Consider the following 47,700-nt stretch of genomic DNA (forward strand, 5'->3'; position numbering starts at 1 on the left):
TGCGCCGCCAGGTAGACCGTCACCTGGCGCGCGCCCGCGCGGCTGGCGCCGCCAGCGCGCGCGGGGCGCGCATCGAGGCCGGCCCGGCCACGGCCGAACTGGCGCGCGCACTGACCCGCCTGCACGCCGGGCGCGAGATTGCCATCGAAGTACAAGGCAGCGGGCACTTCGCCGGCGACCGCCAGGATCTGATCGAGATCCTCGGCAACCTGCTCGACAACGCCTGTCAGTGGGCCACCTCGCGCGTGCGCGTCACGCTGGCGGAGCGCGCCGGCATGCTGGACGTGGTGGTGGAAGACGATGGCCCCGGCATGCCGGAGCAAGCCCGCGAACTGGCCACGGCCCGCTTTGGCCGACTGGACGAAGCCGCCGCGGGCAGCGGCCTGGGGCTGGCCATCGTCAGCGAGATGGCCGCCCTCTACGAAGGCGGGCTGGAACTGGGCCGCAGCGAACTGGGCGGCCTGCTGGCCCGCCTCAGGCTGCCGGCGGGCCAGGCCTGAGGCKGGCGCGTACCGGGCTCAGCAGGCCGCGGTCATCTTGAAGATGCCCTGCGCGTTGCCGGCATCGAAGGACAGGTCCAGCGTGGCCGCGGCGCTTGCCGTGGCGGGCACGACATCGCGCGTGATGAACTCGTAGAACGAGCCCGGCACGGTGCGCCCGACCCGCACGCCGTCCGCGCCGACGAAGCCGCGCTCCACCGGGTCAGCCTTGAACGCGGTCTGCAGCACGCGGCCCGAGCGCGAGACCTCCACCGMATCCTTGATGGGACGACCCAGCTCGCGCTGCGTATCGGCCACGGCGCGCACGTCGGCCACGCGGTCGGTGGCGTGGTTAAAGGCGTTGCCCTCGGTGGAAATCMAGGCCATCTCGGCCGATTCCTTGAGCAGCAGCTCGTAGTCGGCCAGCGCAGGTTCGGCGTGGTGGCGCGCGAAGCACGCCGCAAGCTGCGGCACCAGGCGCGCGGCGTCGGCCAGCGGCAGGCAGGCGTCGCGCTCGAGCACGGCGAGCTGCACCACGGCGTCCTCGCCGAGCGGGTCGGCGGAATCGGATACCACGCGCGACACGGCAGCCTGGAACCCTGCGCTGAAACGCTCCGGGTGCAGTTCGCTGAGGAAGTACTGGGCGATATCGTCCGGCAGGTCGGCGTGCGCGTAGGAACGGCCGGTCATGCCGATACGGTCCAGCGGATAAGTGCCGTTGAGACGGTAGCCCAGCGGGCCCAGGATGCGGGTAAAGGCAATCTCGCCGCCCGGCAGGCGGCCGCAATCCCATTTCACCGTGCGCAGCGCGCCGTGGTCGAACACCACCTGGCCACCGGCCTTGATCACGTCGCGGGTATAGGCCATGCCGGTCGGCACGCGCTCCAGGATATCGGCGAACAGCACCATATTGAGGGCCTGCGCCACTTCGGCGCGGCTGGCGGTATCGCTGCCTGCCGTCAGCAACTCCGGCGAAACATTCATCAATTGCAGTAACTCGGCTGCCTGTGCTTCACCGCAGATGGTCTCGAGAAGTCGTTGCAGATTCGGCTTGGTCATGGTCGATACGCTGGAAATCGTTTGTTTTCGGGGGATGGAGGGAGCACGTAGCTTCMCGGCGGGCTTATTGTGAGACCGCGCCGGACTTCGTACAATTGATAACTTCGCACCAACTTCCTTCCAAAAACGCACTATGCGCAAAGGCATTCCMAGTCTCACCGCACTGCAGATGTTCGAGGCCGCGGCACGGCTGGGCAGCTTCACGCGCGCAGCCGACGAGCTCGCGGTGACCGAAAGCGCCGTGTGCCGGCAGATCGCCGGGCTGGAAGCGCGCCTTGGCGTGCCGCTGTTCCACCGCATCCGCAAGCGCATCGTGCTGACGCCGGCCGGCGGCACCTACGCCGAGGAAGTGCGCGAGCKGCTGGACCAGATCGAGCAGGTCACGCTGGATGTGATGGCGCAGCGCCCGCGCGGGCGCGCCATCGAGCTGGCGATCGGGCCCACCTTCGCCAGCCAGTGGCTGATCCCGCGCCTGCCGCAACTGGCGCGCGCGCTCCCCKACCTCACGCTGCACCTGTCGGCGCGCACCGAGGCGTTCGAACTCAGCGATACCGCCTTCGATGCGGCGATCTACTACGGCGAGGGATTGTGGCCTGGCACCGAAGGCGAGCGCATCCTGCAGGAAGGCCCTTCGGTGCCGGTGTGCAGCCCGGCGCTGCTGGGGCGTCGCAAGCGGCTGGAGCTGGCGCAGATGCTGGAGCTGCCGCTACTGCACCTGACCACCCGCCTGCGCGCGTGGGACGACTGGCTGGCAGCGGCGGGCGCGGCCTTGCCGGCGCAGGCCATGCGCGGCCCACGCTATKACCTCTACACCATGCTGGCGCAGGCGGCGGCGGCCGGGGTCGGCGTGGCCCTGATACCGCGCATCCTGATTGCAGAAGAACTGGCTCAGGGGCGCCTGGTGGTACCGCTGGCCACGCTGCCGGCGGAAGCCGACAGCCGCAAGGCCTATTACCTTGCGCACCGGCGCGGGCTGGCGCCCGACGACAAGGTCCTGCAATTGCGCGACTGGCTGCTGGCGCAAGCCGTCTAGGCAGCTACGGGCACGTCGGCCCAGCCTCAGTGCGCATGGGCGCTGACCGCCTCGCGCGTATCGCGCGCCAGGCCCATGGCAAAGGCCACCTCGGCAACCAGGAAGAGCGGCCCCACCAGCAGGCCGGCCAGGTCGTCGACGAAGGCGGGCTTGCGCCCTTCGTAATAGTGGCCGATGAACTGGATCACCCAGCCCACCACGAACAAGCCGACGCCCCAGGCCAGCCAGGCGCCGGTGGACAGCGCCGCCAGCAGGCCGCMGACATAGACGAAGCCCGCCAGGATCAGCGTCATCGCCACGCCGAAGCCGGCCGACAGGCGCAGATAGAACAGGCACGACAGCGCGTACACCACCATCGCCGGCGTCAGGTAGCCCGCGCCGTCGCCCAGCGGCATGGCGGGGCGCGCCAGCAAGGTGGTGACCGCCAGGACGATCATGGGAATACCGATAAAATGCGTGAATACATTGCGCGGGTCGCGGTGATACGCCGCGTACGCCGCGAGGTGGTCGATCAGTGTTTTCACGGGGGTCTCCTGCCGGCGTGGGGGCTGCCGCTGCTTGTGACGCGGCTCGATGTGGCGGTATGGTATCGGGCAGCAAAACGCCGGTCTGTCGGGTTTTTGACACTCCCGTACCGACTGGGAGCGGCAGCACGCATAAGACGACACAGGAGACGATGATGGGCGTAACGCAACGTACGCAGCAGGCGCCGGCACCCGAGCCGCTGCACGTGCTGCGCGCGGGAAGCTGGTTCGCGGGCCTGCCGCCGGCCATGCAGGAAGCCTTGCTGCGCGACGCCGTCACCCGCAGGCTGTCCGCCGGACAGSTGTTGTTCGTGCGCGGCGACGCCTTCGACGGCATCTTCGTCGTGCTTTCCGGCACGCTGCAGATCGACGCCCACAGCGCCGCGGGCAAGGCGGCCCTGCTCGGCCTGCTGGAACCCGGCGCCTGGTTCGGCGAGATCTGCCTGTTCGACGGCCTGGCGCGCACCCATGATGCGCATGCCACGAGCGCCGCCACCGTGCTGCACCTGCAGCGCGACAAGCTCTACGCCATGCTGGCGCAGCATCCGCAATGGTGGCGCGAGTTCGGCAAGCTGCTGGCGGCCAAGACGCGCGAGGCCTTTCATTACGTGGAAGAAACCCAGGTATTGCCGCCGCTGGCGCGCACCGCGCGCCGGCTGGTGGCGATGGCGCAGGCCTACGGCGACCTGCCCGGGGTAGAGCGCCGCTCCGTCCACATTCCGCAGGAACAGCTCGGCCAGATGCTCGGACTGTCGCGCCAKACCGTCAACCACGCGTTGCGCGAGCTGGAGGCGCGCGGGATGCTGCGGCTGCATTACGCCGACATCGAGCTGCTCGACGTGCCGGCGCTGCTGGCATTGTCCTGATGCGCGGCCGAGGCCGGCGCCAACATATCGAGTCACCATGACCGCAGCAGACACACTGAACACGCCGGACGCACCAGATGCGCTGGACGCGACCCGCCTGCAAGCCTATCTCGACCGCATCGGCCACCCGCTGCCGGCGGCGGCCGACCGCGCTGCACTGGACAGCCTGATCGCAGCACACCTGGCGCGCATCCCCTTCGAGAATATCGACGTGCTGCTGCAGCGCCCGGTCCGGATCGGCGTCGACGCGGTCTTCGACAAGCTGGTCGGGCGGCGCCGCGGCGGCTACTGCTTCGAGCACAACACCCTGCTGGCGGCGGCGCTGCGCGCCCTTGGCTACGCCGTCACCCTGCTGGCGGCGCGCGTGCGCTGGAACGTGCCGGACGACGTGCCGACCATGCAGTCGCATATGCTGCTGCGCGTGGAGGCCGCGCACCTGAGCCATATCGTGGATGCGGGATTCGGTGGCCCCACGCCCTATCGCGCGCTGCCCCTGCCGCCCGCCGGCGATGCCGATCCGGCATTCCCCTACCGGCTGAATCTGGTCGACGATTCCGCCAGCGCCGCCTTCCACCTCTACGACATGGAAGTGCGCGGCGCGGACGGCTGGTTCCGTATCTACCGCTTCGACCTGTCGCCGCAGCAGGCCATCGATTACGAAGCGCGCAACTGGTACACCTCGACCCATCCGGACAGCCTTTTCCGCCAGGCACTGTGCGTGGCGCGCTCGCAGGTCGATACGCGGATGACGCTGCTGAACGACGAATTCGCCGTGCGCGCGACGGATGGCAGCGTCMACCGGCAGCGGCTGGATTCGCCTGACAAGATCATCGAGGTGCTGGCCGAGCGCTTCGGCCTTGCGCTGGAACACGCCGACGCGCAGGCGCTCAAGGCGATCCTGCCCGCGCTGCTGCAGGCGCAGCGCGCGGACTGAGCGGCTACCGCTCAGGCGCGCAAGGGCTGCACATCGAATCCCGCGTGCGCAAGCAGCGCCGGCAAGCCGGTCTCGCCGACCAGATGCAGGGCGCCGACCACCACCAGGGTCGGCTCACGGTCCGCGATCAGCGCCAGGATCTTTGGCATCCACAGCCGGTTGCGTTCGTCGACGAGGGCAGCGAGCGTGACCGGCCACTGCGCGCGGCGCTGCGCCAGCAGCGTTGCGAACGGCCCGGCCTGCCCCAGCCGCCACCAGCGCACCATGTCGACCGGCTCGGCGGCAGCCAGATCCGGCTGTCCGGCGAAGCATGAAAGCATGTCGACCTGTTCGTCCAGCGGGACGCCCTGCAGCAGGCGCAGTGCGTCGCTGGCATCCTCCAGCGCGTCGCTGGCAAGCCCGTCCGCCAGCGCGCGCGCCCACAGGTGGCGGTCCACGCCGTGCTGCGCGACGATACCGTGCCGCGCCGCCAGCGCGAACTGCAGGTGCATCGCCGCGAATACCGGGCGCAGGCGCTCCAGCTCGGCGACAGGCAGGCCGAAGCTCTCCCACAGCCTTCGCACCTGCTCGAGGACGGCGGGCGCAAGGTGCCGGCCGAGACTGTCCCCCGGCGGGAAATAGGCCGCACCGGCATCCGGCGCGCGATCCATCGCCACTTCGAAGACCACGCGCGCGGCCGAACGATAGGCCTGCTCGGCGGCCGGGTCCAGGGCCGATAGCGGCGCGTCGAGTACGTGGATGGCGCCGAGCAGCGTGACGCCGGTGTTCCTGACCTGCCAAAGCATAAAGCGTATACCCCTATGTCGKGACGGGCTGACTTGCCCGCCGCAGCGACGCCAGCATACCTTCTCCCGCAGTGCAGAACACCGTCATGCACCGCATGAATTGCCAAAAGAAAAAACACTGATAAGCCAGGGCGGCGGCCGATTTGCGTGTGGACTGGCCGGTGGCGCCCAACCATAATGTACCGGGCGGTAACATCGGGCAGTGCCTGGCGGCAAGCCGGTTGCGCCTGCCGCGCATTCCCTGATCCGATAGCACCCTTTACAAAACATCCAGTCCCGCTCGGCGAGGACATGGAAACCAGGAGACACGCATGTCATTGTTCGACCTGACCGGCAAGGTTGCCATCGTCACCGGCTCTTCTCGCGGCATCGGCCGCGCCATCGCGGAACAGATGGCGGTACAGGGCGCCAAGGTGGTGATTTCCTCGCGCAAGGCCGAAGCCTGCCAGGAAGTCGTCGACGCCATCAACGCCAAGCATGGCGCCGGCACCGCGATCGCCGTGCCGGCCAATATTTCCTCCAAGGAAGACCTGCAGCGCCTGGTCGACGAGACCAACCGCACCTTCGGCAAGGTCGACGTGCTGGTCTGCAATGCCGCCTCCAATCCCTACTACGGGCCCATGAGCGGCGTCACCKACGAGCAGTTCCGCAAGGTGCTGGACAACAACGTCATCTCCAACCACTGGCTGATCCAGATGGTGGCGCCGCAGATGATCGAGCGCCGCGACGGCTCCATCATCATCGTGTCGTCCATCGGCGGCCTGCGCGGCTCGCCCACCATCGGCGTGTACAACGTGTCGAAGGCAGCCGACTTCCAGCTCGCGCGCAACCTGGCGGTGGAATTCGGCCCGCACAATGTGCGCGTCAACTGCATCGCCCCGGGCCTGATCAGGACCGATTTCGCGCGCGCGCTGTGGGAAGACCCGGAGCGCTACAAGCAATCCACGCAGGGCGCCCCGCTGCGCCGCATCGGCGAGCCGGTGGAGATCGCCGGCGCCGCGGTGTTCCTGGCCTCCGCGGCCAGCACCTTCATGACCGGCCAGGCCATGGTGGTGGACGGCGGCGTGACGATCTGATCCGCGCGGGAACGCCCGTTCCCGCCTTGCGCGCTGCCCAAGCTGTTCCCGCTGTTCCCGCTGTTCCCATCCGGGCTCCCGCTCCCGGCGTGAGGCGCCTTCCCAGGCGCCGGTGCGCCCGGGCGGGGTCCATCCTGCCATGCAGTCAGGGAGGCACCGATGTCGAACCAATCGCAAGCAGCTACGTCCTGGCCGGCCATCAGCMTGGCCGAGGCGCATGCCCGCCTMACCGCGCCCGGCGCTCCATTCGAAACCGAGACGCGCGTCATCCGCGGCATTCCCACCACCGTCTTCAAGAACGCGCCGCCCACGCTGCGCGAGCTGTTCCTGCAAGCCTGCGCGCTGGGCGACAAGATCTTCGTGGTGTATGAGGACGAACGCGTGTCGTATGACGCGTTCGGCCGCGCCGCGCTGACCGTTGCTCACGCGCTGATCCGCGACGGCGTGCGCAAGGGCGACCGCGTGGCGCTGGCCATGCGCAACCTGCCGGAGTGGCCGGTGATCTTCTACGGCGCATTGCTGGCCGGCGCCATCATCACGCCGCTCAACGCATGGTGGACCGGCGCCGAGCTGGAATATGGCCTGGCCGATTCCGGCAGCAAGATTGCCTTCGTCGACGCCGAGCGCCTGGGCCGTATCCTGGAGCATTTGCCGGGCTGCCCCGCGGTCGAACGGATCTACGTCGGCCGTGCCGGCGGCGCCGCGCACGGCGACACGCACGGCGACACGCGTATCGCCGCGTTGGAGAGCCTGGTCGGCACCCCGGACCAGTGGGCTGGCCTGCCCGCGCTGCCCGTGCCGGACATCGGCATCGAGCCCGACGACGACGCCACCATTTTCTACACCTCCGGTACCACCGGCAAACCCAAGGGCGCGCTGGGTACTCACCGTAATTCGGCCACGGTGGCGGTAGCCGGCCTGTTCAGCCCGATCCGCAACTACCTGCGGCGCGGCGAAGCCATTCCCGCGCCGGATCCGGAGGCGCCGCAAAAAGGCATGCTGCTGGCGGTGCCCTTCTTTCACGTCACCGGCTGCATGGCGGTGCTCAATGGCGCGCTGGCCAACGGCACCAAGATCGTCCTGATGCGCCGCTGGGAACCGGTGCGCGCCATGGAACTGATCGAGCGCGAGCGCTGCACGGCCGCTGGCGGCGTACCCACCATCGCGTGGCAGATCATCGAGCATCCGGAGCGCGCGCGCTTCGACCTGTCCTCGCTCGAGAACATGAACTACGGCGGCGCGCCCGCCTCGGCCGAACTGGTCCGCCGCATCACCGAAGTGTTCCCGCATTCCGCGCCCGGCATCGGCTGGGGCATGACCGAGACCTCGGCCACCTTCACCAGCCATAGCGGGGAGGAATACGTGGCGCGGCCGGAAAGCGGCGGCCCGGCGCTGCCGATCGGCGAGATGAAGATCGTCGACGGACGCGGGCGCAGCCTGCCCGTCGGCGAGACCGGCGAGTTGATGGTGCGCGGGGCCAACGTGGTGCGCGGCTACTGGAACAAGCCCGAAGCCACCGCGCAGACATTCATCGACGGCTGGCTCAAGACGGGCGACATCGCGCGGCTTGACGACGATGGTTTCCTGTATATCGTCGACCGCATGAAGGACATGCTGATCCGTGGCGGCGAGAACATCTACTGCATCGAGGTCGAGAGCACGCTCTACGACCACCCGGCGGTGATGGACGCGGCGCTGGTCGGCATTGCCCACCGCACGCTGGGCGAGGAGCCGGCCGCMGTGGTCGCGCTCAAGCCCGGGGCCGAGGTCACGGAAGCGGAACTGCAGGCCTTCGTGGGCGAGCGGCTGGCCGCCTTCAAGGTGCCGGTGCGGATCGTGTTCTGCCCGGAGATGCTGCCGCGCAATGCCAATGGCAAGATATTGAAATCGACGCTGCGCAAGATGCTCGACGCCGCGGCCTGACAATCACGACCGCACCACGGGAGACCATGCCGATGCATCGCCATCCATCATCCACATGCCGCGCGGCGCTGCCGGTCCTGGCCGCCGCACTGCTCGCGGCCGGCTGTGCCGGCCAGGGCCAGGGCAGCGCTGCCGCCCCGGTGCCGGAGATCCGCCCGGGTATCCTGGCCGGCTACCTGCCGGCCGAGGCGCGCCCCGACAGCCTGCAGCTGGTGCCGCCGCCGCCCGCGCCGGGCTCCGCCGCCCAGGCAATGGACGACGAGACCGCCCGCGCCAGCGTGGCCCTGCGCGGCACCGCGCGCTGGCGCCAGGCCGCCGTCGACGCCAACMTCGGATTCCCCCGGGCAGCGCAGATCTTTTCCTGCGCGCTGGATGCGCCGGTGTCGCAGGAGCAGACGCCGCGGCTCTACCTGCTGCTGCGCCGCACACTGGCCGACGCAGGTCTGTCGACCTACGGCGTCAAGGACAAATACGTGCGGCCGCGACCGTTCATGGTCAACCACGAGCCAACCTGTACACCGGATGAAGAACCCAAGCTGGTCAAGGACGGTTCCTACCCGTCCGGGCACAACGCCATTGGCTGGGCGTGGGCGCTGATCCTGGCGGAGACTTCGCCGCAGCAGTCCGATGCCATCCTCGCGCGCGGCCTGGCGTACGGCCAGAGCCGGCTGGTCTGCAATGTGCACTGGCAAAGCGACGCCATGCAGGGCCGCATCATGGGCGCGGCCACCGTGGCGCGGTTGCATGCCGATMCGCTCTTCCGCGCCGACCTGGTCGCGGCCAAGGCAGAGCTTGCCGACGTCCGCGCCAGGGGACTCAAGCCCGCCGGCGACTGCGCGGCCGAGCGCGAGGCGCTGGGCGGCAAGTAGCCTGGCGGCAGGCCGTACCCTGGCCGGACGAGATCAGCCGCGCCCGACGAAGGGCATCTTGGTGGCCATCACGGTCATGAACTGCACGTTGGCGTCGAGCGGCAGGTTGGCCATGTGGACCACCGAGCTGGCCACGTGGGCCACATCCATCAGCGGTTCCGGCGCGATCTCGCCGTTGGCCTGCGGCACGCCGCGGGCCATGCGCGATGCCATGTCGGTAGCGGCGTTGCCGATGTCGATCTGGCCGCAGGCGATGTCGTAGGCGCGGCCRTCSAGCGASAGGCTCTTGGTCAGSCCSGTGATGGCGTGCTTSGTMGCCGTRTASGGCACCGTGTTSGGSCGCGGCGCGTGCGCGGAGATGGAGCCGTTGTTGATGATGCGGCCGCCGCGCGGGCTCTGCGACTTCATCAGCGCGAAAGCGGCGCGCGAGCACAGGAACACCCCGGTGAGGTTGGTGTTGACCACGGCCAGCCACTGCTCCACCGACAGCTCGTCGATGGATACCGCCGGCGCGTTGATGCCGGCRTTGTTGAACAGCACGTCGAGSCGGCCGAATTCCTCGCGAATCTTCCCGAACAGCCCGTCCACCGATGCCGGATCGCTCACGTCGCACTGCACMGCCAGCGCCGTATGGCCCGCGGCGCGCGCCTGCGCGGCCAGGACTTCMAGCGGCTCGGCGGTACGGCCGGCAAACACCACGCGGTAGCCCGCCAACAGCAGCGCCTGGGCCACTGCCTTGCCGATGCCGCGGGCCGCGCCCGTCACCAGTGCAACCTTGCCTTGCTCACTCATGCTGTTCTCCGAAAAAATAATGGGATCTGCCACGGGCTGGCTGGCGTGCCCGGTCGGCGGGATAGGAATGCTTGCCGGCGGTAAGCGGGGGATGTGTTCGTCGGGCGCCTATTTGACTGGGATCGGCGTGTCCGCCGCCACCGGCACCGCCGTCACGCTGTTCTGAGGGCTGCCGGAAACGATGCGGTCGGAATACGTCAGGTAGACCAGCGTGTTGCGCTTGCGGTCGACCGTGCGCACCACGTGCAGGGCCTTGAACAGGATCGACATGCGCTCGGAGAACACATTGTCCTGCTGGCGCAGCGGGCCCTTGAAGCTGATCGGCCCGACCTGGCGGCAGGCGATCGACGCCTCGGGCGGGTCTTCCGCCATGCCGAGCGAGCCCTTGATGCCCCCGGTACGCGCGCGGGAAACGTAGCAGGTCACGCCCTGCACCTCCGGGTCGTCATAGGCTTCGATCACCACCTTGTCCGAGCCCGTCATGCGGAAGTTCGTGCTGACGCTGCCGATTTCCTCGGCATGCGCCGCCGGCAGGGCCAGCAGCGCCGCCAGCAAGACCGGCACGGCCAGCGCAACGCGGCCCGCCAGGCGGGTCGTCATGGTACGCACGCCGGCTCCCTCCACCTCAGGACACCGCGCCGGTGATTTCGTCATGGCGCTTTTCCATTTCCTGGCGCAGCTGGCGGCGCAGCTGCGCGGCGGCGAAGCGCTGGCGCTCCACCTCGTCGCGCGGCTGCAGCGGCGGGACTTCGGCCGGCGCACCATTGTCGTCTACCGCCACCATGGTGAAGTAACAGCTATTGGTATGGCGCACCAGCTTGCTGCGGATGTTCTCGGTGATGACCTTGATGCCGATTTCCATGGAGCTGCGGCCGGTAAAGTTGAYCGCCGACAGGAAGGTCACCAGTTCGCCCACATGGATGGGCTGGCGGAACACCACCTGGTCGACCGAGAGCGTCACCACATAGCGCCCGGCGTAGCGGCTGGCGCAGGCGTACGCGACCATGTCGAGGTACTTGAGGATGGTGCCGCCGTGCACGTTGCCGGAGAAGTTGGCCATGTCCGGTGTCATCAACACGGTCATGGAAAGCTGGTGGGACAGGTCATTCATGATGAAAATCCGGGTTTTCGAAACTGCCGGGCGGATCMGCGAAGGCCAGCCGGAGGGCCKGCGCCGACGATCGGCAGTGTAACCCGGAACGGCCGCCGCGCCGTGCCTGGAGGCGCCCCGGACAGCCGGCCGGGACAATAAAAAAGCGGCCTTCGAGGCCGCCTTCTCATTTCAATGGCGCTGCAGACGCGAACTGCTTACTTCTTCTTGTTCACAGCGTCCTTGAAGCCTTGGCCGGCGGAAAACTTGACCGTCTTGGCGGCCGGAATCTTGATGGTCTCGCCGGTGCGCGGATTGCGGCCGGTGCGCGCAGCGCGCTTGCCCGAGCCGAAGCTGCCGAAACCCACCAGCGTTACCGAATCACCCTTGGCAACCGCCTTCTTAATGTTGTCCAGAGCAGCATTCAGCGCGCGCTCTGCTGCAGCATTGCTCAGTTCCGCGTCAGCGGCGATGGCAGATACCAGTTCACCTTTATTCATGGCTGATTTCCCTTGTTGGTCGTCGTCATCGGAGTGTCTGCCACGCGGCAAATCACCGATCGGCGCAGTCTAATCTGCGCTTTACGCATTGGGCAATCCCCAGTGGCACCAATGCAACGAAAAAAGCCGCAAATCCTTGAGTCAAGCGCCTTTGCGGGGAATTTACCCCCCCTTTTCCGGGCTTTCAAATGCGGCTGCTGGCGGTATCGGGAAATCGAACATGCGTACGCGCGCAGGACCGCGATGCCCCGCGGCGATCCTGGCATTTGCCGACACCCGCGGCCAACGGCAAAGCGCCGCTCTGTGCGCATGCACGACGGAGGGTTCAGAACATTCTCTGCGTCTTGCGCCCGCGATTTCGCTAGTCGATTGCGCTAGTCGATTGCGCTAGTCGATTGCGTTAGTCGATTGCGCTTGTGATTCGGCCTGCGATTCGGCTTGCGATTGCGCCGGCCATTGCGCCGGCCATCCTGCTMGCCAGCTTTTTGCACCAATATGGTAACACCGCTCTTTTTGGTGCATACAAAGTGAGATGTTTCGCCCCAAAACAAGGCATTGCCTCATATTGGCGCAAGCAGAACGCGCGGCGCGGGCGCACGCCGCCGTGTCATCCGCCGCTTCCCGGCTGCACGCTCGCCGGGGCGCGTGGGCTCCGGGCAGGCCGCGCGCGACAATCCGGTGCGTGATCCACCAACTCGGTGCAATTTTCGCACCGTCCTGGCTCAAACTGGAACGGATWTTGCATACYMGTGCTCCCATTTTGAGCATGAGGAATGTATGGACAATTGGAAGAGCGGCACCGACGCCCTGTTCATCCTGCTGGGGGCGATCATGGTGCTTGCCATGCATGCGGGCTTTGCCTTTCTTGAGCTAGGCACCGTACGCAAGAAGAACCAGGTCAATGCACTGGTCAAGATCCTGGTGGATTTTGCGATTTCCACGATCGCCTATTTCTTTATCGGCTATACGGTAGCTTATGGGGTCGAATTTCTCGCCAGCGCCCAGACGCTGGCGCAAAGAAGCGGTTATGAGCTGGTGAAATTCTTCTTCCTGGCGACATTCGCCGCGRCCATCCCGGCGATTATCTCGGGCGGCATCGCGGAGCGTTCGCGCTTCAATCCCCAACTGGTGGCGACCTTCGTCCTGGTCGGCCTGGTCTACCCCTTCTTCKAAGGCATCGCCTGGAACAACCGCTTCGGCGTGCAGGACTGGATCGCCTCGGTCGCCGGCGCGCCCTTCCACGACTTCGCCGGCTCCGTCGTGGTCCATGCCATGGGCGGCTGGATCGCGTTGCCGGCCATCCTGCTGCTCGGCGCGCGCCGCGGCCGCTACCAGAAAKATGGCCGCATCAGCGCACACCCGCCCTCCAATATCCCGTTCCTGGCGCTGGGCGCGTGGGTGCTGGCGGTGGGCTGGTTCGGCTTCAACGTCATGAGCGCGCAGACCGTCGACAAGATCAGCGGACTGGTCGCCATCAACTCCCTGATGGCCATGGCCGGCGGCACGCTRGCCGCCTGGGCGGCCGGCCGCAACGATCCCGGCTTCGCCTATAACGGGCCGCTCGCCGGGCTGGTGGCGGTGTGCGCGGGCTCGGATCTGATGCACCCGCTGGGCGCGCTGGTGACCGGCGGCGTGGCCGGCGTGCTGTTCGTCTATCTGTTTACGCTGGCCCAGAACAAATGGCACATCGACGATGTGCTGGGCGTGTGGCCGCTGCACGGCCTGTGCGGCGCGTGGGGCGGCATTGCCGCCGGCATCTTCGGTGCGCAGGCGCTGGGCGGCATCGGCGGGGTTTCGCTGGGCGCGCAGGCGATCGGCACCCTGCTGGGCATTGTCATCGCCCTCGTGGGTGGCACCGTGGTCTATGGCACRCTGAAGAAGGTGGTCGGCATCCGGCTGGATGCCGAATCCGAATACAACGGCGCCGACCTGTCCCTGCATCGCATCTCGGCCACGCCGGAGCGCGAAACCAACTGGTAGATCGACGCGGCAAGGCAGCCGCCTGCCGCTCCCGCCGCTCCCGCCGCGGCACGCCGGGCCAGCCAGGCCCGCCGTGCCGCGCGATTTTGTGCTTGAACTTCCGCTCGCGGCAAAGCAATAATGCCTTGACCGCCCCCGCGTCACGCCCTCGCCGCGCCCGGGCATCCGCTGCATGATGTTCGTTGCTTGTGAACCTGCAAGAGCCAGCAAGGGAGAACGCGATGGATGCCACAACGCTGCAGAAGCTCCAGGATGTCGTGGTCGCCTATGCGACCGAATTCGGGGTCAAGATCCTTGCCGCCCTCGCCTTCTGGGTGATCGGCCGCTGGCTGATCCATGTCGTGGTACGCCTGGTCCAGGGCTCGTTGTCCAAGCAGAAGGTCGATCCGACGCTGCTGCGCTATGTCGGATCCATCGTCACGGTCACGCTGAACGTGGTGCTGGTGATCGGCATCCTCGGCTATTTCGGCATCCAGACCACCACCTTCGCCGCGCTGATCGCAGCGGCCGGCATCGCCGTCGGGATGGCGTGGTCGGGGCTGATGGCCAATTTTGCCGCGGGCGCTTTCCTGGTGGTGCTGCGGCCATTCAAGGTGGGCGATTTCGTCACGGTGGCCGGGGTGACAGGCACTGTCAGGGAGATCGGCCTGTTCGCCACCACCATGGACACGCCCGACAACGTGCTGACGGTGGTCGGCAACAACAAGATCTTCGCCGACACCATCCAGAACTTCAGCGCCAACGCCTACCGTCGTGTMGAGCTGAAGGCCCAGCTGTCCGGCAGCACCGATACGGCYGCTGCCATTGCCCTGCTCAAGGAACGCATCGCCGCGTTGCCGAACGTGCTGGCCGAACCCGCGCCCGACGTCGAGATCCTCGAGTTCACCCTGGTGGGGCCGGTCCTGGCCGTGCGCCCCTACTGCCATACCGATCACTACTGGCAGGTGTATTTCGACACCAACCGCCTCATGCGCGAGTGCTTTGGCGAGGCGGGCTACGCCGCGCCGATGCCGGCCCAGCTGGTGGTCCTGCAGCAAGGCAGCAGCAACGCCGCAGCCTGACCGTGCTCCGGCACGCTGGCGCGGCTCACGCGTGGCGCTGCGCCTGCATGCCGGCGCGCCCGACCATGCGCATGCCCACGGCCCCGACGCCGCATACGGCCATGACCACCGCGAGCGGCAGCGCGCTGCCATCGCGCCAGAGGCTGACCGCGGCGCCGGCGAGCGTGCCCAGCGAAAACTGCAGCGTGCCCATCATCGCGGAGGCCGTGCCGGCCCGGTGCCCTTGCTGGGCCATGGCGAGCGCCGAGGCATTCGGCAGGATGCAGCCCAGGCTGGCGATAAACACGAAAAAGCCCGCCAGGAGCACCGGCAGCGATGCCATGCCCGCCAGCGCCGCCGCGGCCAGCAGCACGCCAGCCGCGCACGGCGCCACCAGCGCGGCACGCAGCACGTGGTCGAKCGGGCGGGTGCGCGCCAGGCKCGCATTGAGCTGCGACATTGCGATCAGGCCCAGCGCATTGGCACCAAACACGAAGCCGTAATGAGAGGGCGCGATGCCATGCAACTCGATCAGCACGAACGGCGACCCCGCGATATACGCGAACATGCCAGCCTGCCCGCAGCCGGCCGACAGCGAATAGCCCACGAAGCTGCGGTMGCGCAGCAACTGGGCGTAGTTGGAAAGCACATGCCCGAGGCGCAGCGGCATGGCGCTGGCGTGGTCGAGCGATTCCTCCATATAGCGGTGGACCACCAGCAGGATCGCCAGGCTGCTGCCGCAGAGCAGCCAGAAKATGGCGCGCCAGCCGAACGCCCCGAGCACGGCGCCGCCGATGACCGGCGCCAGGATCGGCGCCAGGCCCATGACCAGCATCAGCGAGGAAAAGGCCCGCGCGGATTCATGGGCTTCGAGCCGGTCGCGGATGACCGCGCGCGCCATCACCATGCCGGCGCAGCCGCCCAGCGCMTGCAGGAAGCGCCACAGCATCAGCGCTTCGACATCCCGCGCGAGGGCGCAGCCGGCCGCCGCGGCAGCGTACACCAGCAGCCCGACGTAGAGCGGCGGCTTGCGGCCGAAGCKATCGCTGATCGGACCATAGAAGGCCTGCCCCACTGCCAGCCCGACCAGGAACGTGCCCAGCGTCAGCTGCACGCGGCCGATGTCCACGCCGAGATCGCCCGCCAGCGCGGGGAAACTCGGCAAGTACATATCGATGGACAGCGGCGCCAGTGCTGTCAGCGAAGCGCATACCAGGAGCCAGAGTGGAAAACGCGCGGACTGGGGTGCKCGGGTGGAACGGGTCATCSGGACATCCAGAGGAACTAGCAAGCGCGCCGGCAGCGGCAGGGCCAGGGGCAAGCGAGACACGCAAGGCGAGGCGAAAGACGTAATTGTTGCATACCGTAACAAGCTGCGTATTCGGCGCGGCAAGCGTGGATGATGCGGGCCCGCGCCCGCGGTTCGCGGGGTGCCGCTTTCAACGCCAGCGGGGCCAAGGGTACAATGCCACCCTGTCGGCCGCCCGGGGCGGACGGTCAAGCAGCCCGACGCACCGCGGAAGCCCGCTCACCGGCACGGTTTCCGGCAACGTTTTCCTGCATGAGAACAAGATACGCTCTGCTTTCCGCTTTACTGACCCTGGCTGCCGGCGCGGGCAGCTTGCCGTGCGCGCACGCGGCCCCAGCTCCGGTGCCGGCGCCGGCCAAGGCCGCCGTGTMGGCCGCGTCCGCCCCGGCGGCGCCTGACGAGGCCGAAGCGCTGGCGCAGATGCTCAAGGGCGCGGCCACCGGCCAGAACACCGGCGCGKCCGGCGTGCCCGAACTGCTGCGCAACACGGCGCGCCCGGACAATATCCTGGCGCGCGCCTGCCGCCAGCTCAACGACGCGCTGCCCATCGAGATCGACGGCGAAACACGCCTGCGCCGCTGCCAGTCGGTGCCCGGCAAACACGTACTCTTTCAGCTGGAACTCACCAAGTACCGCGGCCCGATGCTGGATCTCGCCAGCTTCGAGCTCAGCTATGCCGCGCCGTTGCAGCGCAATATCTGCGCCAATCGCGACGTGGAAATCCTGACTAAGCTGGGCGTGAGCATGATGTTCCGCTACATGACCCGCAACGAACGCAGCGAACGCCGCGTGGGCGACGTCTATATCAACTCCCCGATCTGCGCCTCGGCATTGCGCTAGGCGACGCTCCTCTCCCCCCGAATCCGCGGAGCAAAAAAAACCGGCACCCCGCAGGGTGCCGGCATGCCAGGGCGTGCGATGAATCAGGCCAGGCGCGGCCGCAGCGGCACCACATTGGCCGCGCGCCGCGGCAGGATGCGCGTTTCCTTCCAGCGCGCGTGCGCCAGCGCGGATCCCCATACCAGCTCATGCAGCCTGGCCAGCGCGAACGGATCGCCCAGCAACAAGTGCTTCTGCGCGGCGCTGAGTTCGTCGGGGCCGCCCGTCAGGGCCTGCTGCACCAGCGCGGCACGCTCGCTCTTGGTGGCTTCCGGCTGGATCAGGCGGGACGTGGCCGTGGCACACATCAGCGCATTGGTGACCGGGTCGACCACGGCATCGATAAAGGCCGGCGGCTCGCCGGCGGCTTCGACGTGCTCCTGCATCGCCACCATCTCACKCGGCGGCCTGGCTTCCTCGGGCGTGACGAACAGCCTGGCGCGGCGCAGCGCGCGGCCGAGCGACACGCGCGACAGCAGCACGGACAGCGGGATCGAGAACGCCAGCGCGCCGACGATCGGCAACAGCCACCAGACGAAGTTCGGATCCAGCCACAGCACCAGCCCGCCCCATGCGAGGCCGAGCAAGGTATGCAGGCCGTGACGGCGGAATGCCTCGCCCCAGGTGGTTTCGGCATCTTCGCGCGGGGGCGACTTCCACGTAATGCCCCAGCMGCTGTAGGCCGCCACCACGAACTTGGTATGGAACAGCATGCGTACCGGCGCCAGCAAGGCCGACATCAGCACCTCGATCAGCATCGACAGCACCAGCCGCACCGGCCCGCCATAGTTGCGCGCATCTTTCATCAGCAGCACGATGCTTGCCACCTTGGGCAGGAACAGCAGCGTGGCGGTGGCYGAGAACAGCGCGAGCGCCTTCTCCGGATGCCACTCCGGCCAGGTCGGKAACAACTGGTACTGCTGGGTGAAATACTCGGGCGGCACCAGCGCGTGCTTGGCCAGCATGATGGTCGACAGCACCAGGAACAAGAACCACAGCGGCGCCGAGAGGTAGGCCATCACGCCGGTGAGGAATACCGCGCGGTGCACTGCGTGGAAGCCCTGCTTCATCCACAGGCGGAAGTTCATCAGGTTGCCCTGGCACCAGCGGCGGTCGCGCTTGACCTCGTCGAGCAGATTGGGTGGCAGCTCCTCGTAGGAGCCTTCCAGGTCGTACGCGATCCATACCCCCCAGCCAGCGCGGCGCATCAGCGCGGCTTCGACGAAATCGTGCGAAAGGATCTCGCCCGCCAGCGGCCCCTTGCCCGGCAGCGGCGCCAGCGCGCAATGCTCCATGAAGGGCTGGATGCGGATGATGGCGTTGTGGCCCCAGTAATGCGACTCGCCAAGCTGCCAGTAGTGCAGGCCGGCGGTAAACAGCGGACCGTATACGCGCGTGGAGAATTGCTGCACGCGCGCATACATGGTCTCGCGCCCCACCGCGAGCGGGGCAGTCTGGATGATGCCCGCGCCCGGGTTGCTTTCCATCAGCTTGACCAGCGTGCTCAGGCACTCGCCGCTCATCACGCTGTCGGCGTCGAGCACCACCATATAACGGTAGGCGCTGCCCCAGCGCCGGCAGAAGTCCGCCACGTTGCCGGTCTTGCGCTTGACGCGGTGACGGCGCCAGCGATAGAAGATCCGGCCGAAGCCATTGACCGCGCGGCAGGTTTCCATCCACGCGTCGGTCTCCGCGGCGCGCAGGTCGGGGTTGCCGCTGTCCGACAGCACGAAGAAATCGAAGCGCGCCAGCTCGCCGGTGCGCTCCATCGATTCATAGGTGGCGCGCAGGCCGGCGAACACGCGGTTCACGTCCTCGTTGCAGATCGGCATGATGACCGCGGTGCGCGCCTCCTCGGCGATCGGGCCCGCCTGCGCCGCCGAGCGCGAGATCAGGTGGCGGTCGCCGCCCTTGGCCAGCACCAGGAAGCCCATCATGGCGGTCCAGAAGCCGGCCGACACCCACGAGAACAGGATGGCGAAGAGCGCCAGCACGGCGATCTCCAGCGGGTCGGTGCCGTGGTATGGCAGCACCTTCGTCATGAAATACGTCGCCAGCGCGGTCTGCCCGGTGACCAGGCCGAGCAACACCCAGCGGCGGTGCGCACCGGCGGGGTGCCACTTGCCTTCGGCATCGGGGCCGTCATGCAGGGTGTCCCAGGTTTCCGGCACCGGCGGGCGGCCGAGCATGCGGCGGCCCAGGTTGCGCAGGAAACCGGTGACGATATGCGGCGGCCATGCGCGCGGCACCATCGAGGCACGCTCGGGCGCCGGGCCCGTATCGATATGCACGGTGCCGTCGTCATGGCGCTGGATCAGCGGTTCGCCGGCGGCCTGCGGCGCGCCGTAGGCGAGATTGAGGCGGCGCCCGACCGATGCGTAGGCGGTGCCGCCAGCCGGCGGCTGAGCGCCGTCCCTGGCGGTGAGTTGGCGTTGCAGCAAGTTCATGGCCGACTCCGTGTCGGCGCTGTCGCTGACCGTAATGTTGTTAAGCAGCTCGCGGCGCTGGTCTGGCGAGACCGGCACGCGATCGAGATAGCGCTCGCATGCCGCCGCCGGGGCGGCGCGCCGCTTCAGCCTGGGGGTAAGATGTAGCTCCACGTCTCGGATAGGGTTGTATTGCCGTTGCGAAGATAKCCGCGCAATTCGACCGGCTTGTTCTCGTCCTTGCGACGCACGATCATCGTCATGCGCCAGCMGCCGGTTGCATCATTGCGCTGCGTCGAAGTGTTCAGCAGCTCCCCGTTGCTGTCGGCCGAGATCACCGGATCGATGCGGGTGTCGGCGGCCAGTTTCTTGAAGGCAGGGCCTTCGAAATCGACGACCAGCGAAAAACTGGTGTCGTCCTGCTTGCGGCTCAGGCCCTGGCCTCGCCGCGTTTGTGTCACCCACGACAGCGGCGGCAGTTTTTCGCCGTCCTTCTGCCACAGCAGGCGGTACTCGAAATCGAAAGGTTGCCTGGGCTTGGGCGGGTTGTCGGGCACCCAGTAGGCCACGATGTTGTCATTGGTCTCGTCGGGCGTAGGGATCTGCACCAGCTCCACCCGGCCCGAGCCCCAGTTGCCCTTGGGCTCGACCCAAGCGCTCGGGCGCCGCTCGTACCATGCGCCGATCTCCTGGTAGCTGCTGAATTCGCGGTCGCGCTGCATCAGCCCGAAGCCCTGCGGATTGGTGGCGGCAAACGATGTCACCAGCAAACGCTTGGGATTGCCCAGCGGGCGCCACACCCATTCGCCGGTGCCGAGCTGCACCGAGAGGCCGTCGGAGTCATGCACCTCGGGCCGGTAGTCGGGCACCGGCGAGGGCTGGTTCTCGCCGAACAGGAACATGCTGGTCAGCGGCGCCAGGCCGAGCTTGGTGACGTTCTCGCGCAGAAACAGCCGCGACTTCACCTCCATCGCGGTCTCCGCGCCCGGGCGGATGACGATGCGGTAGGCGCCGCTCATGCGGCGCGAATCCATCAGCGCGTAGATGGTCAACTGCTTGTCAGCCGGCGACGGKCGCTCGATCCAGTACTCGACGAAGCGCGGAAACTCCTCGCCCGAGTTGAGCGCAGTGTCCACCGCCAGCCCGCGTGCCGACAGGCCGTACCACTGGTCCTTGCCGAGCGCGCGGAAATAGCTCGCGCCGAGGAAGGACACCACTTCGTCCTTGCCCTTGGCCTGGTTCAGCGGATACAGCACGCGAAAGCCAGCGAAGCCGAGCGTCTTGAGCTTGGCGGCGTCGACCTTGTGCGGACCATAGTTGAACGCTGCAGGATCGAAGCGGATCTCGCGCGCGCTGCCACTGACCACCTCGTTGATGCGCACCGGCTGGTCGAACACCGTGCCTTCATGGAAGAAGGACAGCTCGAAAGGCAGCTTGGCATTGCGCCACTGAAAGCGCTCGGGCTTGTACTCGATCTCGCGATAGCGCTCGTAGGACAGCTCGCGCAACTCGCGCGGCAGGTTTTGCGCCGGTGCCTTGTAAGGGCTCGCGGCCAGCTGGTGTGCCCGCGCCGCCACGGTCTCGAAATCGAACGCATGCGCGGCCACCGCGCAGACTGCCAGCATGCCACCGCACAACCACCTGCCCAGGCGCGCGGCGCGTGCGCTGGCAAGCGCCGGCTGGCGGCGTGGGGCGTTTGCGGAGATCGGCAAGGTAGCGTTATCGGACATGGATGCCATTGGCAGGCGGGGTTGGAGGCAACGGCAGGACAAGGGTCCGCAGCAAGAGGCGGACCATCGTTCAGCCAGGCGACAAAAAGGCGGTGATCGCAACGATGCGCGGCAGTTTCGGTGAGCCGCTTGCGCAAACCCGGACGGGCTCGCGGCGCAACATTTCGCTAATGTCTTAGCAACGTAACAGGTTTGTTGCAATGCGCAATAGGACCTTAACAATTCGAGTCTTCAAAGTCACGTTTCGATCACGCAACGTTTGCAACAAATTGAAACCCCAGTCTGCTCAAAGCCGCATTCCACATGGCCTCCCGCCCCGCGCATCACATCGGATCCGTACTCGCGAAGCGTCCGCACCCGGATCCGGGCGCAACGGCGCGCGAAGGACGCCCGATGGTCTTTGCAGGCTGTGGCCTGGGTCATGGCAGAGCGGGAAAACAACTCGACACGCGGGCGCCACGCGCAGCCCGGCATGTCGTGCAGAGATGCGAGCGGAACCCKAAACTGCAACGCTAGGATATGGATTCGGCTTCGTCAACACGCGCCACGATGCCCCGAAAGAGCGCATGGCGCACCTCGGGCGTTCGTGCAGTGCACCGTCCGGCGAGAGGCACGCAAAAAAAAGAGAGGCCGTAGCCTCTCGATGGATTTTCGCCTCGGCGCCAGTCCCCCCGGATGGCATATCGCCACTGGGCACCGGTACCCGCGCATACGCGGCAACGCGCCGGAACGGCACGGCATGGCGGACGCGGGCGGCGCGGCGAACTATTGCGGCAGCAGGCACGCGCCTGAGCGTGCCCGCTGCCTGTCGCCTCTCACTGATGGCGCTCAGGCGCCTTTATTCATCATCTTGTCGGTATCGGACGGCGCATGGTTCTTCTTCTTTTTGGCCGGCTTCTTGGACATCTTGTCCGAGCTTGCCGCCGGCTTGTCACCGGCCGCGGGCGCGGCCGGCGCCGAAGCCTGGGCATAGGCACCCGCACCGAACATGGCCAGCGTCAACATCACGATCCACTTCTTCATGTCAGCCTCCTGGTCCGCTGTAAAAGAAGCCTGCCTGCGGCCGTGGTGGCTTTGGGCTGATGCGCTTCGTCACTACCAGCAACGGGACAGGGAAGCGATGGGTTGACGCGCCGTCCCGCCTATCGACATTGCGACGCAGCATGCAGCGCGCGGGGCGACAGCGCGCCTAATGGCAGAGGCGGCTCAGCAGTTMGCCGGCAATGGTGCCGCCTGCGGCAGACTGGGGCATGCCGGCCTGTGGCGCGCTGATGGTATAGAGCGACTCGCCGCGCGCGTAGCGCTTCGGATAGAGGGTCTGCTCGACCACGGCATACATGGAAGTCGCACAGTTGAAGATCATGCGCTTGAGCGAAGAACGGATCKGCTCGCCGCTGGCGGTGCGGATCACCCCGGCCGGCGCATTGCGCATGACAGCCACGCCGACTTCGGCGCCACGGCGGCGCACCGAAGTCTTGTCGAAATAGGAAACCACCCCGTTGGCGCCCATCAGCGGCAGCCAGCGCTGCGGATCGGGCGCGGCGGGATCGGGTGCGGCCAACACCGAGCAGCCTTCGCGCGGCGTGGAACGGAACACGGTGCCGCCGTTGCTACCCTGGCATTGATACAGGCCCGCGGCGGCGGGCCGCGCYGGTGGACKGCTCGGCGTGGACGGCAACGCAGAAGCTGCTGGCCGCGAGCACGACAACAGCATGAAAAGCGGCGCGCAAGGACATGGACGGACCCTCGTTTGGACCAAAAAAACAGGCCGCATTGTCGCACAGCGCGCCAGGCCCGCTCCGCAGGCGGGCGCCGKGCTCAGCCCTGTTGCTCGCGCCAGGCCACCAGGTCCGCGATGGTCAGCACCGGCAGGCGGTACATCTCGGCAAACGTCAGCGCCTCCGGCCGGCGGGCCATGGTGCCGTCCGGGTTCATCAACTCGCACAACACCGCGGCCGGCGCCAGGCCCGCCAGGCGGGCGAGTTCGACCGAGCCCTCGGTATGGCCGCGGCGGGCCAGTACGCCGCCGTCCACCGCGACCAGCGGAAACACGTGGCCCGGGCTGACCACGGCATCCAGGCCCGCATCGTCGGCGATGGCGGCACGGATGGTGGTGATGCGGTCGGCCGCGCTCACGCCCGTGGTCACGCCTTCGCGCGCCTCGATCGAGACCGTGAAGGCAGTACCGTACTGGCTGCGGTTGTTTTCCACCATCGGGCGCAGGCCCAGGCTGGCAACCTTCTCGCGCGTCAGGMACAGGCACACGATGCCACTGCATTCGCGGATCATCATGGCCATATTGGCCTGGGTCAGGCGTTCKGCGGCAAGGATCAGGTCGGCCTCGTTCTCGCGGTCGTCGTCGTCGAGCAGCACCACGGGACGGCCTTCGCGCATGGCCTCCAGCGCCTGGGCAATACGCTCGCCAAGCGGACGCGCGTCGGCCTCGGCGACGGCCGGGAAGGCAACGGTAACGGCGGGGTTTTCCTGGGTGGGAAGGGACAGCATGAAACGCTCCTTGAATCACGATAAGTGGGCGTTCCAGGGGATCAGCGGAAAAACACAGGCAAATTCAACCGGGCAGGCGCGAGCGCGCGCATGCCTGGCATCCAGCCGGGTTGTACCGCCCATCTTCTTTCATCCGGACTATGACCGTCGGCCCTGGCCTCTCACCAGGTCTGCTGACCCCGCACGGGAATGCGGGCGCTCGCGGGCTCGCCACCTTGTGGTGACATACCGCCGGTGGGGACTTGCACCCCGCCCTGAAGACGTAACGATGCCGGCGCGCCGCCAATGGACTGGCGGGCGCGCCGGCAGCGGAATGTTAGCACGAGTGCGGCAAGGCTTGCCTGGCGCGCCCCGGCGGCTGCGGCGCGGCCGCGGTCTGGCTGGAAAGCGCTTCCAGCGCCAGGCGCGAGGCATCGTCGGCCGGAAAGAAGCATTCGATGCGCATTTCMTGCAGCGTGATGTCCTGCGGAATGCCAAGCGTGGTCAGCGTGGAAAACAGCGCGGCCCGGAAGCCGCCGGCGGCCACTGCAACCGGCAGCATCGGCGGCGGGGTGCCGCCGGCGGCCTCGTCGTCGGCCAGCGGCACCCCGCCGGGTCCGAGCATGTCCGGGTGCCAGGACGAAATGCGGCTGAAGATGGCGCGCGCAGTCTGGTCCTGCGCCTGCGTCTGCAGTTCCTGCCAGACCCGCCTCAGCAGGTATCGCCCGACCTGCCGGGCGTTMTCGATCACCGGCCACAACCCTTGCGGGTCGAACACCGTCAGCATCAGGTTGATGCGCCCGCTGCCCTGCTCCAGCGTGGACGGCTCGCGGCCGTCCAGCAGCACGCGGATCATGTTGCKATAGGCCTGGTTCGCGTCGAGCATATTCCAGAACCGGTCCAGCACCACCGCCGGATAAGGCTCCTGCTTGCTGAGGATCAGSGCSAYSGCCTGCTGCACCATSTGCAGCGCAGGCGCGCCGAGGCCGTGCTCGCTATAAGCGGGGGCAAAGCCGCCCGCCAGCAGCAGGCGGTTGCGCTGGCGCAGCGGCACGCCGAGGCGGTCCGCCAGCGACAGCACCATCTCGCGGCTCGGCCGCGCGCGGCCGGATTCGAGGAAGCTGATATGGCGCTGCGACACCCCTGCCGCCAGCGACAGCGCGAGCTGGCTGTAGCCGCGCCTGGCACGCCAGTAGCGCAAGAGCCCGGGGAAGTCGGTTGCGGTCTCGGAGCTGGGGGTCAAGGTATCCATGACGGCATTACAGCACGGCCGCCGCCACGCAGCCATTACCTGCAAGGTAATCGTCGCCGGGCGCGCTACGGCGACACGCTCGTCCACAGGCGCTGCGCCGGCACTGGCACCCATGATAATCTTCGTTATTTATCAATGTGTTATATCGACAATTTCAAGTAGAACACCGACTTCAGGAGGCGGGTCCGTCCGAAATCCGAAGGGCGCAAACGTCCGGATTCCGGATGCGGCGCGGCCGTGCCGCATCGGCACATGGCCCTGGCTGAAAGAGAAGGAAGGGGCATGAAGGACAGCATGCAGCACACCGGCCCGGTCTGAAGCAGTGCGGACACACAGCAATGTTATGCTTTGGGCCTCGATAACTCCTGCGCGCACAGGGCGCGCACCCTGATGGAAATTGCCATAATACTGGCGCTSATTYTGCTYAACGGCCTGTTCGCCATGTCGGAGATCGCCTTGGTGACAGCCCGCAAGGCCCGTCTGCAAAAGCAGATCGAGGAGGGCGACCGCGGCGCCATCGAGGCGATCAAGCTGGGCGAAGATCCCACCCGCTTTCTGTCGACCGTCCAGATCGGCATCACCTCCATCGGCGTGCTCAACGGCGTGGTCGGCGAGTCCACGCTGGCGCAGCCGCTCGGCATGTGGCTTCAGGGCTTTGGCATGCAGGTGTCCACCGCCGGCTATGTGGCGACCGCCATCGTGGTGGCGGGCCTGACGTATTTTTCCATCGTGCTGGGTGAGCTGGTTCCCAAGCGACTCGGCCAGATGGCCCCCGAGAGCATTGCGCGCCTGGCGTCGCGCCCCATTGCCTTCCTGGCGGTGGCCTCGACGCCGTTCGTCAAGCTCCTGTCCAGCTCGACGCGCCTGGTGCTGCGCCTGCTCGGTGTGAAGAGCGGCCGTGGCCCGGCGGTGACCGAGGAAGAAATCCACGCGCTGCTGGTGGAAGGCTCGGAAGCGGGCGTCATCGAGCAGCACGAGCACACCATGGTGCGCAACGTGTTCCGCCTCGACGACCGCCAGCTCACATCGCTGATGGTGCCACGCGGCGACGTCGTGTGCCTGGACGTGGAAGTGCCGCTGGAAGAAAACCTGCGCCGCATCGAGGAATCCGACCATTCGCGCTTCCCGGTGGTGCGCGGCGGCATGCACGACATGCTGGGCGTGGTCAGCGCGCGCCAGTTGCTGGCCCGCCGCCTGCGCGGCGAGCCCACCGATCTGACCGCCGTGCTGCAGTCCCCTGTGTTTGTGCCGGAGAGCGTGACCGGCATGGAGTTGCTGGAGAACTTCCGCGCCTCGGGCGGCCAGATGGCCTTCGTCATCGACGAGTACGGCGAAGTGCTGGGCATCGTGACGTTGCAGGATCTGGTCGAAGCCATCACCGGCGAGTTCAAGCCGGACAGCGCTGGCGAGGAATGGGCCGTGCAGCGCGAAGACGGCTCGTGGCTGCTCGATGGCCTGATTCCGATCCCCGAGCTGAAAGACCGTCTCGGCCTGCGCCACGTGCCGGAGGAATCCAAGGAACGCTATCACACGCTGTCCGGCATGCTGCTGCTGTTGCTGGGCCGGCTGCCGCAGACTGGCGACACGGTCCGCTGGGGCGACTGGAAGTACGAGATCGTCGACATGGACGGCAAGCGCATCGACAAGGTGCTCGCCTCCCAGGTGCCGCCCGAGGACGGMGCCGACGCGGAAACCACGGGCTGACACCMCGCCTTGCCCGGCGCGCGGCAGGCGCCCTGCCGCGCGGCCTGCCCTGCCCGCCCCCGCCTGCTGCGCCCGGTCCGCCACCGCGGGCCGCCGGGCCTTCGAAACTTGATCTCCGTCAAGTCCTCGCATCTCCGCACAATCCCTGTATCCCGCGCGCTTCGGGGCGTGCCCGGTCTACCGTATGATCGGGTCTGATGCCGTGCCGCCCACGGGCGCCGCGCGGCAAGACAGCGCTATACGCCATACACAGGGACCCCCCAATGCATCCAGACGCAGACGGCACCGTCGGCACACCGGAGGTGGACCCGCTCGAAACMGGTGATTTCGCCGCCATGCTGGCGGCACGGCGACAGCAGGCGCATGCCACCCAGCGCTTCGCGGTGCTGATGATCCACCTGGACAGGTTTACCCACGCCAGCGAGTTGCTCGGCCCGCAACTGGCGGGCGGCGTGCGCGCGCAGGCGGCCGCGCGCGTCGCCGCCCACGCGCAGCCTGCCGATCTGGCCTGGCTCGGCAACGCTGATATCGGCGCCATCGTGGCGCTGCCGCCGGGGGCCGACGCGCCGGAAGCGGCGCTGCGCCTGGCTCGCGGCATCGCCACCGTGCTGGCGCGGCAGTTCCGGCAGAACGGCTTCGAGCTCTTCTTGTCGTGCAGTGTCGGCGTGGCGCTGGACGATCCCCACAAGCCTGCCGAGCGCAGTGTGCACGAGGCCTTTGACGCCATGCTGCGCGTGCGCAAGCGCGGCGGTGACGGCGTTGCCGGCTGCGCGGTTGCCGCGCCCGCGCCGCTATCCTCCCCGCTGCTGGCGGCCTTGCCGCAAGCGCTGGCGMGCGGCCAGCTCACGCTGAACCTGCAGGCGCGCGCCTCGCTGCACACCGCCCAGGTTTCCGGCTACACCGTCCGGCTGCGCTGGCAGAGCCCGGAGTTCGGCCGCGTGGCCCCGCACGACTTCCTGCCCGCGCTCGAAGCGCTGGGACTGATGGGCGACGTGGCGCGCTGGATGATGGAAACCGCGCTGCCGCTGCTCGATTGTCCCGGCATCGCCGATCCTGTCCAGCTGGGCTTCCTCGTCTCGAGCAATCAGCTGCACGGCACACCTTTGATCGACACCCTGCTGCGCACGCTCGAGCGCCAGCATCTCGACCCCACCCGGGTCTGCATGGAGATTCCCGCCGCAGCCGTGCCCGAGGGTGACGCCGTGGCCGCCGGCAAGCTCCACACCCTGCGCCGCGCCGGGCTGCGCTTTGTCCTGAGCGACTTTGCCGGCGGCCCGGGCGAAAGCGCCAGCCGCGCAACCCTGGAGCGGCTGCAGCCCGACCTGGTGACGTTCAACGCGCGCAGCATCGGCATCAGCGACCGCCCCGACCACGAGAACGCCGCCGTGGCGCGCTTGCAGGCCGCCTGCGAACTGGCAAACCGGCTTGGCGTGCCGGTCTGCGCCAAGGGCATCGAAACCCGCCGCCAGCTGGCCGAGGTGCGCCGCTGGGGTTGCAGCAGCATGCAGGGCTACCTGCTCGCGCAGCCCTTTCCCGTTCAATGGCTGGCGCAGACGCATGCGGCCATCTGCGCACGCGCGCGCGAATTGATGGACCAGTCGTAGGCCGTATTTTCGGCGTTACCCCGACTGCGTTGCGCAGCGAAAAAGTTACAAAAAGCCATGCAAGGCACTGGGATGCTTCGCCGCAACAACTGTAGAATTGCGGCGAACAAATMGACCGAAAGGAGTMTGGCGTGAAAAAAGGATGGATCTTCTGCGTTCTGTTTGCCACCCTGCTTGCTGGCTGCAATACCATGGCCGGCCTAGGACAGGATATTCAGAAGGGCGGCCAGAAGCTCGAAGGCGCGGCTGACCGCAGCAAGTAAGCCAAGCGACAGCGCGCAGGCGCCCGCATGGTCGCCTGGYGGCAAAAGGCCGGCGTCAGTGCACGCCGGCCTTTTTTTGCATGCGGGCCCGGGACCGCACGCCCTTCACAGAAGCTCTTCGGGTGTAAACGGCCCCATCACATCGATCCACAGCCGCCTGGACCAACTGGTATCCGGCTCGGTGTCCAGCACCACCATCTTGTCCCCCCTGCCATCGACCCATTGCACCGCGCCCGCATCGGACAAGCGCAGCAGGTAGCTGTTGTCGTCGATCGCGCCGGCAAACAGCTGCGCCACTTGCTGCGCCAGCCGCGGACTGTGGATGATCAGGCCGGTTTCGGTATTCTGGCTGGCCGAGCGGGGATCGAAATTCATCGAACCCACGAACAGGTTGCTGCGGTCCGCCACTGCGGCCTTTACGTGCAGGCTGGCCTGCGATGAAGAAAAGTCCCCAACGGCTTTCTGCGGCCGGCCAGGGTGCGCCTTCAGTTCGTGCAATTCCACGCCGGCGCGCAACATGGGTTCGCGGTAGCGCTTGTAGCCCACGTGAACGATCGGCGCATCGGTGGCGGCCAGCGAATTGGTCAGCACCCTTACCTTCACACCCTGCCTGACGAGCTTGGCCATCCATGCCACGCCGGCATCGCCAGGCACGAAGTAGGGCGAGATCAGGATGATCTCCTGGCGTGCATCGCTGAGCATGCGTCCCAGCTCCTCCACCATGGTATCGGTGCCTTCGGGCGCCTGATCGGGCGAGGCCTTGTTCGGGGTATCCACCATCACGCTGGCGGCGGCCCACTCCAGCGGCAGCTTGCCGCCCCCGGCGAGCTGGCGGCCCAGGAAGCTGGCGCGCGCATCGATGCGGCCCGGGGGCGTCATGCCCTGGGCCTCGAAGCGCTTGCGTTCCGTTTCTTCGTCGACCAGGGCTTGCTCGGGCCTGGCCGCGCCCGCTGCGCTACCCGCGCCGGAAGCCGCTGCGGCGCCGGTGCCCGTGGATGGCTGCGATGCTGCCGCCAGCTCCTCGCTTGAGGCCAGTTCCTCCACCGGCACCGCCAGCGGGCTGTTCCAGTAGCTGTCGAACGCCGCCGACAGCCGCCGCACGGCCGGCCCGGCGGCGATCACGTCCAGGTCGACGAAATTGGCGTCAGGCGCGCGCAGGAAATACGCGTTGCCGATATTGCGCCCGCCCGTCATGGCCAGCGCGTTGTCTGCGATAAAGGCCTTGTTGTGCATGCGCCGGTTGATGCGGCGGATATCCCCCGCGGACGACAGCATCCGCGTGAACTTGGAAAACCGTCCGGCCGGGAATGGATTGAACATCCGGACTTCGATATTCCGGTGACGCGCGAAACGAAGGAAGGCGCGATCCTTGCCGTCGCTGTGCAGGTCGTCGACCAGCATGCGCACCCGCACGCCGCGTTCAGCCGCGGCGCGCACACGGCGCAGGATCTCGCGCGAGGATTCGTCGGCATCGATGATGTAGTACTGCAGGTCCAGCGTGMGCGTGGCGCGGTCCGCCAGCGTGATGAGGGTGCCGTACGCTTCCTCGCCGGAGACGACCACGTGGAAGCCGGACAGCGCCGGGTCGGGCGAGCTCTGCGCCACCAGCCGGCCCAGCGCCGTGCCGCCGGAATCGGCCAAGGCAGCGCTCTGCTGGCGCGGCACGTCTTGCGGCAGGCTGGCGCAGCCCTGGGCGAACAACGCCAGTGCGCAGGCCAGGGCGCGGCCGAAGCGGCGTACCCATGCGGCGCCAGGCCGCAGGCCGCAGGCCGCGCGCTCTTTATCCGGAGCCGTTGCCGCCGCCGTCACCGCAAAACGCGCCAGCATGCTGACTCCGGCTGTCGGGATACCCCAAGCTTAGAGCCTGGCGCGGCGCGCGGCTATCCGCCTTTGTCCGACGCAGGGGACAAAGGGAGTGAGCGCACCGGCCCGTTCTTGCGCCCCGGGCCTGCTCAGGCTGCCTTGCGCAGTGCGGCGGCCTCGCGCGCCAGGGTACGCACGCGTTCCCAGTCGCCCTTGGCCACGGCGTCCTTCGGCACCACCCACGAGCCGCCCACGCACACCACGTTCGGCAGGGCCAGGTAGGACGGCGCCCGTGCCGCGTCGATGCCGCCGGTGGGGCAGAAGCGCAGTTGCGACAGCGGGCCATACAGTGACTTGAGCATCGGGATGCCGCCCGCGGCCTCGGCCGGGAAGAACTTCAGGAACTGAAAACCGCTTTCCAGCGCGGCCATGGCCTCGCTGGCGGTAGCCACGCCCGGCAGCAGCGCCACGCCGGCGCCTTGCGCGGCCACGGCAAGCGCCGGCGTCAGCCCCGGCGACACGGCGAACTTCGCACCCGCCTCGCCCACGGCCTGGAGCTGGGCCGGCGTGAGCACCGTGCCCGCGCCGACCACGGCGTCAGGGAAGGCAGCAGCGACCGCCTTGAGGGCTTCCATGGCCACTGGCGTACGCAGCGTGATCTCCAGCACGGGCAGGCCGCCGCCGATCAGCGCTTCGCTGACGTGCAGCGCTTCATCGACGGAAGAGAATTCGAGCACCGGGATCACCGGCACACCAGCGAAACGTTCGATCAGCGGAGAGGATTGAGTTGGCATGGTGCAATATTCAGTCGAGAAGGGTCAGGAAAGCCGGGTACTTCAGGTACTTCAGGTACTTCAGGTACTTCAGGTACTTCGGGTACTTCGGGTACTTCGGGTACTTCGGGTACTTCGGGTACTTCGGGTACTTCGGGTACTTCGGGTACTTCGGGTACTTCGGGTACTTCGGGTACTTCGGGTACTTCGGGTGAGCGGGCGCACCGGGTATGGGGCCACCAGCGTGCGCGCTTCGGGCGTCGCCACGTAGGCGCCCTCCTCGCCCAGCTTGAGCGCGACCAGGCCAATACCGCAGCCCAGCAGGTAATCGACGATCGCATCGCGGTCGTTGAGGCCGGTCAGCACGGTGATGTCGTCCCAGCTCGGCAGGCACACGTCGGTCAGCGCGAAGGCCTCGCGCATGATGCCGCGCGCCCGCGCCAGCGTCCACAGGCGCAGCCGCAGATTGGTGTCCAGCGTCACCCGCACGCCGGCCTTGCGCGCGTGTTCCATGGCCGCCAGGCCGGCGTCGCAGGCATGGGTGCTGATGGCCAGGCTGATGCCGGACACATGCAGGTAGCGCGCCTCGGCGATGGCATGGTGCGGCAGGTTTTCGTGGCTGTAGCGGCTGGCCGCCGAACCGTTGCGCAGGTAGTCGAAGCGGTGTCCATGCGCATCGTGGGTAACGAAATACACGCCGGTCGGCGCACCCGCATCGATGCGCACATGGCGGGTATCGACGCGTTCCTGCGTCMACAAGGCCAGCAGGCGCTCGCCGAAGGTGTCTGCTMCTACCGCGCTGATATAGCCGGTGCGGGCACCCTGGCGCGCCGCGGCAATGCAGAAGTTGGAAGTGTCGCCGCCAAAGCCCTGCAGGTAGCGGGTGGGATCGTCGGGCTGCTGGTTGAATTCCACCAGCGCCTCGCCGAAAGCGAGAATGTCGATGCTCATGGTGCAGGCGTCCCCTTGGGTTTGCGTTGTTCCGTTCGCGCTGGCCGGGTTCAGAAGAAGGTCTGGACGATGTCGGTCACCCGCAGGCTGCCGTCCAGCACCGGGATGTGGCGCCATTTGTCGAAGGTCAGGCACGGATGCGAGATGTCGAAGGCGACCATGTCGCCCACCTTGATGTCATCGCCCGCACGGATMTGCAGGTAGGCGTGCTGGTCCATCATGCCGGTCACTTCCCAGTGCGCCGGCACCGCGGCCGGCGCCGCCGTGCCAGGCCGGTAGACCTGGGCCGGGATCGGCATGCCGGCGTCGAAGGCCGCGTCGCGCTTGCCCATGCCGATGATCGCGCGGTCCGGCTCGGGAATCGACTGCACGTACGCCCACAGCTGCAGTGCCGGCAGCAGGCCTTCGCGCATCTTCTGCGCGACCGGGTTGCTGGCCAGGATGCGTTGCTGCGCGGCGCGGTAGATGCCCACGTCATGCGTCAGGTAGCAGCCAGGGCGCAGCACGATATCGATCGGCGCGCCGATCTCGGTGCGCGCGAACTCCTCCGCCACCACGTCGTACCAGGCCGAACCGGCACCCGACATCACAACCGGGCTGCGGCCGAAGCGCCCGGCCGCGAACAGCTCGCGCGTGACCGCCACGGTGCGGCGCAGGAAGGCGCGGATATCCGCTTCTTCCTTGAGCACGCCTTCATAGATTTCCACGCCCGCCAGCGACAGCACGCCCGGCCAGCGCGCCAGCGCGGCCAGCACGGCTTGCTGCTGCTGCGCGTCGCGCACGCCGGTGCGGCCACCCGCCACGCCAAGCTCCAGCAAGACCTGGAGCGCCTGTCCGCGGCTGCTGAAGTAGGCGCCGAGCTGGTCCACCAGCTCGGCCGAATCCACCAGCGTGAAGAACTCGAAATCCGGGTCGCGCAGCAGGTCGGCAACGATCTCCATATTGCGGCGGCCCACCAGCTGGTTGGCCATCAGCACGCGGCGCACGCCGTGCGCGTAGGCTGCGGCGGTCTGGTGCGCGGTAKCCAGCGTGATGCCCCAGGCGCCGGCCGCCAGCTGGCGCGCGAACAGCTTGGGCGCCATGGTCGTCTTGCCATGCGGCGCCAGCTGCACGCCATATTCGTGCATGAAACGACGCATCCATTCCAGGTTATGCGCCAGGCGTTCTTCATACAGTACCGCCGCCGGCAGGCTCAGGTCCTCGCTCAGCAGTTGCCAGCCGACCTGGCCTGCCGCGTCGGGCGCCAGCGGCGTCTCCAGCTTGCCCAGCGCCTTGTTGAGCGGATCGATCGTGCCGGCTTGGTACTTTATTTCATGCATGTCTGTCATCGCTGTGAAAAATTCCGATTGACGTAATGATAGCCTTGAAATTACGATATTTCATCCTTGTTATAAAGTAACATCCAAAGCCGGCGACGCAGTTCATTACCCGGCCCACGACCTCACGACCTCACGCCCGCCTGCCCATGTCCGCGCCCTTCGACATCCTGTCCCGCATCGCCGAACGTGGCCCCACGCTGCGCCTGGCCGAGCAGAAGGTCGCCCAGGTGATCCTGGAGGATCTTGCCGGCGCCGCCGCCACCAGCATCAACGAACTGGCGCGCAAGGCCGGCGTCAGCGAAGCCAGCGTGACGCGCTTCGCCAAGGCCATCGGCTGCCGCGACGTGCGCGATCTCAAGCTGCGCCTGGCGCAGGCCACTGCCGTGGGCCAGCGTTTCCTGCAGGCGCAGGGCGCCCGCACGGCCGAGCCGGCTCCGGCCACGCTGGCCGACAGCATCCATGCGGATATCCTGGACTCACTMGAGGTCAACCGCAAGCTGATCGATCCCGCCCATATCGAGCGCGCCGCGCGCCTGTTGCTCGATGCGCGCATGGTCTACGCTTTTGGCATGGGTGGCGGCTCGTCCTTCATGGCCGACGAGGCGCGTTACCGCCTGGCCCGCCTGGGCCGTCCCGTGGCCAGCTACCAGGATGCGCTGCTGCAGAAGATGGTGGCTGCCACCCTGCACAAGGACGATGTCGTGCTCGCCTTCTCAGCCACCGGCAGCGTGCCCGAGATGATCGCCAGCTGCGACATCGCCCGCGAATACGGTGCGCGCCTGGTGGCGGTCACCGCGCTGGGCTCGCCGCTGGCCGCGCGCGCGGACGTGCTGCTGCCGGTGCGCACGCTCGAAACCGATTTCATATTCAAGCCCTCGGCCTCGCGCTACGCGATGCTGCTGGTGATGGACGTGCTGTCCACCCAGCTTGCCTTGCTGCAGCAGGACCAGAGCCAGGACCAGCTGCGCCGGCTCAAGCTCGTGCTCKACACGCACCGCGGCAGCGTCGCCGCGGACAGCCGCCAGCCGCTCGGAGACTGACATGCCCGAACTGTTCGACACCCTCATCCGCGGCGCCACCGTGCTGGACGGGTCCGGCGCCGAAGCGCGCCTGGCCGACGTGGCGCTGCGCGCCGGGCGCATCGCGCGCATCGCCATGCTGGAAGACGGCGCCKATGGCATCGACCCCGGCAGCGCCGCGCACGTGGTGCAGGCCGATGGCCTCGTGCTCGCCCCCGGCTTCATCGACGTGCATACCCACGACGACACCAATGTGGTCCGCCAGCCCGAGATGACGCCCAAGCTCTCGCAGGGCGTCACCACGGTAATCGTCGGCAACTGCGGCATCAGCGCCGCGCCGGTCACGCTGCGCGGCGATCCGCCCGACCCCATGAACCTGCTCGGCAGCGCCGACGCGTTCCGCTACCCGGATTTCGGCGCCTACGTGCGGGCCGTGCAAGACGCGCAACCCGCCGTCAACGTGGCKGCGCTGGTCGGACATACCGCGCTGCGCAGCAATCATATGGACCGGCTCGACCGCACCGCCACGCCGGAGGAAACCGCGGCCATGCGCGCGCAGCTCGAGGATGCGCTGGCGCACGGCGCGCTGGGCCTGTCCACCGGGCTGGCCTACGCCAATGCGTTTTCCGCCACCACCGACGAAGTGCTGGCGCTGTCCGAACCGCTGGCCCGCGCCGGCGCACTCTATGCCACCCACCTGCGCAGCGAGTTTGCCGAGATCCTCGAGGCCATGGACGAAGCGTTCCGCATCGGCCGCCATGCGCGCGTGCCGGTGGTGATCTCGCACCTGAAATGCGCCGGCCTGGACAACTGGGGCCGCAGCGCGGAAGTGCTGGACGCGCTGGAGCGCGCGCAGCGCTGGCAGCCGGTGGGCTGCGACTGCTATCCCTACACCGCCAGTTCCTCCACGCTCGACCTCAAGCAGGTCACCGGCGACTTCGACATCCAGGTCACSTGGTCSGAGYCGCACCCCGMCATGGGCGGCCGCCTGCTGGCCGACATCGCCGCCGAATGGGAGACGAGCCTGGAAGACGCCGCGCGTCGCCTGCAGCCTGCCGGCGCGGTCTATCACTGCATGGAAGACGCGGACGTGGACCGCATCCTCAGCCACCCCGCCACGGTGGTCGGCTCGGACGGCCTGCCCAACGACCCGCTGCCCCACCCGCGCCTGTGGGGCGCGTTTCCCCGCGTGCTCGGCCACTACGCGCGCGACCGCGAGCTGTTCCCGCTGGCGGTGGCCGTCAACAAGATGACCGGCCTGTCGGCCGAGCGTTTCGGCCTGGCGCAGCGTGGCTTCGTGCGCGAAGGCTACTGGGCCGACCTGGTCCTGTTCGACGCCGCCACCATCCGCGACGCGGCCAGCTTCACCGACCCCATGCAGCCGGCCGAAGGGATCGCCGCGGTGTGGGTCAACGGCGAACTGTCGTGGCAGCAGCGCAAGGCAACCGGCGTGCGCGCCGGCCGCTTCCTGGCCCGCGCCAGGCCCGCCGGCGAGGACGCCCCGACCGCGCACTGACGGCGCACTGACGGCGCACCGACAGCCCGCAGGCGACCCGACACCCGGTCAATCAACCATCACCGATCAACGATCAGATTCAGGAGTTTCCATGGAAATCAAGCGCTTCGGCGTCGAAGGCGGCACCGGCACCGGTGGCCAGCACATGCCCTTTGCCCGCGCGGTAGCCGCCGACGGCTGGCTCTACGTCTCCGGCCAGGTGCCGATGGTGGCCGGCGAGGTCATCGACGGCGGCATCGTGCCCCAGACCCACCAGGCCATCAAGAACGTGCTGGCCATCCTGGCCGAGGCCGGCTACGGCCCCGAGCACGTGGTGCGCTGCGGCGTGTGGCTGGACGACGCTCGCGATTTCGCCTCGTTCAACAGGATCTTCAAGGAATACTTCGGTGCCAACCCGCCGGCGCGCGCCTGCGTGCAGTCCAGCATGGTGGTGGACTGCAAGGTCGAGGTGGACTGCATCGCCTACAAGAAGCCGGTGGCCTGAGACCGGCCAAGCGCAAGCAAAACACTAAACCGGCCGCCACGCGGCCATTTTCATAGCGGACGCGGGTGAGCCCCGCCGGGCTCGCCGGCGGACCCCGCACACAGGAGACAACATGGGCGCCGTAACAGGAACCACACTATTGCTGTATGCGCTGATCGCCGTGATCGCACTGGTCGTGCTGATCGCGAAGTTCAAGCTCAACCCCTTCATCACCCTGGTGGTCGTCTCGGTACTGCTCGGCTTTGCCGTGGGCATGCCGATGGGCGACATCGTGAAATCGTTCGAAGCCGGGGTCGGCGGCACGCTCGGGCACATTGCGCTGGTCATCGGCCTGGGCACCATGCTCGGCAAGATGATGGCGGAATCCGGCGGCGCCGAGCGCATCGCGCGCACCCTGATCGATTTCTTCGGMGAGAAGAACGTGCACTGGGCCATGGTCACCATCGCCTTCATCGTCGGCCTGCCGGTGTTCTTCGAAGTCGGCTTCGTGCTGCTGGTGCCGATCGCCTTCAACGTCGCCAAGCGCACCGGCACCTCCATGGTGCTGGTCGGCATCCCGATGGTGGCCGGCCTGTCGGTCGTGCACGGGCTGATCCCGCCGCACCCGGCAGCGCTGCTGGCCGTGACGGCCTACGGCGCCGACATCGGCAAGACCATCATGTACGCGCTGATCGTGGGCATTCCCACCGCCATCCTCGCCGGCCCGCTGTTCGCGCGCCTGATGGACCGCTACGTCAAGCTGCCCGATGTCAATCCGCTGGCCGCGCAGTTCACCGAGGAAGACAGCCCCGGCACGCACGACCTGCCGAGCTTCGGCATCACGGTGTTCACMATCCTGCTGCCGGTGGCGCTGATGCTGATCGGTAGCTGGGCAGACCTGTTCACCACGCCGAAGACCTTCGCCAACGACTTCTTCAAGCTCATCGGCAACTCGGTGATGGCCCTGCTGATCGCTGCGCTGGTCAGCTTCTACACCTTCGGCAAGGCCCGCGGCTTCACCCGCGAGAGCATCCTCAAGTTCACCAACGAATGCGTGGCGCCCACCGCCATCATCACGCTGGTGGTCGGCGCCGGCGGCGGCTTCGGCCGCGTGCTGCGCGACTCCGGCATCTCCAACGCCATCGTCGACGTCGCCACCGGCGCGCATGTCTCGGTGCTGATGCTGGGCTGGCTGGTCGCCGTGCTGATCCGCATCGCCACCGGCTCGGCCACCGTGGCCATGACCACGGCCGCGGGCATCGTCGCGCCAATCGCGGCCAGCGTGCCGGGCACGCGCCCCGAACTGCTGGTGCTGACCACTGGCGCCGGTTCGCTGATCCTGTCGCACGTCAACGACGGCGGCTTCTGGCTGGTGAAGGAGTACTTCAACATGACCGTGGCCCAGACTTTCAAGACGTGGTCGGTTTGCGAGACGATCATCTCCGTGGTGGCGCTGTTGCTGACGCTGGCGCTGGMTACCGTGGTCTGATTGGCGTTATCCGCGGTGGGGCGCGCGCCCCGCCTCGGCTTCGCGGCCCGGGTCGTGACCGGGCCGCCACCTCCCTCCTCCCATCACGAAGACGTTCCTGCGATCGCCGGCGGCAGACGCCGCGCACCCCAAGAGCGCCACCTAGGAAAGAACGGCAGCGCCATCCCGGCGTCGCCGTTGGTGTGCCCTGCCCTTTACAGCATCGCCTGCACCCGGTTCACGGCCACGTCGAGCTGCGCCTTGAGTGGCGCAAGCAGGCAGTGCACCTCGTGACCGGGGGCGGACAAATCGCCGTCCGCTTCGAGCAGCCGCAGCACTGCGCCAATCCCTGCACTGACACGCAGCAATGCATCACAGCCGTCCTGCGCGGCGCACTGGATGCTGCTGCGAGCTTCGTCAAGTTGACAGGCCAGTTCCTGCACCCGCAGTCGCTCCGGGGTATCCGCAGGAAAGGTGACTTGAATCAGTTCTGCTATCAGATCAGCTTGCCGGGGAAGAGCGAACGCTGGTGGATCGATATGAGTGGATGGCTCAGAACGAGCAAAAGTACTAGGCATGACGGCCTCCAGTGACTTCATGGACGGCCCGCCGCTCATTTCCACGTGAGGGTGGCGGGCCCGCAGCGGAGGTGGAAATACCGGCGTCACAAGCTCCGGCCAGCCCGAGAGCTGCCCCGCCCGGCCCGCCATAGGAAAGCTATAGGCGCGCGCGAACGCAACGGACGAAAAAAATGCCGCAGATAGCGGCAGTCCGCTTGTGACGAATTTCGGGTTTCCACGCCCGGCCACCCTTGTTTGGGGTGACGTGTGGGATTCTCCAGCAGCCGCACGCCCATGTCAAATCCGGACTTCCGCCCTAATCTCGGCCACCCACATTCCCGCCCACCGGCGCATTCGCCTCGAACTTGGCCCGATGCGTGGAGAAGAACGTGCGCACGTTGCGGACGTTCGAAGCCCCGGCGAACAGCCGGCGTGCGAACGCGTCGTAGGCAGCCATGTCGGCCAGTTCCACCGTGACGACGAAATCCGGGCCGGGCGATACCCGGTAGCACTGGGTGACCGCCGCCTCGGCACAGATATAGGCTTCGAAGGCGTCGTGGTCCTCGGCGGTCTGGCGGTCCAGGCTGATCTCGATGATCGCGGTCAGCGGCGTGCCGGTCTTGTGGTGGTCCAGCACGGCGATCTCCCGCTGGATGACGCCGCTCTCCTTGAGCCTGCGCACCCGCCGCAGGCATGTCGGCGCGGACGCATGCACACGCTCGGCAAGCTCGGTGTTCGAGATCGCCGAATCCGTTTGCAGGATCCTGAGGATGCGCAGATCGAGATCGTCCAGGGGCACGCCAGTCACGAATACTCCATATCAAGCCGCATTGAGATGAAAGAAAATTTCACCATGAATACTAGTAGCTCGATTATTTCATTGGCCTTTAAATAATGAAAGAAAATTACATAACACCCACCCTACCATCCTGACCACTGCCAGTTAGGCTGATCACGAAAGGGAAGCAATATGTGCGGAATCGTTGGCGCCGTCGCGCAGCGGGATATCGTMCCGAATCTTGTCGAGGGCCTGAAGCGGCTGGAGTACCGCKGATACGACTCGTGCGGTGTCGCGCTGCATTCGGATCGCAAGCTGGTGCGCGCGCGCAGCGTGGACCKGGTCGCCGCCCTGCAGGCGGACATCGCCCGGCAGGGCTTGCAGGGGTACACCGGCATCGCCCACACGCGCTGGGCAACCCACGGCAAGCCGGTCACCGACAATGCCCATCCGCACTTCTCGCCGCGCGAGGATGCGGCGCGTATCGCGCTCTCGCACAACGGCATCATCGAGAACCACGAGGAGCTGCGCGCCAGCCTGGAGAGCAGCGGTTATGTCTTCGCCAGCCAGACCGATACCGAGGTGATCGCGCACCTGGTCGATCAGCTCTATGACGGCGACCTGTTCGAGGCGGTGAAGGCGGCGGTGCCCGGCTGCGCGGCAGCTTTGCCATCGCGGTGCTGTGCCGCGACGAGCCGCACCGCCTGGTGGGCGCCCGCAACGGCATGCCGCTGGTGGTGGGCGTGGGCGAAGGCGAGAACTTCCTGGCCTCCGATGCCATGGCGCTGGCCAATGTCACGGACCGGATCGTCTACCTGGAAAACGGCGACGTGGTGGATGTGCAGCTGCATCGCTACTGGATCGTCGACGCGGCCGGCCAGCGCGCGGAGCGCCCCGTGCAGCAGGTGGCGGCGCACGGCAGCAGCGCCGAGCTGGGCCCCTACCGCTACTACATGCAGAAGGAGATCTTCGAGCAGCCGCAGGCCGTTGCCGACACCTTGCAGGATGTCACCGCCATCATGCCGGAGCTGTTCGGCGACAAGGCGTGGCGCGTGTTCAATGGCGTGGATTCGGTGCTGCTGCTGGCCTGCGGCGGCAGCTACCATGCCGCGCTGACCGCCAAGTACTGGATCGAAAGCCTGGCCGGACTGCCGGTCAGCGTCGAGATCGCCAGCGAGTACCGCTATCGCGAGAGCGTGCCCAACCCGCGCACCCTCGTGGTCGCGGTATCGCAGAGCGGCGAGACGGCCGACGTCCTCGGCGCGGTCGAAGTCGCCAGGCGGCAAGGCATGCAGCACACGCTGGCGATCTGCAACGTTCCCACCAGCGCGCTGGTGCGCGAATGCGCCCTGACCTTCATCACGCGCGCGGGGGTCGAGATCGGCGTGGCGTCCACCAAGGCGTTCACCACGCAGCTGGTCGCGCTGTTCCTGCTGGCGTTGACGCTGGCACAGATCCGCCAGCGCCTCTCCGAGCACGACGAGCAGCAGCACCTGCGGGCGCTGCGCCACCTGCCGGACGCCATAGGCAAGGTGCTGGCCCTCGAGCCGCAGATCATGGCGTGGTCGGAGCTCCTGGCAGGCCGGGAGAACATGCTCTTCCTCGGCCGGGGCATGCATTATCCGGTGGCCATGGAGGGGGCGCTGAAGATGAAGGAGATTTCGTACATTCATGCCGAGGCCTATCCTGCCGGGGAACTCAAGCACGGCCCGCTGGCGCTGGTCAGCAACGAGATGCCGGTGGTGGCGGTCGCGCCCAACGACCGCCTGCTGGAAAAACTCAAGTCGAACATGCACGAAGTCAGCGCGCGCAGCGGACGCTTGTTCGTGTTCGCGGACAGCGACTGCGGCATCGCGCCAAGCCCCGGCATCGAAGTGCTTCGCCTCACCGAGTACTACGGGCCGCTGTCACCGATCCTGCATACGATTCCCATGCAGCTGCTTGCGTACCATACCGCGCTGGCCCGCGGCACCGACATCGACAAGCCCCGCAACCTGGCCAAGTCCGTGACGGTCKAGTAGGCGCTTTCCGGTGCCGGAAGCCTGTTCTATGCTTAGCTACGAAGTGCGTGGCGTCGGGGAAGTGCCGCCGCACGGCCCCCGATGAAGCCCCCGTTCATCGGCTGCGTACCGACGAGTCGGATCGGTGAGACAAATGCGCGCCGTGGTCTTCTGCGCTGTGCAATTCCTGCTTGCKGTCACGTGGACGCTCTACCTCGCGTTCCTGCCGCAGCTGGCGGCGCAAGCTGGCATTGCGAAGCAGCATATCGCCTGGATCCTGCTGATGGACCAGGCGATCTTCGTCGCGACGGATTGCGCGCTTGGCATCGCGGCGGACCGCGTCGCGAATGCCATGCGGCATCTGGGCGGCTGGATCCTGGCCCTGAGCGTAGCCTCGGGCGCTGCCTTTGTCCTGCTGCCCAGGACGACTTCACCCATCCTCCTGATCGGACTGACCGCGCTATGGGCCGCGACATCGTCCGCGCTGCGCGCGCCGCCGATGGTGATCATCGCCAGGAGGACACACCGGTCGGCGGCACCCTTCCTTGTGGCGTGCTCGCTCCTGGGCTTGGGCGTGGCTGCCGCGCTGGCGCCMATGCTGACCATATGGATGCGCCACGTTTCGCCGACCTTGCCGTTTGCCGTGGCAAGCGCGGGGCTGGTCGCCGCCGTCATGGCGTTGCGCTGGCTCGATCATCTGCCCGAGCCCGGTGCCGCCGACAGGCAAGGCGCGCCTGGCGAGAAAATCCGCGCCGCCTGGCTGTTCTTTGCTGCCGTGTGGAGCCTGGCGCTGGGATTCCAGGTCCACACCGCCGTCAATTCGGCGCCGGCCTACATGCGCTTCGCGCCGGCTGCCGATCTGGCGCGTTTCATGCCGGCCTTCTGGATCGGCTTTGCCGTCTGCGTGTTGCTGCCGCGCGCGGCGGTCTTCAGGCGATGCCCCGCGCACGTGCTGCTGCTGGCGGCCACCGCGCTCGGCGCGCTCGCGCTTTGCGGATTCACCGCCGCGCCATCGCTCGCCTGGGTGCTGGTCATGCAATKCGCCGCGGGCGGCTTATGGGGCGTGATCTTCGGCACGGCCGCCAATGCGGCCCTGGATGCCGGCCGTGTCGGGCGCGAAGGCAGGTTTACCGGCCTGGTCTTCGCGCTGTCCGCGCTGGCGGCCTTCATGCGCATCGCCATGATGGCCGCCGGCGCGGGCAGGCACCCGGACGTCGCCGCCGTGCTGCCGTGGCTGCCGCCGCTGGCCTGGGGCATCGCGGCGATGCTGCTTGCGCTGTTCTTCGCGGGCAACCTTGCCTATTTCAACGGGCAGGCGCGTCTGGCTGGCAACGTACCGGGTGCCGGATGAGCAACAGGCGTGACGAGGTCAATCTTCGATGTTGGAGCACCGCCACGCAGGCCGCCCCGCCATGCGGCGCATCAGGCGCCGCAATGCGCGCGGATGTGCACGATGCGCTGTTGCAACAGTGTTTTTGAGCAATCGCTCCAATCCGGGTATTGGATTCGGTACACCTAGGGTTTATACTAGCCCCTGTCTCCTCCTTGTCTCCAAGACATGGATTCAACCCGCCCCTCGTGGGCGGGTTTTTTTTCATCCGTAGGTCGCCGGCCCCGGCGATGACAGCATGAAACGTTTCGCCGTATTTGCCGTGGCAAGCTGGTCCGCTGCCGCACTGGTCTATTTCGGGCAACACTCGTCGGCCATGCTGGCGCTTAGCTGCATCGTGGTGCTCGCCGGACTCGACATCGCTACCGGACTCTGACCGGACCACCCCAGGCCTGCCCCTTGCGGCCGGCCTTGCGCCTGGCGTCACATTCCCGGTGGCGCCTTGACTGCCGCCCATTTGTGAAGGTAACCTTCACAGACACCCTTCACATCTCCCTCCCACCATGAACGCTCCACACAGCGATTCCGACACGGCGCATGCCCTGGCGGCGGAGCTGCGGGTCGTACTCGGCAAACTGACCCGGCGCTTGCGCGAAAAGTCGCATTTCAGCCATCTGAGCTGGACCCAGCTGCGCGTACTGCTGCGACTGGAGCGCGACGGGCCGGCCACGGTGTCGGCCCTCGCACGCGCCGAGGGCATGCGCCCGCAATCCATGGGCGAAACCGTATCCGCCCTGAAGAGCGCCGGACTCGTCAGCGGCGCGCCGGACCCCACGGACGGGCGGCAAACCGTCCTGTCCCTCACGCCGGCCTGCGTGGAAGCAGTCAGGGCCGGCCGCGCGGCGCGCGAGGACTGGCTGTTCCACGCCATCGAAACCAAGCTCGCCCCGGCAGAGCAAGAACAGCTCGCGGGGGTCGTCGGACTGCTCGCGCGGCTGGTGGAGTCCTGACTCCCGGCAAGCCGCTTGCGCACAACCACCATCGCCCTGATCACCGCAAGGAAGACAGCATGACAACGACCACGCTCGACCCCAGGACCGCCCTCATCGTCATCGACCTGCAACAGGGCATCGTGTCATACMCCACCGTGCATCCGGTGGGCGGGATCGTGGAGAACGCCAGCGCACTGGCCAGCGCCTTCCGCGGCCACGGCCTGCCGGTAGTACTCGTGAACGTGGCCGGCGGCGCCCCGGGCCGGGCCGAACAGGCCCGCAACCTCGGGCAGCTGCCGCCMGGGTGGACCGACCTGGTCCCCGAACTGAACCGGCAGCCCGCGGACCACCTTGTGACGAAGCGGACCTGGGGCGCGTTCACCGGCACAGGCCTTGAGGCGCATCTCAGGAGCCTGGGCGTCACGCAGGTCGTGATTGCCGGCATCGCCACCAGCATCGGCGTCGAATCGACCGCGCGCCAGGCGCAGGAACTCGGCTTCAACGTTACCCTGGCCGTGGATGCCATGACCGACATGAACCCCGACGCCCATGCCAACAGCGTCACGCGCATCTTCCCGCGGCTGGGCGAGACCGGCACCACGCAGGAAATCATCGCACTGCTAGGCCGAACCCGCGCATGACCGGCCCCGCCCGCACGACCGCGAACCGGGGCACACCATAGTGGCCAGCACCTTCCGTTCACTGCGCACCTTCAACTACCGCGTCTGGGCCGGCGGCGCCATCGTATCCAACATCGGCACATGGATGCAGCGCACCGCCCAGGACTGGATCGTCCTCACCCATCTCACGCGCCACAACGCGACCGCCGTGGGCATCGTCATGTCGCTCCAGTTCGGGCCGCAGATGCTCTTGCTGCCGCTCACCGGCTACGCGGCAGATCACCTCGACCGGCGCAAGCTCCTGTTCGCGACGCAGGCCACCATGGGCGCGCTGGCGCTGGGGCTGGGCATCCTCACCGTCACCGGGCTGGTGCAGCTCTGGCATGTTTACCTGTTCGCCTTCCTGCTGGGCTGCGTCACCGCGTTCGACGCGCCGGCGCGCCAGACCTTCGTCTCGGAACTGGTCGGCGAGGCGGACCTGTCCAATGCCGTGGCGCTGAACTCCACGTCMTTCAACGCCGCGCGGATGATCGGCCCGGCCATCGCCGGCGGCCTGATCTMGGCGGTGGGCTCGGGCTGGGTGTTCCTGATMAACGCGGCATCCTTCGCGGCGGTGATCGGCTCGCTGAGCCGCCTGCGCCTGCACGAGCTGCACCGGAAAGAGAAGRCGCCCCACAGCCGCGCGGGCCTCGCCGACGGCTTCCGTTATGTCTGGAAGCGTCCCGACCTGAAGGCGGTACTGCTGATGCTTTTCCTGATCGGCACGTTCGGCCTCAACTTCCCGATCTTCATCTCCACCATGTCGGTGGGCGTCTTCCACGCCGGCGCCGGCCAGTACGGCCTGCTGTCATCGACCATGGCCATCGGCTCCGTCACCGGGGCGCTCCTGGCGGCCCGGCGCGCGAAACCCAAGGTCACGCTGCTGGCGAGTGCCTGCGCCGTGTTCGGGATCGGCTGCACGCTGGCCGCGGTCATGCCCGGCTATGCGTTGTTCGGTGCCGCACTCGTCATCATCGGCATGTCCGCCCAGACCATCACCACCTCGACCAACAGCCTGGTCCAGCTCTCCACCGAACCGGCCATGCGCGGGCGCGTGGTGGCGATCCTGCTCGCCATCGTGCTGGGTGGCACGCCGCTCGGCGCGCCGGTCGTCGGCTGGGTGGCGGACCGCTTCGGCCCGCGCTGGGCGCTTGGCATCGGCGCCGCGGCAGGTTTCTCGGCGGCGCTGGTGGGCATCTGGTATCTCAGGAAATACGGCAACCTGCGCGTGCGCATGATGGCCGCACGCTTGCGCGCCGACGACGGCGGCCCCGAACCCGCCGTGGCAGCCCGGCGATCCGGGCAACAGGCCGGCGAACAAGAAGCCCGGTAGCCGAAAGCACGGCCACCGCGTATGCTCCGCATGCGGTCCGCTGCGGTCCGCATGCCAGTGCCTGCGGGCGCGCATCACAGCCAAGCAAGGACAACGCGCGATGAACTGCGTGGACCTCGTGCGCAATCTCGATCCMGGCCGCGCCAACCGTCCGCCGCGCGAGCAGGGACGGCGGCGCCCGCGTGCAATGTGCCAAGCCGCGCTTTATGACAGTTGTCATAATCTCTTCATACTGGGAAGCAGKAAGCCTCTCCTCCCGGACGATAGAATCAAATCCTAACTGGAGGAAAAAAATGCCAAAAAAGCCAAGGAAAGCCGAGGAGTCGATCCCGGCCACGACCACGGCGCAAGGCCTGATCGCCCTGCTTGACCACATTGCCAACGCCACCGCGCAAGGCCAGCTCGATCCCGAGTTCAGCCGCAAGCTCGGCAAGCGCGCACGCAAGGAAGCCGACACCCTGATTGAAAGCGAGGCGCTCTCCCCCGCCCATGGCACGGCCGTCAAGGCTGCCCTGGCCACGCTGGAAGAATCGATCGCKAACAGCGAAGGCGGTCTGCTGGGCAAGGCAGTCAAGCGCCTGCGTGACGCCGACAAGCGCGCGTCGGAAGCCCCCGAGACGTAAAACCGAACGGCACGGGACGGGCTCCGGCCCGGACCGGCGCGCTGCGTCGCCAGCGCAACGGCAGGCAGCAACCAGATGCATGCCTGATTCAGCGGCCAGGTCGCTGGCAGTTATTTCGACATTTATTGAAATATCGAAATAACTGCCCCACGATACCGGCATGAACCCTCCCCCGGATTCTGCAAGCGCTACTCCCGATTGCACCGATTGCACCGAACGCATCACCCCCCTACACTCTGCGTCCAGTGCCCGCGCCAGCACATCCGCGGCCCGCGCGCCGCGTACCAGAGCGCAACCATCCAGGAGACATCGATGATTCTTGCCCCCTTGCTGCGCGCCCTTGCGGCCTGCGGCGCGCTTGCCGTGGCGTCCTCGCCCGCGCACGCCGCCGAGCCGGTCAAGATCGGGTTGATCGCGCCCTTTTCCGGCAGCTTTGCCGACTACGGCAAGCAGATGGAGGGCGGCGTCAAGGCGTTCCAGAAGCTCAACGGCGACACCGTGGCGGGACGCAAGGTGGTGATCATCAGCAAGGACACCACCGGCCCCGCGCCCGACGTGGCCAAGCGGCTGGCGCAGGAACTGGTGGTACGCGACAAGGTGGATGTGCTGGCCGGCTTCGGCCTCACGCCGGAGGCCCTGGCGGTGGCCCCCATCGCCGAGCAGGCCAGGAAGGCAATGGTGATCTTCAATGCGGCATCGTCTTCCATCACGACCAAGTCCGGCTACATCGCGCGGGTCTCAATGACCCTGCCGCAGATCTCGGCGCMGATGGCCACCTGGGCCATCAGGAACAAGGTACGCAAGGTGGTGACGCTGGTGGCGGACTATGCGCCGGGCATCGATGCGGAAACCGCATTCAAGACCAATTTCATCGGCGGCGGCGGACAGGTGCTCGAGTCCATCCGCGTGCCTCTGCGCAATCCCGAGTTCGCCCCCTTCATCCAGCGGATCAAGGACGCCAGGCCGGAGGCGGTGTTCCTCTTCCTGCCCGCTGGCGAACAGGGCGTGGCCTTCATGAAGGGATTCCGCGAGCGCGGCCTGGCCGAGGCCGGCATCCGCGTGATCGCCACCGGCGACCTGACCGACGACCACGTGCTGCCGGCCATGGGCGACGCCACGCTCGGCGTGATCACGTCCTTCCATTACTCCATGGCGCACGATTCGCCCGAGAACAAGGCCTTCCTGAAGGCCTTCGCCGAGACCAACCCGGGCGCGGGCAGGCCCAACTTCATGGCGGTGGCCGCCTATGACGGCATGCACGCCATCTACGACGCGCTGAAGAAGACCGGCGGCGTCACCGACGGCGACAAGCTGCTGGCCGCGCTCAAGGGCATGAAGATCGCCAGCCCGCGCGGCCCGATCACCATCGATCCGGCCACGCGCGACGTGGTGCAGTCGGTCTATATCCGCCGCGTGGAAAAAGTGGGGGGCGAGCTCTACAACGTGGAGTTCGACAAGTTCGCCGACGTCAAGGATCCGGGGAAGTAGCGCGTGCCGCGTGCCGTGCAGCCG

At 67.4% G+C, this 47,700-nt stretch carries 44 protein-coding genes, 1 pseudogene and 1 riboswitch; of the genes and pseudogenes, 25 read left to right on the forward strand and 20 right to left on the reverse strand.

Annotated features, from left to right (window positions below):
* Positions 1 to 500 (forward strand): ATP-binding protein (locus AC1DKV_RS33010; RefSeq protein WP_477138969.1); only part of this gene is annotated, 500 nt, incomplete at its 5' end.
* Positions 501 to 518: 18 nt separating this feature from the next.
* Here the strand turns inward: AC1DKV_RS33010 and AC1DKV_RS33015 are convergent.
* Positions 519 to 1,538, reverse strand: a complete 1,020-nt coding sequence (locus AC1DKV_RS33015) for a 2-oxoadipate dioxygenase/decarboxylase family protein (RefSeq protein ID WP_477138970.1) — start codon at positions 1,536 to 1,538, stop codon at positions 519 to 521.
* Between the two features lie 133 nt (positions 1,539 to 1,671).
* On the opposite strand from AC1DKV_RS33015, the gene AC1DKV_RS33020 reads away from it, so the two are divergent.
* Positions 1,672 to 2,571, forward strand: coding sequence for a LysR substrate-binding domain-containing protein (locus tag AC1DKV_RS33020; protein WP_477138971.1), 900 nt, complete (start codon positions 1,672 to 1,674; stop codon positions 2,569 to 2,571).
* A gap of 26 nt (positions 2,572 to 2,597) precedes the next feature.
* Here AC1DKV_RS33020 and AC1DKV_RS33025 read toward each other — a convergent pair whose 3' ends face one another.
* Positions 2,598 to 3,095, reverse strand: coding sequence for an Mpo1 family 2-hydroxy fatty acid dioxygenase (locus AC1DKV_RS33025; protein WP_477138972.1), 498 nt, complete (start codon positions 3,093 to 3,095; stop codon positions 2,598 to 2,600).
* A gap of 155 nt (positions 3,096 to 3,250) precedes the next feature.
* On the opposite strand from AC1DKV_RS33025, the gene AC1DKV_RS33030 reads away from it, so the two are divergent.
* Entirely contained in the window at positions 3,251 to 3,961 is a 711-nt protein-coding gene (locus AC1DKV_RS33030) for a Crp/Fnr family transcriptional regulator (protein WP_477138997.1), read from the forward strand.
* A 37-nt stretch (positions 3,962 to 3,998) separates the two neighbouring features.
* A complete protein-coding gene (locus AC1DKV_RS33035) occupies positions 3,999 to 4,895 on the forward strand; it encodes an arylamine N-acetyltransferase family protein (protein ID WP_477138973.1) in 897 nt (298 codons plus the stop codon).
* Positions 4,896 to 4,906: 11 nt separating this feature from the next.
* Here AC1DKV_RS33035 and AC1DKV_RS33040 read toward each other — a convergent pair whose 3' ends face one another.
* Positions 4,907 to 5,680 (reverse strand): TraB/GumN family protein, encoded by a 774-nt coding sequence (locus tag AC1DKV_RS33040; RefSeq protein WP_441615185.1) that lies wholly within the window; start codon positions 5,678 to 5,680, stop codon positions 4,907 to 4,909.
* A gap of 311 nt (positions 5,681 to 5,991) precedes the next feature.
* Between AC1DKV_RS33040 and AC1DKV_RS33045 the strand changes: the two genes are divergently transcribed.
* From AC1DKV_RS33045 to AC1DKV_RS33055, 3 genes are all read left to right on the forward strand, one after another.
* A complete protein-coding gene (locus AC1DKV_RS33045; RefSeq protein WP_477138974.1) occupies positions 5,992 to 6,756 on the forward strand; it encodes an SDR family oxidoreductase in 765 nt (254 codons plus the stop codon).
* A gap of 159 nt (positions 6,757 to 6,915) precedes the next feature.
* A complete protein-coding gene (locus tag AC1DKV_RS33050) occupies positions 6,916 to 8,679 on the forward strand; it encodes a class I adenylate-forming enzyme family protein (protein ID WP_477138975.1) in 1,764 nt (587 codons plus the stop codon).
* A gap of 32 nt (positions 8,680 to 8,711) precedes the next feature.
* Positions 8,712 to 9,548, forward strand: a complete 837-nt coding sequence (locus AC1DKV_RS33055) for an acid phosphatase (RefSeq protein ID WP_477138976.1) — start codon at positions 8,712 to 8,714, stop codon at positions 9,546 to 9,548.
* Positions 9,549 to 9,581: 33 nt separating this feature from the next.
* Here the strand turns inward: AC1DKV_RS33055 and AC1DKV_RS33060 are convergent, their stop codons facing one another.
* From AC1DKV_RS33060 to AC1DKV_RS33075, 4 genes are all read right to left on the reverse strand, one after another.
* Positions 9,582 to 10,340: an SDR family oxidoreductase gene (locus AC1DKV_RS33060; RefSeq protein WP_441615177.1), complete on the reverse strand. Its 759-nt coding sequence runs from the start codon at positions 10,338 to 10,340 to the stop codon at positions 9,582 to 9,584.
* Between the two features lie 108 nt (positions 10,341 to 10,448).
* The gene (locus AC1DKV_RS33065) at positions 10,449 to 10,940 is read right to left on the reverse strand and encodes a CreA family protein (RefSeq protein WP_441615418.1); all 492 of its coding nucleotides are present in this window, start codon (positions 10,938 to 10,940) and stop codon (positions 10,449 to 10,451) included.
* 25 nt (positions 10,941 to 10,965) lie between these two features.
* On the reverse strand, positions 10,966 to 11,451 hold the full coding sequence (locus AC1DKV_RS33070; protein WP_477138977.1) for an acyl-CoA thioesterase: 486 nt from the start codon (positions 11,449 to 11,451) through the stop codon (positions 10,966 to 10,968).
* Positions 11,452 to 11,648: 197 nt separating this feature from the next.
* The gene (locus AC1DKV_RS33075) at positions 11,649 to 11,930 is read right to left on the reverse strand and encodes an HU family DNA-binding protein (protein ID WP_020202816.1); all 282 of its coding nucleotides are present in this window, start codon (positions 11,928 to 11,930) and stop codon (positions 11,649 to 11,651) included.
* A 777-nt stretch (positions 11,931 to 12,707) separates the two neighbouring features.
* Between AC1DKV_RS33075 and AC1DKV_RS33080 the strand changes: the two genes are divergently transcribed.
* Positions 12,708 to 13,910: an ammonium transporter gene (locus tag AC1DKV_RS33080; protein WP_477138978.1), complete on the forward strand. Its 1,203-nt coding sequence runs from the start codon at positions 12,708 to 12,710 to the stop codon at positions 13,908 to 13,910.
* Positions 13,911 to 14,131: 221 nt separating this feature from the next.
* Positions 14,132 to 14,971, forward strand: a complete 840-nt coding sequence (locus AC1DKV_RS33085; RefSeq protein WP_441615171.1) for a mechanosensitive ion channel family protein — start codon at positions 14,132 to 14,134, stop codon at positions 14,969 to 14,971.
* Between the two features lie 25 nt (positions 14,972 to 14,996).
* On the opposite strand, the gene AC1DKV_RS33090 is transcribed toward AC1DKV_RS33085, so the two are convergent.
* Positions 14,997 to 16,217, reverse strand: a complete 1,221-nt coding sequence (locus AC1DKV_RS33090; RefSeq protein WP_477138979.1) for a Bcr/CflA family multidrug efflux MFS transporter — start codon at positions 16,215 to 16,217, stop codon at positions 14,997 to 14,999.
* Positions 16,218 to 16,511: 294 nt separating this feature from the next.
* Between AC1DKV_RS33090 and AC1DKV_RS33095 the strand changes: the two genes are divergently transcribed.
* Positions 16,512 to 17,099 carry a hypothetical protein gene (locus AC1DKV_RS33095; protein WP_477138980.1) on the forward strand — a complete coding sequence of 196 codons (588 nt, stop codon included), beginning with the start codon at positions 16,512 to 16,514 and terminating at the stop codon, positions 17,097 to 17,099.
* An 83-nt stretch (positions 17,100 to 17,182) separates the two neighbouring features.
* Here AC1DKV_RS33095 and mdoH read toward each other — a convergent pair whose 3' ends face one another.
* From mdoH to AC1DKV_RS33125, 6 genes are all read right to left on the reverse strand, one after another.
* Entirely contained in the window at positions 17,183 to 19,738 is a 2,556-nt protein-coding gene (gene mdoH, locus AC1DKV_RS33100; protein WP_477138981.1) for a glucans biosynthesis glucosyltransferase MdoH, read from the reverse strand.
* Positions 19,711 to 21,294 (reverse strand): glucan biosynthesis protein G, encoded by a 1,584-nt coding sequence (locus tag AC1DKV_RS33105; protein ID WP_477138982.1) that lies wholly within the window; start codon positions 21,292 to 21,294, stop codon positions 19,711 to 19,713. The genes mdoH and AC1DKV_RS33105 overlap by 28 nt, the downstream gene beginning before the upstream one ends.
* A gap of 828 nt (positions 21,295 to 22,122) precedes the next feature.
* Positions 22,123 to 22,317, reverse strand: a complete 195-nt coding sequence (locus AC1DKV_RS33110; protein WP_441615162.1) for a hypothetical protein — start codon at positions 22,315 to 22,317, stop codon at positions 22,123 to 22,125.
* 166 nt (positions 22,318 to 22,483) lie between these two features.
* Positions 22,484 to 23,008 carry a surface-adhesin E family protein gene (locus AC1DKV_RS33115; protein WP_477138983.1) on the reverse strand — a complete coding sequence of 175 codons (525 nt, stop codon included), beginning with the start codon at positions 23,006 to 23,008 and terminating at the stop codon, positions 22,484 to 22,486.
* Between the two features lie 104 nt (positions 23,009 to 23,112).
* Complete coding sequence (gene ribB / locus AC1DKV_RS33120) at positions 23,113 to 23,799, reverse strand: 3,4-dihydroxy-2-butanone-4-phosphate synthase (protein ID WP_477138984.1); 687 nt, start codon at positions 23,797 to 23,799, stop codon at positions 23,113 to 23,115.
* A gap of 117 nt (positions 23,800 to 23,916) precedes the next feature.
* A riboswitch (FMN riboswitch) is annotated at positions 23,917 to 24,065 on the reverse strand.
* Between the two features lie 50 nt (positions 24,066 to 24,115).
* Positions 24,116 to 25,030, reverse strand: coding sequence for a helix-turn-helix domain-containing protein (locus AC1DKV_RS33125; protein WP_477138985.1), 915 nt, complete (start codon positions 25,028 to 25,030; stop codon positions 24,116 to 24,118).
* A gap of 390 nt (positions 25,031 to 25,420) precedes the next feature.
* Between AC1DKV_RS33125 and AC1DKV_RS33130 the strand changes: the two genes are divergently transcribed.
* From AC1DKV_RS33130 to AC1DKV_RS33140, 3 genes are all read left to right on the forward strand, one after another.
* Complete coding sequence (locus tag AC1DKV_RS33130) at positions 25,421 to 26,734, forward strand: hemolysin family protein (RefSeq protein ID WP_441615154.1); 1,314 nt, start codon at positions 25,421 to 25,423, stop codon at positions 26,732 to 26,734.
* Between the two features lie 263 nt (positions 26,735 to 26,997).
* Positions 26,998 to 28,338, forward strand: a complete 1,341-nt coding sequence (locus AC1DKV_RS33135) for a GGDEF domain-containing phosphodiesterase (RefSeq protein ID WP_477138986.1) — start codon at positions 26,998 to 27,000, stop codon at positions 28,336 to 28,338.
* A 131-nt stretch (positions 28,339 to 28,469) separates the two neighbouring features.
* Complete coding sequence (locus AC1DKV_RS33140; RefSeq protein WP_006163387.1) at positions 28,470 to 28,601, forward strand: entericidin A/B family lipoprotein; 132 nt, start codon at positions 28,470 to 28,472, stop codon at positions 28,599 to 28,601.
* A gap of 105 nt (positions 28,602 to 28,706) precedes the next feature.
* Here AC1DKV_RS33140 and AC1DKV_RS33145 read toward each other — a convergent pair whose 3' ends face one another.
* From AC1DKV_RS33145 to AC1DKV_RS33160, 4 genes are all read right to left on the reverse strand, one after another.
* Positions 28,707 to 30,428 carry a phospholipase D-like domain-containing protein gene (locus AC1DKV_RS33145; RefSeq protein WP_477138987.1) on the reverse strand — a complete coding sequence of 574 codons (1,722 nt, stop codon included), beginning with the start codon at positions 30,426 to 30,428 and terminating at the stop codon, positions 28,707 to 28,709.
* Between the two features lie 125 nt (positions 30,429 to 30,553).
* Positions 30,554 to 31,198, reverse strand: a complete 645-nt coding sequence (locus AC1DKV_RS33150) for a bifunctional 4-hydroxy-2-oxoglutarate aldolase/2-dehydro-3-deoxy-phosphogluconate aldolase (RefSeq protein WP_441643291.1) — start codon at positions 31,196 to 31,198, stop codon at positions 30,554 to 30,556.
* A gap of 69 nt (positions 31,199 to 31,267) precedes the next feature.
* Entirely contained in the window at positions 31,268 to 32,128 is an 861-nt protein-coding gene (locus tag AC1DKV_RS33155) for a sugar kinase (protein ID WP_477138988.1), read from the reverse strand.
* Positions 32,129 to 32,178: 50 nt separating this feature from the next.
* Positions 32,179 to 33,447: an amino acid deaminase gene (locus tag AC1DKV_RS33160; protein WP_477138989.1), complete on the reverse strand. Its 1,269-nt coding sequence runs from the start codon at positions 33,445 to 33,447 to the stop codon at positions 32,179 to 32,181.
* Between the two features lie 146 nt (positions 33,448 to 33,593).
* On the opposite strand from AC1DKV_RS33160, the gene AC1DKV_RS33165 reads away from it, so the two are divergent.
* The 4 genes from AC1DKV_RS33165 (at position 33,594) to AC1DKV_RS33180 (ending at position 37,934) form a co-directional block, all read left to right on the forward strand.
* Positions 33,594 to 34,487: a MurR/RpiR family transcriptional regulator gene (locus AC1DKV_RS33165; protein ID WP_477138990.1), complete on the forward strand. Its 894-nt coding sequence runs from the start codon at positions 33,594 to 33,596 to the stop codon at positions 34,485 to 34,487.
* 1 nt (position 34,488) lies between these two features.
* Complete coding sequence (locus AC1DKV_RS33170; protein ID WP_477138991.1) at positions 34,489 to 35,982, forward strand: N-acyl-D-amino-acid deacylase family protein; 1,494 nt, start codon at positions 34,489 to 34,491, stop codon at positions 35,980 to 35,982.
* Between the two features lie 91 nt (positions 35,983 to 36,073).
* On the forward strand, positions 36,074 to 36,466 hold the full coding sequence (locus AC1DKV_RS33175) for a RidA family protein (RefSeq protein ID WP_441615139.1): 393 nt from the start codon (positions 36,074 to 36,076) through the stop codon (positions 36,464 to 36,466).
* Positions 36,467 to 36,578: 112 nt separating this feature from the next.
* On the forward strand, positions 36,579 to 37,934 hold the full coding sequence (locus AC1DKV_RS33180) for a GntP family permease (protein WP_477138992.1): 1,356 nt from the start codon (positions 36,579 to 36,581) through the stop codon (positions 37,932 to 37,934).
* Between the two features lie 194 nt (positions 37,935 to 38,128).
* Here the strand turns inward: AC1DKV_RS33180 and AC1DKV_RS33185 are convergent, their stop codons facing one another.
* Positions 38,129 to 38,512: a DUF1484 family protein gene (locus AC1DKV_RS33185; RefSeq protein WP_441615135.1), complete on the reverse strand. Its 384-nt coding sequence runs from the start codon at positions 38,510 to 38,512 to the stop codon at positions 38,129 to 38,131.
* 277 nt (positions 38,513 to 38,789) lie between these two features.
* A complete protein-coding gene (locus AC1DKV_RS33190) occupies positions 38,790 to 39,281 on the reverse strand; it encodes an Lrp/AsnC family transcriptional regulator (RefSeq protein ID WP_441615133.1) in 492 nt (163 codons plus the stop codon).
* A gap of 162 nt (positions 39,282 to 39,443) precedes the next feature.
* On the opposite strand from AC1DKV_RS33190, the pseudogene glmS reads away from it, so the two are divergent.
* From glmS to AC1DKV_RS33230, 8 genes and pseudogenes are all read left to right on the forward strand, one after another.
* A pseudogene (gene glmS, locus AC1DKV_RS33195) lies at positions 39,444 to 41,272 on the forward strand (glutamine--fructose-6-phosphate transaminase (isomerizing)).
* 133 nt (positions 41,273 to 41,405) lie between these two features.
* Positions 41,406 to 42,602: an MFS transporter gene (locus AC1DKV_RS33200; protein ID WP_477138993.1), complete on the forward strand. Its 1,197-nt coding sequence runs from the start codon at positions 41,406 to 41,408 to the stop codon at positions 42,600 to 42,602.
* 277 nt (positions 42,603 to 42,879) lie between these two features.
* Positions 42,880 to 43,017 carry a hypothetical protein gene (locus AC1DKV_RS33205; protein ID WP_441615129.1) on the forward strand — a complete coding sequence of 46 codons (138 nt, stop codon included), beginning with the start codon at positions 42,880 to 42,882 and terminating at the stop codon, positions 43,015 to 43,017.
* 127 nt (positions 43,018 to 43,144) lie between these two features.
* A complete protein-coding gene (locus AC1DKV_RS33210; RefSeq protein ID WP_441615127.1) occupies positions 43,145 to 43,591 on the forward strand; it encodes a MarR family winged helix-turn-helix transcriptional regulator in 447 nt (148 codons plus the stop codon).
* A gap of 59 nt (positions 43,592 to 43,650) precedes the next feature.
* Complete coding sequence (locus tag AC1DKV_RS33215; protein ID WP_477138994.1) at positions 43,651 to 44,214, forward strand: isochorismatase family protein; 564 nt, start codon at positions 43,651 to 43,653, stop codon at positions 44,212 to 44,214.
* Between the two features lie 40 nt (positions 44,215 to 44,254).
* A complete protein-coding gene (locus tag AC1DKV_RS33220) occupies positions 44,255 to 45,565 on the forward strand; it encodes an MFS transporter (protein ID WP_477138995.1) in 1,311 nt (436 codons plus the stop codon).
* Between the two features lie 293 nt (positions 45,566 to 45,858).
* Entirely contained in the window at positions 45,859 to 46,188 is a 330-nt protein-coding gene (locus tag AC1DKV_RS33225; RefSeq protein ID WP_441615121.1) for a hypothetical protein, read from the forward strand.
* Positions 46,189 to 46,500: 312 nt separating this feature from the next.
* Positions 46,501 to 47,676, forward strand: coding sequence for an ABC transporter substrate-binding protein (locus tag AC1DKV_RS33230; protein ID WP_477138996.1), 1,176 nt, complete (start codon positions 46,501 to 46,503; stop codon positions 47,674 to 47,676).
* Positions 47,677 to 47,700: the final 24 nt, after the last annotated feature.

Source organism: Cupriavidus sp. 05T41 (assembly GCF_056396525.1).

Coding starts and splice junctions, on each gene's coding strand:
- AC1DKV_RS33175 (WP_441615139.1), top strand. CDS start 36,074: ATGGAAATCAAGCGCTTCGGCGTCGAAGGCGGCACCGGCACCGGTGGC.
- AC1DKV_RS33040 (WP_441615185.1), bottom strand. CDS start 5,680: ATGCTTTGGCAGGTCAGGAACACCGGCGTCACGCTGCTCGGCGCCATC.
- AC1DKV_RS33110 (WP_441615162.1), bottom strand. CDS start 22,317: ATGAAGAAGTGGATCGTGATGTTGACGCTGGCCATGTTCGGTGCGGGT.
- AC1DKV_RS33075 (WP_020202816.1), bottom strand. CDS start 11,930: ATGAATAAAGGTGAACTGGTATCTGCCATCGCCGCTGACGCGGAACTG.
- AC1DKV_RS33065 (WP_441615418.1), bottom strand. CDS start 10,940: ATGACGACCCGCCTGGCGGGCCGCGTTGCGCTGGCCGTGCCGGTCTTG.
- AC1DKV_RS33150 (WP_441643291.1), bottom strand. CDS start 31,198: ATGCCAACTCAATCCTCTCCGCTGATCGAACGTTTCGCTGGTGTGCCG.
- AC1DKV_RS33210 (WP_441615127.1), top strand. CDS start 43,145: ATGAACGCTCCACACAGCGATTCCGACACGGCGCATGCCCTGGCGGCG.
- AC1DKV_RS33205 (WP_441615129.1), top strand. CDS start 42,880: ATGAAACGTTTCGCCGTATTTGCCGTGGCAAGCTGGTCCGCTGCCGCA.
- AC1DKV_RS33185 (WP_441615135.1), bottom strand. CDS start 38,512: ATGAAGTCACTGGAGGCCGTCATGCCTAGTACTTTTGCTCGTTCTGAG.